We start from the raw sequence: 56,419 nt of genomic DNA, 5'->3' as shown, positions 1-56,419 counted from the left end.
GGCCGGGTGGGACTCGGCGAGTTCGGTGGCCAGCTCGATGCCGGTCGCGCCGCCGCCGACCACCGCGATCGTCCCGGGCACCGGCGCGTCCGTGATCCGGCGGTGCAGTTCCTCCGCGCGGTCCGCCGAGTACGCGTGCTCGGCGGCACCTGGCACGTCGCTCCACGCGACCCGGCTGCCGAGCGCGTACACCAGGGTGTCGTAGGCGATCCGCTTGCCGTCCTCGGTGACCACCTTCCGCCCGGCCAGGTCGAGTTCGACGACCCGGGTGGCCAGGTGGGTGACCTTGCGGCCGCGCAGCACGTGGGCGATGTCGGGCCGGGAGACCCGGCGGCCGACGGCGATCTCGTGCTGGCGCACCCGATGCGCGAAACGCCGCTCCGGGGCGATCAGGGTGACCTGGTCCGGCCCGCGGCCGATCCCGGCGGCGGCGGACAGCCCCGCGTAGCCTGCGCCGATCACCACGATGTGCTTGCCGGTCATCTTGTCCTCCTTCACGGACCCCGCCGGGTGGCGGATACGGAAGGGGGACGGAGCAGCCCGCGCGAGTGTGACCGTGAGCTGCGTCACGCCTCCGAGAGGTGGGCGAGCTTCTCCGGGTTGACCATCACGTACGCGGAGGTGATCCGGCCGTCCGCGACGGTGAACGCCATCACGCCGCCGATCACGCCCGGCTCGGCGTACCAGACCGCGCCCGGCTCGCCGTTGACCAGCATCGGCACCAGCGGGCGATGCGTGTCCACCGAGCGCTCGGCGAGCTTGCGCACCAGCCGCCCCACGTGGAGCGCGCCGAGCAGCGGGCGGCGGCCCGCTCTGACGATGCCGCCACCGTCGGCGTGCCAGACCACCTCGGGGTCCAGCACCTCCATCAGCGTCATCAGATCGCCGCCGGTCGCCGCGTCGATGAACGCCGTCACCACCTGGCGGTGCTCGGCCGGGTCGACGGTGCTGCGGCGGCCGCCGTCCCGCACCCGGCGGCGGGCCCGCGAGGCGAGCTGCCGGGTGGCCTCGGGGGAGCGGTCCAACGCCGAGGCGATCTCCTCGAAGCCCACCGCGAACACGTCGTGCAGGACGAACGCCGCGCGCTCGGCCGGGGTCAGCTGCTCCATCACCGCCAGCATCGCCACCGACACCGCCTCACCGGCCTCGGCCAGTTCGGCGGGGGACACCGCCGTGCTGAGCAGCGGCTCCGGCAGCCACTCGCCGAAGTACGCCTCCCGGCGGGCCCGGGCCGAACCCAACTGGTCGTAGCAGAGCCTGGTCACCACCGTGGTCAGGTAGGCGCGCGGATCGGCGATGCCCGACCGGTCGGCCGACTGCCAGCGCAACCAGGCCTCCTGCAGCACGTCCTCGGCGTCGGTGACCGAGCCCAGCAGCCGGTAGGCCACCGAGCCCAGGTAACGGCGCTCGGCCTGGAACACGTCCACGAGACCGGACGGTGCGGAGTCGACCGCGGTCGGATCGGGCATCCGCCAACGGTAGCGCGCCGAACGGCCGAGGGGGCAGGCGATGGTGATCCGGCGTCAGGTGCAGCGGCCGCGCGGCGTCAGAAGCGGGTCGACGCGGGGTGCGAGGTGGTCTCCACGCTGTGCAGCAGATCCCGGAGCAGAGTGTTCAGCTCGGACAGCCGCCGATCGCCCAGCCGGTCGATGATCCGCTGCTGGACGGTGGTGCCTGCCGCCACCGCCCCGTCGACCGTCTCCCGGCCGAGGTCGGTGAGGGTGATCCGCAGGCCCCGCCGGTCGTTCGGGTCGGGGGAGCGGGTGACCAGGCCGGCCCGCTCCAGCTTGTCCAGCCGGCCGGTCATTCCGCCGGTGGTGAGCATCAGGGTGGCGGTCAGCTCGCGCGGCGACAGCGAGAACGGCTCCCCGGAGCGGCGCAGGGTGGCGAGGACGTCGAACTCGCCGAGGCCGATGCCGAACGGCGCGTAGGCCTGCTCCATCAGGTCGCTGACCGCGCGGGAGACCCGGTGCACCCGGCCGAACGCGGCCATCGCCTCCGTCCGTTCGGCGAGGTCGGGGCGCTCGTGCCGCCACTGGTCGGCAATCGCGTCCACGGGGTCGTGCGCAGTGCTGCGAAGGTCCACTCGGTCCATTTCGCCAGTGTGGCACAGGGCTGCTCGGGAGTGAGTGGGTGAGCGGCGAGATTTCCTTCATTAATTAACTCGACAGCAAGTAGCTTGGCGCTAAGCTATTGCCCATGCGAACCGTAGCTCTCACCGCGCTCGCCCCGCTCGCGTGGGGCTCCACCTATGCCGTGACGACCGAACTGCTCCCCGCAGACCGGCCGTTGCTCACCGCGACTCTGCGCGCCCTGCCCGCCGGCCTGGTGCTGCTGGCCGTCACCCGACGACTGCCAAGCGGCTCCTGGTGGTGGCGCTCGGCCGTGCTGGGGGCGCTCAACATCGGCGTCTTCTTCGCCCTGCTCTTCATCGCCGCCTACCGCCTGCCCGGCGGAGTGGCCGCCGTCCTCGGCGCGATACAGCCCCTGCTGGCCGCCGGGTTGGCCGTGCCGCTGCTCGGGGAGCGGTTCGGGCGGCGGGCCCTGTTGGCCGGCACCGTCGGCGTGTTCGGCGTGGCCCTGGTGGTGCTGCGCGCCACCGCCCGGCTGGACGCCATCGGCGTGGTGGCCGGCCTCGCCGGGGCCGGGGCGATGGCCGCCGGCACGGTGCTGACCAAGCGCTGGGGCCGCCCGGAGGGCGTCGGCCCGCTCGCCCTGACGGGCTGGCAGCTCACGGCCGGCGGCCTGCTGCTGCTCCCGGTCGCCGCCCTGGCCGAGGGCGCCCCGCCCGCGCTCAGCGGCACCAACCTGCTCGGGTACGGCTATCTCGCGGTGGCCAACACTGCGCTGGCCTACTGGGTCTGGTTCCGTGGCATCGGCCGTCTGCCCGCCACCTCGGTCGCCTTCCTGGGCCTGCTCAGCCCGGTGTCGGCGGCGGTGATCGGCTGGGCCGCCCTCGGTCAGTCCCTCAACGCCGTGCAACTGCTGGGCATGGCCCTGGCCCTGAGCTCCACCCTGCTCGGCCAGCGTCCGGCCGGCCGACCCGCCACCGCCGTGGTCGCCGCCTCCGGCGCCACCCCACGCGTGACGACCGCCGTAGCCGCCAGCACCCCCGCGTCGGCCGTTCCCGCTGCCGCTCCCGTCCTTGCCGCGATACGCCAGGGGGAGGCCCGCAGTGCGGACCTCCCCCTGGCTGGCGGGCCGGTCGGGCCGGTCGGTCGTGCAGCAGGCTGACGTCGCGTCAGTCGACCTCGGCCACCGCCTGGGCGAACTGCGCCTGGTACAGCCGGGCGTAGGCGCCGTCGGCAGCGATCAGCTCGTCGTGGTTGCCCTGCTCCACGATCGAACCGTTCTCCATCACCAGGATCACGTCGGCGTCCCGGATGGTGGAGAGGCGGTGGGCGATCACGAAGGAGGTGCGGCCGGTGCGCAGCTCCGCCATCGCCCGCTGGATCAGCACCTCGGTCCGGGTGTCGACGGAGCTGGTCGCCTCGTCCAGCACCAGGATCGAGGGCTGGGCCAGGAAGGCCCGGGCGATGGTGATCAGCTGCTTCTCGCCCGCGCTGACGCCGGTGCCCTCGTCGTCCAGGACGGTGTCGTAGCCGTCGGGGAGGGTGCGCACGAAGCGGTCCACGTGCGCGGCCTTCGCCGCCGCGATCACCTGCTCGCGGGTGGCGGACTCGGCCCCGTACGCGATGTTCTCGGCGATGGTGCCGCCGAACAGCCAGGTGTCTTGCAGCACCATGCCGATGCCGGAGCGCAGCTCCTCGCGGGACATCGCGGCGATGTCCACGCCGTCGAGGGTGATCCGGCCGCTGCTGACCTCGTAGAAGCGCATCAGGAGGTTGACCATGGTGGTCTTGCCGGCACCGGTCGGGCCGACGATGGCCACGGTGTGGCCGGGCTCGACCTTCAGCGACAGGCCGTCGATGAGCGGCTTCTCCGGGTCGTAACGGAAGGAGACGTCCTCGAAGGCGACGCGGCCGTGCAACTCGGCGGGGCGCTCCGGGTGCTGCGGTTCGGGGGACTGCTCGTCGGCGTCGAGCAGTTCGAAGACCCGCTCGGCGGAGGCGACACCGGACTGCACCAGGTTGGCCATCGAGGCGACCTGGCTGAGCGGCTGGCTGAACTGACGGGAGTACTGGATGAACGCCTGGACGTCACCGATGGACAGCGCACCGCTGGCCACCCGAAGGCCACCGACCACTGCGACCAGCACGTAGTTGATGTTGCCGACCAGCATCATCGCGGGCTGGATGATGCCCGAGATGAACTGCGCACGGAAGGAGGCTTCGTAGAGCGCCTGGTTCTCCTCCCGGAAGAGCTCCTTGGCCTCCTCCTGGCGGCCGAAGACCTTCACCAGGCTGTGCCCGGTGAACATCTCCTCGATGTGGGCGTTCAGCTTGCCGGTGGAGCCCCACTGCTTGATGAACTGCGGCTGGGCGCGCTTGCCGACCTTGGCGGCGACCACCACCGAGACCGGGACGGAGATCAGCGCGATCAGGGCCAGCAGTGGGGAGATCCAGAACATCATCGCCAGCACGCCGACGATGGTCAGCAGGGAGTTGATGACCTGGCCCATGGTCTGCTGCATCGACTGGTTGATGTTGTCGATGTCGTTGGTGACCCGGCTCAGCACCTCGCCGCGCGGCTGGCGGTCGAAGTAGCTGAGTGGCAGTCGGGCCAGCTTCGCCTCGGTCTCCTCACGGAGTCGGAACACCGTGCGGTTGATCGCCAGCGCGGACAGCCTGCCCTGGACCACGCCGAACAGCACGGCGGCCAGGTAGATGCCCAGCACCCAGAGGAGGATGGCGCCGATGGCACCGAAGTCCATGCCCTTGCCGGGGGTGAAGTCGATCGAGGCGAGCAGGTCGGCGATGTTGCCATCGCCCTTGGCGCGCAGGGTGTCGAGCACTGCCTGCTTGCTCGGGGCGCCGGCGAACCGCGGGCCGGTGGCTCCGGCGACGATCAGGTCGGTCGCCTTGCCGAGCACCCGGGGGCCGACCACGGCACAGCCGACAGAGAGCGTGCCGAAGGCGAGCACGCTGAGCAGCAGCTTGCGTTCCGGCTTGAGCAGGCCGAGCAGGCGCTTCGCGGAGCCGCCGAGGTCCTTGGCCTTCTCCGTTCCCTGCGAGCCCATGAAACGCGCGGGCCCGGGGCCACCGCGGCGGGCGGCCGCCTCCTGCGAGGTGGAGGTCGTCTCCTGCTCCTCGCCGTCGGCGTTGTCGGCTCCGGTCTTGGTGAGGTCGGGCTCGGCCGCGGCAGGTTCGACCGCAGCAGGTTCGGTCGCGTCGGGCGGGACGGGCCGGGCGGTGTCGGGCTTGGTCACGTCGGGGCTGTCGGGGGTGGTCACGCCGCCGCCTCCTGCTCGGTGAGCTGGGAGAGCACGATCTCCCGGTACGTCGGGTTGTCGGCCATCAGCTCCTGGTGGGTGCCGGAGCCGACGACGGCGCCCTCGTCGAGGACGATGATCCGGTCGGCGTCGCGGATGGTGGAGACGCGCTGGGCGACGATCACCACGGTGGCGTTCCCGGTCTCCTCGGCGAGCGCTGCGCGCAGCCGGGCGTCGGTGGCGTAGTCGAGGGCCGAGAAGGAGTCGTCGAACAGGTAGATCTCGGGCCGGCGGACCAGGGCCCGGGCGATCGCGAGGCGCTGGCGCTGGCCGCCGGAGACGTTGGTGCCGCCCTGCGCGATCGGGGCGTCCAGGCCTTCGGAAAGCTGCTCCACGAAGTCCTTGGCCTGGGCGATCTCCAAGGCGTGCCAGAGTTCCTCGTCGGTGGCCTCGGGCTTGCCGTAGCGCAGGTTGGAGGCGACAGTGCCGGAGAACAGGTACGGCTTCTGCGGGACGAGGCCGATGATCTCGGACAGCTTCTGCGGGTCGAGCTCGCGCACGTCCACGCCGTTGATCAGCACCTCGCCGCCGGTGGCGTCGAAGAGCCGGGGGACCAGTCCGAGCAGGGTGGTCTTGCCGGAGCCGGTGGAGCCGATGACGGCGGTGGTCTCGCCGGGCCTCGCGGTCAGGTCGATGCCGCGGAGCACCGGTACCTCGGCGCCGGGGTAGCGGAAGTCGACGCCGCGCAGTTCCAGCGTGCCGTGGGCGTGCAGTTCGGTGACGGGGGCGGTCGGCGGGACGACGCTGGAGGAGGTGTCCAGCACTTCCTGGATGCGCTCGGCGCAGACCTCGGCGCGCGGCACCATCATGAACATGAAGGTGGCCATCATGACGCTCATCAGAATCTGCATCAGGTAGGACAGGAATGCGGTGAGCGCACCGATCTGCATGCCGCCGCTGTCGATGCGGTGTGCGCCGAACCAGAACACGGCGACGCTGGAGATGTTCACCACGCCCATGACGACGGGGAACATCAGCGACATCAGCCGGCCGACCCGCAGCGAGTAGTCGGCGAGTTCGCCGTTGGCGCCGCTGAAGCGCTGCTTCTCGTGGTTGTCCTTGACGAAGGCGCGGATGACCCGGATACCGGTGATCTGCTCGCGCATGATCCGGTTGACCGAGTCGATGCGGGTCTGCATGCCGCGGAACTGCGGTCGCATCTTGCCGACCAGCACGGTGACGACGGCGCCCAGCGCGGGCACCACGACCACCAGCAGGCCGGAGAGCGGAACGTCCTGGTTGAGCGCCATGACGATGCCGCCGACGCACATGATCGGCGCGGCGACCATCAGCGTGAAGCTCATCATCGCCAGCATCTGGACCTGCTGGACGTCGTTGGTGGTGCGGGTGATCAGCGAGGGCGCGCCGAACTGGTTGAGCTCGCGCGCGGAGAACTCCTGCACCCGGGAGAACACCCCGGCGCGCATGTCTCGGCCGACGGCCATCGCGGTGCGGGCACCGTAGTAGACCGCGCCGATCGAGCAGACGGCCTGGGCGAGCGAGACACCGATCATCACGCCGCCGACCCGCATGATGTATCCGGTGTCGCCCTTGAGGACGCCGCTGTCGATGATGTCGGCGTTCAGCGTCGGCAGGTACAGCATGCCGATGGTGGAGATCAGCTGGAGCAGCACCAGCACTGTGATGTCGCGGGAGTAGGGGCCGAGCTGGGCCCGTAGAAGTCTGAAAAGCACCGTGCCACTCTCGTCGTCGAGGGGGACGCACGCATCCCAAATTCGGGTACTTGTGAAAAAGCTTCACCCGTGGACCGGGCCTGCACTTGGACTCTGCACTCTGACTGCACTGCCGCCCCGTGAGTGTGCCAGCGCACGTCACCCCCTTACGGAACGGCTTTTCACCCCCTAGGCTGCTGATTGCCCTCTTGTTACTCACCGGTTAAGTCGGTTGTCGGCCGCGCCCCCACGGCCGTCTCGCACCTACTCTCGGTCCACCCGCCCTCGGAGGTCCTCGTTGAGTTCCGCGCAGTCCATGATCGAGCGGCGCCCGCCCTCCGTGGCGCACCTTCTGCTCAGCAGGGTAAAGGCCACCCCGAACGGTGAGGCCTACCGGTACCCGGTCCCGGTGGACGAGCAGGCCGCGGACAGCGCGCCCGGAGCGGAGCAGTGGCGGTCCCTGACCTGGGCCCAGGCGAACGAGCGTATCCGTGCGGTCGCGGCCGGCCTGATGGCGCTGGGCATCCGGGCCGAGGACCGGGTCGCGATCGCCTCCGCCACCCGGATCGAGTGGATCCTCGCCGACCTGGGCAACATGTGCGCCGGTGCCGCGACCACCACGGTCTACCCGAGCACCAACGCGGACGAGACGGCGTTCATCCTGGCCAACTCCGGCAGCCGCGCGCTGTTCGCCGAGAACGCGGGCCAGCTGCGCAAGGCCGCCGAGCAGAAGGCCGCGCTGCCCGCGCTGGAGTACGTCATCCTGTTCGACGCGCCGGGCGACGACGCCGCGCAGGCCGAGGGCCTGACCGTGCTGACGCTGGCCGAGCTGGAGCAGCGCGGCACGGAGTACCTGGCCGAGAACCCGGACGCCGTCGACAAGGCGATCGACTCCCTCGACAAGGAACAGCTGGCCACCCTGATCTACACCTCCGGCACCACCGGCCGCCCCAAGGGCGTGCGCCTGGTGCACGACTGCTGGTCGTACGAGGGCGTGGCGCAGGAGGAGAGCGGGCTGCTGCGCTCCGACGACGTCCAGTTCATGTGGCTGCCGCTGTCGCACGTGTTCGGCAAGACGCTGATCTCCGGTCAGATCGCCACCGGCCACGTGATGGCGGTGGACGGCCGGGTGGACCGGATCATCCACAACCTGCCGGTGATCCGCCCGACCCTGATGGCGTCCGCGCCGCGGATCTTCGAGAAGGTCTACAACGGGATCGCCGGCAAGGCCCGGGCCGAGGGCGGCGCCAAGTACAAGATCTTCATGTGGGCGGCGCAGGTGGCCCGCGCGTACGCGCAGACCATCCAGGCGAACAAGGTCGCGCACGGCCACGAGAGCGCCCCGCTGGGCCTGCGGCTGCAGCACGCGCTGGCCGACAAGCTGGTGTACACCAAGATCCGGGCGGCGTTCGGCGGCCGGCTGCGCGGTGCGGTGTCCGGCAGCGCGGCGCTCGCCCCGGAGATCGGCTACTTCTTCAAGGGCGCGGGCGTCCCGGTGCTGGAGGGCTACGGCCTGACCGAGACCTCGGCCGGTTCCACCGTCAACCGGGCGGAGGACTTCCGGGTCGGCACCGTCGGCATCCCGCTGCCCGGCACCGAGGTCCGGATCGACGAGGACGGCGAGATCCTGCTGCGCGGCCCGGGCGTCATGCGCGGCTACCACGACCTGCCCGAGCAGACCGCGGAGGTGCTGGAGCCGGACGGCTGGTTCCACACCGGCGACATCGGCGAGCTCGGCCCGGGCGGCTACCTGCGGATCACCGACCGCAAGAAGGACATGTTCAAGACCTCCGGCGGCAAGTACGTCGCGCCCAGCGAGGTGGAGGGCAAGTTCAAGGCGATCTGCCCGTTCGTCAGCAACATCCTGGTGATCGGCAACGGTCGCAACTACTGCACCGCGCTGATCGGCCTGGACGAGACGGTGATCATGCCGTGGGCGGCCGGGCACGGCCTGGCCGGTAAGTCGTACGCCGAGGTGGTGGCCGACCCGGCCACCGTGGAGCTGATCGACGGCTTCGTGAAGCGCCTCAACGGCGAACTGCAGCGTTGGCAGACGATCAAGAAGTTCGCCCTGCTCCCGCGCGACCTGGACATCGAGCACGGCGAACTCACCCCCAGCCTGAAGATCAAGCGCCCGGTGGTGGAGAAGACCTACGCCGACCGGGTGACCGCGATGTACGCGGGTGCCAACGAGGTCTGAGCACCCACCGTTCCGGTACGGCCTTCGGAGTTTCGCGGGCCGTACCGGACAATGGGCGCATGCCCTCCGCACTCCCCGACGGCGAACCGGTGCCGTCCGACGGCTCGCTGCCCGCCCACGCCCTGGACAGTCTCGGCACCCGGCCGTTCGGTTTCTACCTGCACGTGCCGTACTGCGCCAGCCGCTGCGGCTACTGCGACTTCAACACCTACACCGCAACCGAGCTGCGCTCCTCGGGCACCGTTGCCTCGCAGGACACCTACGCCGACAACGTGATCGCCGAGATCCGGCTGGCCCGCCGGGTGCTGGGCGACGCCGACCTGCCGGTGCAGACGGTGTTCCTCGGCGGCGGTACCCCCACCCTGCTGCCCGCCCGCGACCTGGTGCGGATGCTGGCCGCGCTGCGCGAGGAGTTCGGCCTCGCCGACGGGGCGGAGGTCACCACCGAGGCCAACCCGGAGTCCGTGGACCCGGCGTACCTGGCCGAGCTGCGCGAGGGCGGCTACAACCGGATCTCCTTCGGCATGCAGAGCGCCCGCCCGCACGTGCTCAAGATCCTGGACCGCCACCACACCCCGGGCCGCCCGGAGGCGTGCGTCGCCGAGGCCCGCGCGGCCGGCTTCGACCACGTCAACCTGGACCTGATCTACGGCACCCCCGGTGAGACCGACCAGGACTGGCAGGCCTCGCTGGACGCCGCGATCGGCGCCCGGCCGGACCACGTCTCCGCGTACTCGCTGATCGTCGAGGACGGCACCCGGCTGGCCGCCCGGGTCCGCCGCGGCGAGCTGCCGATGATCGACGACGACGTGCACGCCGACCGCTACCTGATGGCCGAGCAGGCGCTCGCCGCCGCCGGGTACTCCTGGTACGAGGTCTCCAACTGGGCCACCACGCCCGAGGGGCGCTGCCGCCACAACGAGCTGTACTGGACGGGCGCCGACTGGTGGGGTACCGGACCGGGCGCACACAGCCACGTCGGCGGGGTCCGCTGGTGGAACGCCAAGCACCCGGCCGCGTACGCGCAGGCGCTCGCCGAGGGCCGCACGCCCGCGCTCGGCCGCGAGGTGCTGGCCGGCGAGGACCGCCGGGTCGAGCGGATCCTGCTGGAGCTGCGCCTGGTCGAGGGCTGCCCGCTCGACCTGCTCACCGACACCGGCCGCAAGGCCGCCGAGCAGGCCCTCGCCGACGGGCTGCTGGAGTCCGGCCCGTACGCCCTCGGCCGGGCCGCGCTGACCCTGCGCGGCCGGCTGCTGGCCGACGCGGTGGTCCGCGACCTGGTCGACTGAGGCGTCGGCCGGGTCGGCCGGGTCGGTTGGGTCGGTCGGGTACCGGGGAAACCGATTCCAAACCGCCCGATCGGGCGACTGCCGACGTGAAACGCCTCGGTGGGCTGCGGCCAATTACTTGGTGAAGGGACCGACCGGGTTCCCCCGACCGAGGAGGGACGCATGCGTATCCGTGAGCACCCTCACCACGAGGCGCGCGCCGAGGACCGTCCGCCGGAGCTGACCACTCCGGACGGCTTCGACGCGTTCTACCGCCAACACGTCAACGCCATACTCGACTTCGTCACCCGCCGGGTCAGCGACCCGCACCTGGCGGCCGACCTCACCGCGGACATCTTCGTCGCCGCGCTGGAGGCCGCCGCAAGCTACCGGCCCGAGCGCGGGACGGCGGCCGGCTGGCTGTACGGCATCGCCCGGTACGTCCTCGCCGGGCACTGGCGGGGCGACAGCCGGGAGCGGCGGGCGATCGGCCGGCTGTCCGGCCGTCGGCTGCTCGACGAGGAGGACATCCTCGCCCTGGAGGAGCGGATCGACGCCCAGCGCGCCGTCCGCGACCTCGCGCAGCAGCACGCCGGGCTCAGCGCCCCACTGCGCGAGGTCCTCGACCTGATCGTCGTGGACGGCCTGAGCACCGCCGAGGCCGCGCAGGCGCTCTGCATCTCGCAGGCCACCGTCCGGGTCCGCCTGCACCGGGCCCGCCGCAAGCTCGGCGCCGAACGACAGCCCGCCCGCAAGGACCTGCCGAGGCCCGGCCCGCTGCTGCCCCGCCCGACCGCCCCCGCCGACCCGATGATCGAGGTGACCTCGTGACCAGTCCAGACCGCACCCCGTCCACCAGCCACTTCGAGCAGCGGCTCGGGGAGGAGCTGACCGCCCTTGCCGCCGAACGCGGCGCCGCCACTGCGTCCGCCGCCCGACCGAGCGGGCGGCGCCGCCCGCTGCTGGCCGCCGTCGCGGTCGGCGCGGCGGCCGTTGTCACCGCGTTGGTGCTGCCCGCCGTCCTGAGCAGCGAGCACGGCGGCAGCGCCGCGTACGCCGTCACTCAGGAGCCCGACGGCACCATCGCGCTGAAGCTGTTCGACCCGGCGGGCCTGCCCGGCATGGTCGCCACCCTGCAGCGGTACGGGGTGAAGGCGGCCGGGATGGAGGAGGCCAGGAGCGCGGAGGAGTGCCCACTGCCGTACCCGGTGGGGACGGGGGTGCAGCCCTCCCGGGTGGTGCCGGGCGACGGGCCCTCCACGGTGCGGATCGACCCCAAGCTGGTGCCGGCCGGCTCCACCGTGCTGCTGACCAGCGGGCACACCGCGATCGGCGGGCAGGCCGTGTCGAGCTTCGGCGTCAGGGCGGTGGACACCGTGCCGTCCTGCGTGCCCCCGGGCGTCTGGGGGAAGGTCGCTCCGTCCGGGCCGCCCACCGCTTCGTCGCCCACACTGGCCGTCGGCCCGGGCTACGGGTCCTCCCCGAAGTCCTGACAGTCGTCAGTCGTTGCCCGAAAGGGTGACGAAGTCGATCAACTCCTCGACCCGGCCGAGCAGTTCGGGCTCCAGGTCCTTCCAGCCGTCTACCGAGGAGAGGATCCGCTTCCAGGCCGCGGGGGTGTCCACCGGCCAGCCGAGGCGACGGCAGATGCCTTCCTTCCACACCTCGCCGCGCGGCACCTCGGGCCAGGCGGCGAAGCCGAGGCCGACCGGCTTGACGGCCTGCCAGATGTCGACGTACGGATGGCCGACCACCAGCACGTGTTCGCCGGTCACCTGCGCGGCGATCCGGTGCTCCTTGGTGCCGGGCAGCAGGTGGTCGACGAGCACGCCCAGTCGGCGGCCGGGGCCGGGGGCGAACTCGGCGACGATCGCGGGCAGGTCGTCCACGCCCTCCAGGTACTCGACCACCACGCCCTCGATCCGCAGGTCGTCGCCCCAGACCCGTTCGACCAGCTCGGCGTCGTGCCGGCCCTCGACGTAGATCCGCGACTCACGGGCCACCCGGGCGCGTGCCCCGGGCACCGCGATCGACCCGGACGCCGTCCGCCCCGGTCCGCGCTGCGGGGCCGGGGCGGACGGACGGACCAGCGTCACCACCCGACCCTCCAGCAGGAACCCGCGCGGCACCAGCGGAAACACCCGGTGCTTGCCGAAGCGGTCCTCCAGCGTGACGGTGAACCCCTCCGCGGTCCGCTCGCACCGCACCACCGCCCCGCAGAACCCGGTCGCCGCCTCCTCCACCACCAGATCCCGCTCCGCCGCCACCTCCGGCGCGGGCTGCTGCCGCTTCCACGGCGGGGTCAGATCCGGTCCGTACTCCCTGCTGCGCATGCCCCGCAGTCTACGAAACCGCCCCCGACGGCCCGTCAGCCGTCGCAGGCGGAAGGCCGGAGGTCGGGAGGCGGGTCAGTCGTCCAGGCCCGGGGCGCCCCAGACCGGGAACCAGCGGGAGAGGTCGGATTCGATGCGCAGGTCGTTGCGGAGCAGGTTGGAGATCTCGATCTCCAGGGGGTTGTTGCGCTTCTCCTGGCCGGGCAGCTTGCACATGGGGTAGAAGGTGCCGCGCTTGTACAGGTAGACCAGGCCCAGGGAGCGGCCCTCGGGGTCGCGGAAGGCGACGATCGAGCAGAGCAACTGCGGGCCGAAGCCGTTGGCCTCCAGCTCGCTGTTGACCGCGTGCAGGTCGTTGACCAGGTCGGGGAGTTCGTCGGGGGTGTGGCGGGCGAGCAGCCAGGAGTAGCCGTAGTCGTCGCGGGAGGCTTCGACGGGGGTGCCGCCGCGTTCGGTGTCCGCGTCGAGCAGGGCCCGGACCTGGGACTGCACCTCGGCGAAAGCGCCGCCCTCGACGGCCGCGAAGCACACCGAGCCGAGGCCGGTGGGGAGGAAGCCGGTGGCGGCCTGCAGGGTGAGCGCGGCGGACGGGATGCCGAACAGCTGGTCGAGGTCCGGTTTCACGGGCTTGCTGCGACCGAACAGGGCGTCCAGGAATCCCACGCGGAGTGCTCCTTGTCTCAGAGGTCGGTAGCGGGTCACTGCCCGAGCTGGGAGGAGATCTTCGACAGTTGCGCGAGGCGCTGCTCCAGCGACGGGTGGGTGGAGAACAGCTGCGCGGCGGTCTCCTTGGCGCTCAGTGCGGGCGCGAAGTAGAAGGCGTTGTACGGCTGGGCCTTGCGCAGGTCCTCGGTGGGGATGGCGGCGATCTGCCCGGTCACCTTGGTCAGTGCGGAGGCCAGCGCGCTGGGCCGGCCGGTCAGTTGGGCGGCGGCCCGGTCGGCGGCGAGCTCGCGGTAGCGGGACAGCAGCCGGGTGAGCAGGAAGCTGATCGCGTAGACCACCATCGAGGCCAGCGGGACGATGATCATCGCGATGGCGGCGTTGGGGTCGTTGTTGTTCCGGTTGCCGCCGCCCATCATTCCGCCGTACAGCGCGATCCGGGTCATCGCGCCGGCCAGCACGCCGAGGAAGCCGGCCACCGTCATCACCGCCACGTCCCGGTGCGCGACGTGCGAGAGCTCGTGCGCGAGGACGCCCTCCAGTTCCTCCGGTTCCAGCCGGCGCAGCAGGCCGGTGGTCACGCAGACCACCGCGTTCTCCGGGTTGCGGCCGGTGGCGAAGGCGTTCGGCATGTCGTTGTGGGCGACCGCGACCCGCGGCTTGGGCATGTCGGCGAGCGCGCAGAGCCGGTCCACCGCGCCGTGCAGCTGCGGAAACTCTTCGGGGGAGACCGGGTGGGCGCCCATCGCCCGTTCGGTGATCTTGTCGGAGAACCAGAACTGCGCGACGAACAGGCCGCCGGAGATCAGCACCACCAGCGGCCAGGCGCCGCGCAGCAGCACGATCAGCAGCCCGGTGAAACCGACGTAGAGCAGGCCGATCAAGAACATGGTGGTGACCATCCGACCGGTGAGACCGCGGTCGGGGGTGAACCGGGAGTGCTGTCGTGACGCCGACATCGCTGCTCCTCCTTCGCCTCTTCGTCTTCGATGCTGCCACCGGCCGGGCTCGCTGGCACCATCCGAAACGGTGGGAATTCGGTGGGAATGCGGCCGTGTCGGCCCGCGGTCACCCGTTGGCGCGCCATCTCGGTCGAGGATCACGTGGGCGGACCGTTCCTGCCGTCAGGCCCGGGCCGTACACTGGCAAGTACGGTTCTGGCACTCTGCCCAGTTGAGTGCCAGAGTGGATCGACCACCGGTTCAACGGACGACGACGGAGGTGTGTGCCCATGCCGGACGACGGCAAGCCCGACGGCCGCCTGCTCGACACACGCCCGTCCGTGCGTCCGCTGGACGAGCGCCGCCTGGCAGTGCTGCGCGCGATCGTCCAGGACTACGTGGGTACCGAGGAGCCGGTCGGCTCCAAGGCCCTCGTGGAACGGCACAACCTGGGTGTGTCGCCGGCCACCGTCCGCAACGACATGGCGGCGCTGGAGGAGGACGGGTTCATCCACCAGCCGCACACCAGTGCGGGCCGGATCCCCACCGACAAGGGCTACCGGCTGTTCGTCGACCGCCTCGCCGAGGTGAAGCCGATGACGGCCCCGGAGCGCCGGGCGATCCGGCACTTCCTGGAGGGCGCGGTCGACCTGGACGACGTGGTGGCCCGCACGGTGCGGCTGCTGGCGCAGCTGACCCGGCAGGTCGCGGTGGTCCAGTACCCGTCGCTGACCCGCTCCACGGTGCGGCACATCGAACTCGTCTCGCTCACCCCGACCAAGCTGATGCTGGTGCTGATCACCAACACCGGCCGGGTCGAGCAGCGGATGGTGGACTGTCCGGGCCCGGTCGGCGAGGCCCTGCTGGGAGACCTGCGGGCCAGGCTGAACGGCATGGCGGGCGGCTGCCGGCTGCCCGAGGTGCCGACCGTCCTGGAGGACCTGCCGGCCGGCTTCGAACCGGCCGACCGGTCCGCCGTCAGCACCGTGCTGGCTGTCCTGTTCGAAACGCTCGCCGAACAGAACGAGGAACGGATCATGCTGGCGGGCACCGCCAACCTGACCCGTTTCAACCACGATTTCCCGCTCTCCATCCGTCCGGTGCTGGAGGCACTGGAGGAGCAGGTGGTGCTGCTGCGCCTGCTGGGTGAGACCGGCGACTCCGCGATGACGGTCCGGATCGGTCACGAGAACGCCTACGAAGGCCTGAATTCCACGTCGGTGGTCTCCGTCGGTTACGGTTCGGGCGACCAGAGCGTGGCAAAGCTGGGTGTGATCGGTCCGACCCGGATGGATTACCCGGGCACAATGGGGGCGGTGCGTGCGGTGGCACGGTACGTCGGTCAGATCCTGGCCGAGTCATAGCAAAGCTGCGTGAGGCCCTCACGCAGCTCTCGCAAGCACTTCTAGAGGCGGAACAAACCGGAGCATTTGGTGGCCACGGACTACTACGCGGTACTCGGCGTCCGACGCGACGCGGGGCAGGACGAGATCAAGAAGGCGTTTCGGCGCCTCGCCCGTGAACTGCACCCGGACGTCAACCCGGACCCGAAGACGCAGGAGCGGTTCAAGGAGATCAACGCCGCCTACGAGGTGCTCTCCGATCCGCAGAAGCGTCAGGTCTACGACCTCGGCGGCGACCCGCTGTCGCCCAACGGCGGCGCGGGCGGTTTCGGCGCAGGGGCGGCCGGGTTCGGCTTCTCGGACATCATGGACGCCTTCTTCGGCGCCGCGACCGGCCAGCGCGGCCCGCGTTCGCGCACCCGCCGCGGCCAGGACGCGATGATCCGACTGGAGATCACCCTGGAGGAGGCCGCGTTCGGCACCACCAAGGAACTCCAGGTCGACACCGCCGTCACCTGCACCACCTGCAGCGGCGAGGGCGCCGCGCCCGGCACCTCCGCGCAGACCTGTGACATGTGTCGCGGCAAGGGCGAGGTCTCCCAGGTCACCCGGTCCTTCCTGGGCCAGGTCATGACCTCCCGCCCCTGCCCGCAGTGCCAGGGCTTCGGCACCGTCGTCCCGACCCCGTGCCCCGAGTGCGCGGGCGACGGCCGGGTCCGGGCCCGCCGCACCCTCACCGTCAAGATCCCCGCCGGTGTCGACAACGGCACCCGGATCCAGCTGGCCGGCGAGGGTGAGGTCGGCCCCGGCGGCGGCCCCGCCGGTGACCTCTACGTCGAGATCGCCGAGACCAGCCACAACGTCTTCCAGCGCCGCGGCGACGACCTGCACTGCACCGTCACCATCCCGATGACGGCCGCCGCGCTCGGCACCCAGGTGCCGCTGCAGACCCTGGACGGCCTGGAGGAGGTCGACATCCGGCCCGGCACCCAGTCCGGCCAGTCGATCCCGCTGCACGGCCGCGGCATCACCCACCTGCGCGGCGGCGGCCGGGGCGACCTGATAGTGCATGTCGAGGTGCAGACGCCCACCAAGCTCGACCCGGAGCAGGAGGAGCTGCTGCGTCGGATCGCCGTGCTCCGCGGCGAGGAGCGGCCGTCCGGCCAGTTCGCACCGGGTCAGCAGGGCCTGTTCTCCCGGCTGAAGGACGCCTTCAACGGCCGGTGAGACCTGTTCCTTCCGGGCCGGGAGCGGTGCACGCCACCGCTTCCGGTCCGGGTTTTTTTGTTGTCCGTTCCGTTTTCTGCTCGGTGAGAGGGTTCCTGTTCCGATGACCGCACCGGTGTTCGTCGTCGACGACCTGACGGGCGCCGCCCCCGGCGTCACCGTCCGCCTCGACGGCCCCGAAGGGCGGCACGCCGCCGCCGTCAAGCGCCTGGAGCCCGGAGAGGCCGTCACCCTCGCCGACGGACGCGGCCGCGGCGCGGACGGGACCGTCGCGGCAGTGCACGGCAAGGACGCGCTGGACGTGCTGGTGGCCGCCGTCCGCGAGGAGGCTGCGCCGGCGCCCCGGATCACCGTCGTCCAGGCGCTGCCCAAGGGCGACCGCGGCGAACTCGCGGTCGAGACGATGACCGAGGTCGGCATCGACGCGGTGGTGCCGTGGGCGGCCTCCCGGTGCATCACCCAGTGGAAGGGCGAGCGCGGCGCGAAGGCGCTCGCCAAGTGGCGGGCCACCGCGAAGGAGGCCGGCAAGCAGGCGCGGCGGCTGCGCTTCCCCGAGGTGCACGACCTGATGACGACGCGGCAGCTGCTTCCGCTGGTGTCGAAGGCTTCCTTCGCCGCTGTCCTGCACGAGGAAGGTTCGCTGCCGCTGGCTACGGCGGAGCTTCCGGCCTCCGGCGAGATCGTGCTGATCGTCGGGCCGGAAGGTGGCGTCTCCCCGGAGGAGATCGCGGCGTTCGCCGAGGCGGGGGCGAAGCCTTATCGACTCGGGGCGTCCGTCCTGCGTACTTCCACGGCGGGGGTCGCGGCGGGGGCGCTGCTGCTGGGACGCACGGGGCGCTGGGGGTGAGGATCCGAGCGGTGCCCCACGCGCCGCCGGTTTCGCAGCCTTGTGGTTATTCGCTCCCGCAGACTTTGTGCCCGTTCTAGTGTGGCCGGGTGACCGATTCGACGCGCGGGTACCTGCGCCACCCCCATCTGCATGGCGACGTTGTCGCTTTCGTTGCCGAGGACGATGTCTGGCTGGCTCCCGTCGAGGGCGGGCGGGCCTGGCGGTTGACGGCGGATCAGGTGCCGGTCGGCGCCGTGCGGTTCTCGCCGGACGGGCGGACGGTGGCCTGGACGTCGCACCGGGACGGCGCGCCGGAGGTGCATGTCGCGCCGGCGGCCGGTGGCGAGGCGCGGCGGCTGACGTACTGGGGGAGCCCGTACACGGCGCTGGCGGGGTGGAGCGCCGACGGCAGGCCGTTGGCGATCACCACGGCGGGGCAGGAGACGATCCGTCGGACGTGGGCGTTCGCGGTGCCGCTGGACGGCGGTGAGCCGGAGCGGCTGCCGTACGGGCCGATCGGGGCGCTGGCGTTCGAGCCGGTGCCGCCGGGGGCGGCCGGCGGGCGGGTGCTGCTGGGCACGCACAACCGGGAGGCCGCGCACTGGAAGCGCTACCGGGGCGGCCGGGCGGGCAAGTTGTGGATCGGTGCGGCCGAGTTCGAGCGGCTGCACGCGGAGCTGGACGGCCAGCTGGAGTGCCCGCTCTGGGTGGGTGACCGGGTGGCGTTCCTGTCCGACCACGAGGGCACCGGCCGGTTGTATTCGAGCCTGCCGGACGGCAGCGACCTGCGGGCGCACGGCCCGGCGGACTCCGGGTTCTACGCCCGGCAGGCGTCCACCGACGGCACCCGGGTGATCTGGCAGAGCGCCGGAGACCTGTGGCTGCTGGACGATCTGGAGGGCGCCGAGCCGCGCCGGCTGGAGATCGACCTGGCCGGCCCGCGCAGCGGCCGCCGGCCGCACCCGACCCGGGCGGACGGGCAGGTGGAGTCCGCGGCGGCGGACCGCACCGGCCGGGCCGCGGCCGTGGTGGTGCGCGGCACCGTGCACTGGGTGACGCACCGCGAGGGTCCGTCCCGGGTGCTGGACGAGACGCCGGGCGTGCGCAACCGGCTGGCTCGGGTCGTCCCGGGCGAGGACGGCACGCAGGGCGCGGTGTGGGTGACGGACGCCGAGGGTGACGACGCGATCGAGTACGCGCCGTCGGTGCTGGGCGCGGAGCGGCGCCGGCTGGCGGCCGGGCAACTGGGCCGGGTGCTGTCGCTGACGGTCTCGCCGGACGGCCGGCAGCTCGCGGTGGCCTCGCACGACGGCCGGCTGCTGCTGGTGGCGCTCAGCGACGGCGCCGTGCACGAGCTGGCGCGCAGCGGCGAGGGCGAGGTCAGCGGGCCGGTGTTCAGCCCGGACTCGGGCTGGCTGGCCTGGTCGCAGCCGGTGCTCGGCCCGTGGTCGCTGCGGCAGATCATGCTGGCGGACCTCACCTCGCGGACCGTCAGCGAGGCCACCCCGCAGCGTTTCCACGACTACTCGCCGGCCTTCACCTCGGACGGCAAGCACCTGGCGTTCCTGTCGGTGCGCACCTTCGACCCGGTGTACGACGAGCACGTCTTCGACCTGTCGTTCCCCGGCGGCACCCGTCCGCACCTGCTGACGCTGGCCGCCGACACCCCGTCGCCGTTCGGGCCGCAGCGGGCCGGGCGGCCGGTGGGCGGCGAGGAGGACGACGCCAAGGACGGCGACAAGGGCGAGTCCGCGGCGCCGACCACCAAGGTCGACCTGGAGGGTCTGGCGGACCGGATCGTGGCGTTCCCGGTGGCGGCCGGCCGGTTCGGGGCGCTGCGGGCCGCGAAGGACGGCGTGCTGTGGGGCCGGATCCCGTTCAGCGGTGAACTCGGCGACAGCGCCGCCTCGTTGGACGACAGCCCGGCCGGGACGGCGCTGGAGCGCTACGACCTGAAGAAGCGCCGGGTGGAGGAACTGCTCACCGGCGTCGACACGTTCGCGGTGTCCGGCGACGGCGCGCGGCTGGCGGTGCTGGAGGACGGCAGCCTGCGGATCGTCCCCGCCGACCAGAAGGCCGACGACAGCGAGGACGCTGCGGTCGACCTCGACCGGATCCGGGTCACCGTCGACCCGGCCGCCGAGTGGCGGCAGATGTTCGACGAGAACGGCCGGCTGATGCGCGACAACTTCTGGCGCGCCGACCTCGGCGGCGTCGACTGGGCGGGCGCGCTGGCCCGCTACCGGCCGCTGGTGGACCGGGCCGGCTGCCACTCCGACCTGGTGGACCTGCTGTGGGAGACGGTCGCCGAGCTCGGCACCTCGCACTCCTACGTGATCCCGCCCGGCCGGGGCACCGAGGCGGCCCGCCTGCAGGGCCTGCTCGGCGCGGACCTGGTCCGCGACGGCGAGGTGTGGCGGGTGGCCCGGGTGGTGCCCGGCGAGTCCTCCGACCCGCGGGCCCGCTCCCCGCTGGCCGCGCCCGGCGCGGCGATCCGTCCCGGCGACGCGATCCTGGCGGTCAACGGCCGCCCGGTCGATCCGGTGGCCGGCCCCGGCCCGCTGCTGGCCGGCACCGCCGACCAGCCGGTCGAGCTGACCGTCAGCGGCAAGGACGGCGGCGAGCGGTACCCGGTGGTGGTGCCGCTGGACGACGAGGAGGCGCTGCGCTACCACGACTGGGTGGCGGGTCGGCGGGCCGCCGTCCACGAGCTGTCCGGCGGCCGGCTCGGCTACCTGCACGTGCCCGACATGCAGAGCGCCGGGTGGGCGCAGCTCCACCGCGACCTGCGGATCGAGATGGCCCGCGAGGGCGTCGTGGTCGACCTGCGGGAGAACCGCGGCGGCCACACCTCGCAGCTGATCGTGGAGAAGCTGGCCCGCCGGATCGTCGGCTGGAACCGCGGCCGCGACCTGGACCGGCCCGAGCCGTACCCGGCGGACGCCCCGCGCGGCCCGGTGGTGGCGGTCGCCAACGAGTTCTCCGGCTCGGACGGCGACATCGTCAACGCGGCGATCCAGGCGCTCGGCATCGGCCCGGTGGTCGGCGTCCGCACCTGGGGCGGCGTGATCGGCATCGACAACAAGTACGACCTGGTGGACGGCACGGTGGTCACCCAGCCCAAGTACTCCAGCTGGCTGGAGGGTTACGGCTGGGGCCTGGAGAACGGCGGCGTCACCCCCGACGTCGAGGTGCCGACCGCTCCGCAGGACTGGGCGGCGGGCCGCGACCCGCAGCTGGAGACCGCCGTCCGGATCGCCCTGGAGGCGCTGGCGGCCACCCCGGCCAAGGTCGCGCCGCCGATCGACTGACCGCCGGGAGGGGGCGCGGGTCCGGCGTGGCCCGCGCCCCCTCCCTGTAAGGTCGTCGTCACCAGTGACGGGTGTTCAGAAGGAGTGCGGGAGATGGCCGGCGAGCCGCAGGCGGACTGTGTGTTCTGCAAGATCGTGTCGGGGGACATTCCGGCGGCGGTGGTGCGCAAGAGCGAACGGACGCTGGCGTTCCGGGACATCAACCCGCAGGCGCCCACCCACCTGCTGGTGATCCCGCACGTGCACTACGCCGACGCGGCCGAACTGGCCGCCGCGGAGCCGGAGATCGCCGCGGAGCTGCTGGTCGAGGCGGGCGAGGCCGCGAAGGGCGAGGGCCTGGAGTCGTACCGGCTGATCTTCAACACCGGCGCGGACTCCGGGCAGACGGTGTTCCACGCGCACGTGCACGTGCTGGGCGGGCGCAAGCTCGCCGAGGGGCTGGTCTGAGCGTTGTCGCAGCGTGAACTCGTCGTCCTCGGCACGGCCAGCCAGGTGCCGACCCGGCACCGGAACCACAACGGGTACCTGCTGCGCTGGGACGGCGAGGGGCTGCTGTTCGACCCGGGGGAGGGCACCCAGCGGCAGATGCTGCAGGCGGGCGTGACCGCCACCGGCATCACCCGGATCGCGGTGTCGCACTTCCACGGCGACCACTGCCTGGGCCTGCCGGGCGTGGTGCAGCGGATCAACCTGGACCGCGTCCCGCACCCGGTGGACGCCTACTACCCGGCGTCCGGCCAGCTGTTCTTCGACCGGCTGCGGCACGCCAGCGTCTACCACGCCACCGCCGACCTGCGGGAGCGGCCGATCGCCGGGCCGGGCCCGCTGGAGGCGCCGGGCGCGCCGTTCGAGCTGTCGGCAGTGCGGCTGTCGCACCCGGTGGAGTCGTTCGGCTACCGGCTGACCGAGCCGGACGGCGTCCGGCTGCGCCCCGAGCGGCTGCGCGAACTCGGCCTGCGCGGGCCGCTGGTGGGGCAGCTGCAGCGCGACGGCCGGGTCGAGGTCGACGGGCGGACGGTGCTGCTGGCGGAGGTCGCCGAGCGGCGGCCCGGGCAGCGGTTCGCCTTTGTGATGGACACCCGGCTGTGCGACGGGGTGGCCGAACTCGCCGAGGGCGCCGACCTGTTGGCGATCGAGGCGACCTTCCTGGAGGCGGACGCCGCCCTCGCCGAGGAGCACGGCCACCTGACCGCCGCGCAGGCCGCCCGGGTGGCCGCCGAGGCCGGGGTGCGTCGCCTGGTGCTGACCCACTTCTCGCAGCGCTACCCGGACCTGGAGGCGCACCGCGTCGAGGCCGAGAAGCACTTCGACGGCGAGGTCGTGATCGCCGAGGACCTGGCCAGGATCCCCGTCCCGACGCGCCGTTGAGCGCCCCCGGGGCGCGCGCCGACGGAAAACCGCTCGCACATCGGGGCGACAGCCCGCACCATCGAAGCCGCCGCGCCGCTCCGACGGACAACCGTGCGGCGTACCCTGGTGGCCTGGAGAGCCCTAGCCACACGACACGACGGATTGGGATGAGGCAGGCCGTAGCGCCGACCCATGACTGACACGACGCAGACCCGAACCGACGGACAGCGGCGCCCCGACGCGGCGGCCGCCAGCACCCGGATAGTCATCCCGGAGAAGCACCCGATGGTCACCCTGCTGGGCGCGGCCGACTCGCTCCTGCGAGTGATCGAGGACGGCTTCCCGGACGCCGACATCCACGTCCGCGGAAACGAGGTGACGGCCACCGGCTCTCCGGCCGAGGTCGCGCTCGTCAAGCAGCTCTTCACCGAGATGATGCTGGTGCTGCGCACCGGCCAGCCACTGACGGAGGACGCCGTGGAGCGCTCCATCACCATGCTCAGGAGCGCCGCCGAGGACCCGGCCCACCCGGCCCCGTCCGAGGTCTTCACGGCGAACATCCTGTCCAACCGGGGCCGCACGATCCGCCCCAAGACGCTCAACCAGCAGCGCTACGTCGACGCGATCGACAAGCACACCATCGTCTTCGGCCTCGGCCCGGCCGGCACCGGCAAGACCTACCTGGCGATGGCCAAGGCCGTGCAGGCGCTGCAGGCCAAGGAGGTCAACCGGATCATCCTGACCCGGCCGGCCGTCGAGGCGGGGGAGCGGCTGGGCTTCCTGCCCGGCACCCTCTACGAGAAGATCGACCCCTACCTGCGGCCGCTGTACGACGCGCTGCACGACATGATGGACCCGGACTCGATCCCGCGGCTGATGGCCGCCGGCACGATCGAGGTGGCTCCGCTGGCGTACATGCGAGGCCGCACCCTGAACGACGCGTTCATCATCCTCGACGAGGCGCAGAACACCTCGCCCGAGCAGATGAAGATGTTCCTGACCCGCCTCGGCTTCAACTCCCGGGTGGTGGTCACCGGCGACACCAGCCAGATCGACCTGCCGGGTAGCACCCGCAGCGGTCTGAAGGTGGTCCAGGAGATCCTGGCCGACGTGCCCGACATCCACTTCTCGGTGCTGACCAGCACCGACGTGGTGCGGCACAAGCTGGTCGGCCGCATCGTGGACGCGTACGAACGCTGGGACGCCCGGCAGGAGTCCGAGGAGTCCGGCGACCGCAAACCCGTCCAACGGCGGGGCGCTCGGGCGCCCCGGCAGTCCCATCGCACCGAAAGCTGAGTACTGAGCCCTCCATGTCGATCGACATCGCCAACGAGTCCGGTTGGGACGTCGACGAGGAGTCCATCCTCGACGTCGCCCGCTACGCCCTCGACAAGATGCGGATTCACCCGCAGTCCGAGCTCTCCGTGATCCTCTACGACAGCGAGTCGATGGCGGAGCTGCACGTCCAGTGGATGGACCTGCCCGGTCCGACCGACGTGATGTCCTTCCCGATGGACGAGCTGCGTCCCGGCAAGGAGGGCGAGGACCTGCCGGAGGGCCTGCTCGGCGACATCGTGCTCTGCCCGGAGGTGGCCGAGCAACAGGGCCTGGCCGCCCCGACCAAGCACTCCATGGACGAGGAGCTGCAGCTGCTCACCGTCCATGGAGTGCTGCACGTGCTCGGCTACGACCACGAGGAGCCCGACGAGGAGCGCGAGATGTTCGCGCTGCAGAAGCGGATCCTGGACGACTGGCGGGCCGGCCGCGGGCTGACCGGTCTGTCGCCGGCGCCGACCGTCCACTGAGGGCCGGCCGTCTGTGAGTGGTGAGAGTACGACCTTCCTGATCGGGGCGCTGCTGCTGGTGGTGCTCGGCTGGCTGGCCGCGTGCGCCGAGGCGGGGATCTCCCGGATGTCGCGGTTCCGGGCCGAGGAGGCGGTCCGGTCGGGCCGCCGCGGCTCGGACCGGCTGCTGACGCTGGCCTCCGACAACATCCGCTACCTGAACCTGGCGACGCTGATCCGGGTGGCCGCCGAGATGGCCGCCGCGGTGCTGGTCACCGTGGTGTGCGTGCGCAGTTTCCAGCAGACCTGGCTGGCCGTGCTGGTGGCGTTCGCCGTAATGGTGCTGGTGTCGTTCGTCATGGTCGGGGTCTCCCCGCGCACGATCGGCCGCCAGCACCCGCTGAGCACCGTCACCGCGGCGTCCTACGTGCTGCTGCCGCTGGCCCGGATCCTCGGGCCGATCCCGCGGCTGCTGATCCTGCTGGGCAACGCGCTGACGCCCGGCAAGGGCTACCGGGAGGGCCCGTTCGCCTCCGAGGCGGAGCTGCGGGCGCTGGTCGACCTGGCCGAGAAGGACGACCTGATCGAGGACGAGGAGCGCCGGATGGTGCACTCGGTCTTCGAGCTGGGCGACACCATCGTGCGCGAGGTGATGGTGCCGCGCACCGACCTGGTGATGATCGAGCGGCACAAGACCGTCCGGCAGGCGCTGACGCTGGCGCTGCGCTCGGGCTTCTCGCGGATCCCGGTGGTCGGCGACAACGAGGACGACGTGGTCGGCATCGTCTACCTCAAGGACCTGGTGCGGCGCACCCACATCAACCGGGACGCCGAGTCCGAGCAGGTCGACTCGGTGATGCGGCCGGCGGTGTTCGTGCCGGACTCCAAGCCGGCCGCGGACCTGCTGCGCGAGATGCAGCAGATGCGCTCGCACGTGGCGATCGTGATCGACGAGTACGGCGGCACCGCCGGCCTGGTCACCATCGAGGACATCCTGGAGGAGATCGTCGGCGAGATCACCGACGAGTACGACCGGGAGATCGCCCCGGTCGAGGACCTCGGCGACGGCACGTACCGGATCACCGCCCGGCTCACCGTGGAGGACCTCGGCGAGCTGTTCGGCATCGAGCTGGACGACGAGGACGTCGAGACCGTCGGCGGCCTGCTCGCCAAGTGCCTGGGCCGGGTGCCGATCCCCGGGTCGGCCTGCGAGGTGCCGGTGCCGGAGGGCAGCGGGCTGGCCGCGATCAGCCTCACCGCGGAGAGCTCCGCGGGCCGCCGCAACCGGATCGGCACCGTGGTGGCCGCGCCGGTGCGGGTCGAGGAGCGCGTCAGGCACGCCGAGGACTCCGCAGAGGAGCACGCAGCGTAGTCCGTCGTACCCGCAGCGGGCCCTGGACGGGCCGTCCCAACCGGCTTGCCGGGCAGGACGGTTCGGCCCGGGGCCCGTTTGCCTGACCCCCCGGAACGCGCCGACCATGGGAGACATGGCACATCTACTGCGCGCGGAATACGGCCCCAGCGGGCCGGCCGGCGGGGTGGCCAGGTGGCATGTGGTCCGTGACACCGACCTCTCGCACGGCATGTGCGGCGCCGAGATCGCCTCGGACGCCGAGAGCAAGCCGGAGGAGGCCTGGGGCACCGGGCTGCACTGCTGCCAGCAGTGCGGGTCGCTGTACCTGCACGAGGTTCCGTTCCTCCGGTCCGACCACGCGGGGAGGACGTGATGAGACTCCACGACGAACTGCCGGTCGACCACCGGCTGGGCCAGGTGTACCGCTACGGCGCCGGACTGGGCGGACTGTTCCTGGTGGCGTTCGGCATCCTCGGGCTCGTCGGTGGCAGCCCCGGCTTCATCGACACCTCGGGCAAGGAAGTGCTGGGCATGTCCAGCAACGGCGCACTGAGCGTGCTGTCGCTGGTGGCCGGCGGAATCCTGATCCTGGGTGCGATCATCGGCGGCAACATCGCCTCCAACATCAACATGATCATGGGCGTGCTGTTCGTGCTGGCCGGCTTCGTCGGCCTGATGGTGCTGGACTCCAGCGCCAACCGGCTCGCCTTCCACATCGGCAACGTCGTCTTCAGCTTCGTCTTCGGCTTCGTGATCCTGACCTTCGGCATGTACGGCAGAGTCAGCAGCCACCTGCCACAGGACAACCCGTACTGGAAGAAACGCCACGAGCATCCGGCCGAGCGCCCGAACGGCCCGCCCGCGCTGGTGAACGTGCTGCGACCCGGTCCGCCGAACCCGACCGGACACTGATCGCCGCGGCGTAGAGTGGGGCTGTACCAGGCCCGACGGATCGTCAGATCCGTTGGGCCGCAGCCTGTTTGGAGGGGGGACGCGATGACGGAGCGCATGCTGGGGGCGCTGGCCAGTTCGCCGATCGGGTTCGGCGCGATGGTGCTCTCGCCCGGCGTGTACGGCGAGATCGACGACCGGCGCGGCGAGGACGCGCTGCACGCCGCGATCGACGCCGGGGCCCGCCTGATCGACACCGCGGACGGCTACGGCCGCGGACACAACGAGGAGCTGATCGGCCGCGCCCTGGCCGGCCGGCGCGACGAGGTGGTGCTCGCCACCAAGTTCGGCCTCCGCATCCCGGAGGGCGCCGAGGCGCACCGCTTCCCGGTGCACTTCGCCTTCGAGGAGATCGCGGTGAACTGCGAGCCCAAGTACGTCCGCGGCTACGCGGAGCAGTCGCTGCGCAATCTCGGCACCGACGTGATCGACCTGTACTACCCGCACTTCCCGGACCCGCAGGTGCCGTTCGAGGACACCGTCGGCGCGGTCGCCGAGCTGATCCGGGACGGGCTGGTGCGGCACCTCGGGCTGTCCAACGTGACGGCCGCGCAGCTGCGCGCCGCGCACGCGGTGCACCCGGTGGCGGCGGTGCAGGTGCAGTGGTCGATGTGGCAGCCGATCGACCCGGAGCTGCTGGCCGCCACCCGCGAGCTGGGCGTCGGCGTGGTGGCCTGGAGCCCGCTCGGCGGCGGCTTCCTGACCGGCACCGTGCAGCAGCTCGACGAGGGCGACTTCCGGCAGAACATCGCCCGGTTCTCCGCCGAGAACCTGGCCGCGAACAACGACCGGTACGCGCCGCTGCGCGCGATGGCCTCGGAACTGGGCGTCACCCCAGGCCAGTTGGCGCTGGCCTGGCTGCTGCGGCAGGACGACCACGTGGTGCCGATCCCGGGCAGCCGTACCCCCGCGCACATCGCGGAGAACCTGGCCGCGGCGGACCTGGTGCTGGACGACGCCGTGCTGGCCCGGATCGACGCGGCGCTGGCGGCGTTCGCGCCGGCCGGCGAGGGGGCGCTGCTCAAGGGCTGAGCCGGATCCGGGACCGGCCTGTTCACGGGTTGGGCCGGTGAGTGGTCGAGGGCCGGACGCCCCGGCCGGTGCGCCGGTGCGCCACTTATGCTCGGGCCATGACCGAGATTTCCGAGCTGGACCCCGAGGACAAGAAGATCATCACGCTGGCCCGCTCGGCCCGCGCCCGCAACGGCGTGGCCGAGGGCGCCGCAGTCCGCGACGAGACCGGCCGCACCTACGTGGCCGGGACGGTCGCGCTGGAGTCGCTGCAGCTCAGCGCGGTGCAGACGGCCGTGGCGATGGCGGTGGCCAGCGGGGCGAAGAGCCTGGAGGCGGCCGCGGTGGTCTCGGCCGCGGACGAGCCGGCGGCGGCCGACCTGGCGGCCGTGCGGGACTTGGGCGGCGCCGGGACCCCGGTGCTGCTGGCCGGTCCCGACGGCACGCTGAAGGTCGTCGCCGAGGCGCGTTGAGGCTTCTGCCGAACCCCTCGACAACCCCCCGGCCGGTGCGATAATCGCACCGGCCGGGGGTGTTTTCGGTGGGGGAGGGGTCATGGGCGTCGCCGCGTTCTTCTGCGGACTGCTGCTGTGCGTCATGGGTTTCGGCCGTTGGCACGAGACCGGATCCCCGTGGTGGCTGGGCGGCACCCTGGCGCTGCTGGCGCTGGTCCTGGTCGGCGGCATCATGGGCGGCGGGAAGAAGAAGGCCGGCTGAGCGGCCGCCCGACCCAATGGCCGGGACGGCCCGGCCGATCGGGGACAATGGGTGGCATGAATGCCCCTTCCTCCCCGTACCGCTCCGGGTTCGCGTGTTTCGTCGGCCGTCCCAACGCGGGCAAGTCGACCCTGACCAACGCCCTGGTCGGGACGAAGGTCGCGATCACCTCCGACCGTCCCCAGACCACCCGGCACACCGTGCGCGGCATCGTGCACCGCCCCGACGCCCAGCTCGTGCTGGTGGACACCCCCGGGCTGCACAAGCCCCGCACGCTGCTCGGCGAGCGCCTCAACGACCTGGTCCGCAGCACCTGGGCCGAGGTCGACGTGATCGGCTTCTGCGTGCCCGCCGACCAGAAGCTCGGCCCCGGCGACAAGTTCATCGCCAAGGAGCTCGCCGAGATCAAGAAGTCCACCCCGAAGGTGGCGCTGGTCACCAAGACCGACCTGGTGGACTCCAAGCGGCTCGCCGAGCAGCTGATCGCCGTCCACCAGCTGGGCGCCGAACTCGGCATCGAGTGGGCCGAGATCATCCCGGTCTCCGCCGTGGGCGACAAGCAGGTCGACCTGGTCGCCGACCTGCTGACCAAGCTGCTGCCCGAGGGCATGCCGCTGTACCCCGACGGCGACCTCACCGACGAGCCCGAGCAGATCATGGTCGCCGAGCTGATCCGGGAAGCCGCCCTGGAGGGCGTGCGCGACGAACTCCCGCACTCGCTGGCCGTGGTGGTCGAGGAGATGATCCCGCGCGAGGGCCGGCCCGCCGACCGTCCGCTGCTGGACATCCACGCCAACGTGTACATCGAGCGGCAGAGCCAGAAGGCCATCGTGATCGGTGCCAAGGGCGCCCGGCTCAAGCACGTCGGCACCACCGCCCGCAAGCAGATCGAGGCGCTCCTCGGCACCCCGGTCTACCTGGACCTGCACGTCAAGGTCGCCAAGGACTGGCAGCGCGATCCGAAGCAGCTGCGTAAGCTCGGCTTCTGACGGGGCGTCGAACGGGCTTGAAGCGGAGGGGCCGGTCGTGAAGCTGCACACCCACGAGTGGGGCGGGGGCGACCGGACCGCTCTGCTGATCCACGGCCTGCAGTCCGACCACCGCACCTGGCGGGTGATCGGCCCCGCCCTCGCCGCCCGCGGCTACCGGGTGATCGGTGTGGACCTGCGCGGCCACGGCGCCTCGCCGCGCGGCGAGGGCGCCACCCCCGCCGACCGGTACGGGCCCGAGCAGTTCGCCGAGGACCTCGCCGACACCCTGCCCGCCGGAGCCACGCTGGCCGTCGGGCACTCGCTGGGCGCGCTCGCGCTGTGGCGGGCCGTGGACCGGCTCAAGCCGGACCGCGTCGTCTACAGCGACCCGCCGTTCGCTTTCGACCGGCCCGGGCTCGGGCCGGAGCCGTTCGTCGTCTTCCGGCGCATCGGCACCCGGGCGTTCATCACCGCCATGCATCCCGGCTGGGCCGCCGAGGACGTGGACGCCGAACTCGCCGGTCTCGCCGCCTGGGACAGCGACACCGCCGTCGGCCTGTGGGCGCACCCCGAACTGTCCGCCCTGCCGGGCGCCCCGGCCGTCCCCTCGCTGGTCCAACTCGCCGACGCCAGCGCCATGGTGACTCCCGAGGAGGCCGCCGAGCTGCGCCGCCGCGGCTACGAGGTGCGCACCGTCGCGGGCACCGGCCACTGCATCCACCGGGACGACCCGGACGGGTTCCTGGCCTCGTTGGACGGCTGGATCTGAGTCGGCCGTCGGCCGTGGACCGCCAGGCCGCCAGTCCGCCGGCCGTGGACCGCCAGGCGGCCGGCCCTTCGGCGGGCTCGGGCGTCAGGCGCCCTCGCGGAGCACCAGGCCGATCAACTCGCGCTGGGAGTCGGTAAGTTCGGGGTCGGCGCAGTGGACGGTGCGGCCGTCGACGCTGATCTCGTAGTGGAAGCCGTCGGGCACGCCGTACGCGGGCGTGCGCAGCCCGCCGGCCATCGCCTCGCGTGCCAGCGCGTGCACGTGCGGGGCGTCCGTGCGCTGCTCGGTGTCCATCTCGGCATACCGGAGCAGGCCGGCGAACCCGCCGGTGCGGGTGACCTGGATACGCATGGATGCCAGTGTGCAGCGCGGCGAACGGGTTTGCCGAGGCTTTTCACCAACTTGCCGCACCGGCCCGCCACTCGCCCCGCGTGCGCGGCCCGTCTCACTGGGTGGGATCGTGGCGGGGCTCACTGCGACCGGTGGGCCGCCCGGGTTACAGTGGCGGCATCATGCGTATCCGGCTGCTTCTTCTTAGCTGCCGCGGCGAGGGCCTGTAGTCCAGTGAAGGCCGGCCCCCTCGCCGCGGGGAGTCGTGTTGCGCCCAGCGTGATCCGCGGCGGTGCATCCAGTCGGCCGAGTCGGGTGTCCTGATCCCCCGACCGCAGACCGCCTTCGACAAGGGAAGCCGAGAGCTCCAGCCATGACCGAACAGTCCTCCGTCGCCCGCGCGTTCGTCGACCGTCCGACCCCGATCACCGCCGCGACCGTGCAGCAGAAGACCTCGGGGATGCCGTTCCAGCGGTACGTACCCTTCGGCACCGTGGACCTGCCGGACCGCACCTGGCCGAGCAAGGTCATCACCCAGGCCCCGCGCTGGCTGTCCACCGACCTGCGCGACGGCAACCAGGCGCTGATCGACCCGATGTCGCCGGCCCGCAAGCGCAAGATGTTCGACCTGCTGGTGAAGCTGGGCTACAAGGAGATCGAGGTCGGCTTCCCCTCCTCGGGCGCCACCGACTTCAACTTCGTCCGCTCGCTGATCGAAGAGGGCGCGATCCCCGAGGACGTCACCATCTCGGTGCTGACCCAGGCCCGCGAGGACCTGATCGAGCGGACCGTCGAATCGCTGAAGGGCTCGCCCCGGGCCACCGTCCACCTGTACAACGCCACCTCGCCGATGTTCCGCCGGGTGGTGTTCAAGGCGAGCAAGGACGAGATCAAGGCCATCGCCACGGACGGCACCCGGCTGGTGATGGAGTACGCCGAGAAGATCCTGGGCGACGAGACCGTCTTCGGATACGAGTACTCGCCGGAGATCTTCATCGACACCGAGCTGGACTACGCGCTGGAGGTCTGCGAGGCGGTGATGGACGTCTGGCAGCCCGGCGAGGGCCGCGAGATCATCCTGAACCTGCCGACCACCGTCGAGCGGTCCACCCCGAACGTCTACGCCGACAAGATCGAGTGGATGTCGCGCAACCTGTCGCGACGCGAGTTCGTCTGCGTCTCCGCGCACCCGCACAACGACCGCGGCACCGGCGTCGCCTCCGCCGAGCTGGCCGTCATGGCCGGCGCCGACCGGGTGGAGGGCTGCCTGTTCGGCCAGGGCGAGCGCACCGGCAACCTGGACCTGGTCAACGTCGGGATGAACCTGTTCTCCCAGGGCGTCGACCCGATGATCGACTTCTCCGACATCGACGAGATCCGCCGCACCGCCGAGTACTGCAACCAGATGCCGGTGCCCGAGCGCCACCCCTACGCCGGCGACCTGGTCTTCACCTCCTTCTCCGGCTCGCACCAGGACGCCATCAAGAAGGGCTTCGACGCCCTGGAGGCCGACGCCGCCGCCGCGGGCGTCCCGGTCGGCGAGTACACCTGGGGCGTGCCCTATCTGCCGATCGACCCCAAGGACGTCGGCCGCAGCTACGAGGCGGTCATCCGGGTCAACTCGCAGTCCGGCAAGGGCGGCATCGCCTACGTGCTGAAGAACGACCACAAGCTGGACCTGCCGCGCCGGATGCAGATCGAGTTCTCGAAGATCATCCAGGCCAAGACCGACGCCGAGGGCGGCGAGGTCACCCCCGCCGACATCTGGGCGGTCTTCCAGGACGAGTACCTGCCCACCCCCGCCAACCCGTGGGGCCGGATCTCGCTGAGCGGCTCGCGCAGCCTGACCACCGAGGACGGCCGCGACGCGCTGACCACCGAGGCGGTCGTCGACGGCACCCCCGTCACGCTGACCGGCGCCGGCAACGGCCCGGTCTCCGCGTTCGTCCACGCGCTGGCCTCGATCGGCATCGACGTCCGCGTGCTGGACTACGCCGAGCACGCGCTGAGCGAGGGCGGCGACGCTCAGGCCGCCGCGTACGTCGAGTGCGCCGTGGGCGACAAGGTGCTGTGGGGCGTGGGTATCGACGGCAACACCGTGCTGGCCTCGCTGAAGGCCCTGGTCAGCGCCGTCAACCGGGCCGCGCAGCGCGACTGACCTGCGGTCGGTCCGCCGTGACTGACGTACCGTTAAGTAACGTGTGGGGCCACACTCTTGAGGTGTGGCCCCGGTCACAAATTTTCCCCTCGGCACCCGTTCAGGGTGCTGACACGAGCCGGTAACCGTGGCAACATCGACGGACCGGAACCGGGGTCGGTGGGACGGCCACGGCGTCCGGTCGCGTGACCTGCCCATTGATGCGCAGGCCGCCTGCCATGTCTGGGGAGTGGCGCCGTGACAGGGTTGTGGGGTGTTCGCCCTCGTTGGCGGACGGACGTCCTCGGCGAGTTCTTCTGCCCGGGCTGCGGTGGGGACCGCAACTACCGTCGGCAGCACGGCCGGCGGTGGCTGCGGTTGCTCGGTACGCCGGTCCTGCCGCTCGGCGGTGTGGTCCGCAGCGTCCAGTGCACCTCCTGCCGCGGCCGCCACGGCACCGACGCCCTGGAGCAGTTGACCTCCGTCCGGCTCGGCGCGATGCTCCGCGACGCCCAGTACACCATCGCGCTGGCCGCGCTCGCGGCCGGCGGTACCGGCAGCCGCAGCGGACGCGAAGCCGCCTGCGCCGTCATCAAGGAAGCCGGCTTCGACGACTGCGGCGAGGCCCAGGTGCTGGCCTCGCTCGCCGCGCTCTCCGGACACGGCGGCGGCGAACCCCTCGACGTGGACGTCGCGGGCGGCGGCCTGGCCGTCGAACTGCACGCCGCACTCGAACCGCTCGCCCCGCACCTGCTCGTCCAGGGCCGCGAACGCCTGCTCACCCTCGGTGCCATGGTCGCCCTCGCCGACGGCCGCTACCTCCCGCAGGAACGGGCCGCGCTCGGCGTGGTCGGCCGCTGCCTCGACCTCACCGGCGAGCAGGTCGACCGGCTGCTGGAGGCCGCCACCCGCGCCCCGCACTGACCCGTTCCGCCTCCCCTGGCCGGGCCCGTACTCCCCCCTCCCGGGCCCGCCGTGTCCCGCACCGCACGGGTGAAGAGCACCACCGCCCCGGTGCGGGTTCACGGCTGCGTGCCGGCCGCCGCCGCCGCCGCCACCGCCGTGCTGTCGGTGCGGTACGGGACAATGGGAACCACCATGAGTCTCTTCCGCGACGACGGCATCGTGCTGCGCACCCAGAAGATCGGCGAGGCCGACCGGATCATCACCTTCCTGACCCGCCAGCACGGCAAGGTCCGGGCGGTGGCGCGCGGCGTACGCCGGACCAAGTCGAAGTTCGGCGCACGCCTCGAACCGTTCTCGCACGTCGACATCCAGTTCTTCAGCCGGGGCAGCGAACTCGTCGGCCGCACCCTGCCGTTGTGCACCCAGGTGGAGACCATCGCCCCCTACGGCGCCCGGATCGTCGACGACTACACCCGCTACACCGCGGGCACCGCGATGCTGGAGACCGCCGAACGCTTCGCCGAGAACGAGGGCCAGCCCGCCGTCCAGCAGTACCTGCTGCTGGTCGGCGGCCTGCGCACGCTGGCCGACGGCACCCACCAGTCGCACCTGGTGCTGGACGCCTTCCTGCTGCGCTCGCTCGCCGTCAACGGCTACGGCGCGAGCTTCACCGACTGCGCGCGCTGTGGACTCCCCGGCCCCAATCGGTTCTTCTCCCTCCAGGCCGGCGGCGTGCTGTGCGGCGACTGTCGAGTACCCGGAAGTGCCGTACCCTCCCCTGAGACACTGGTACTGCTCGGCGCACTGCTGTCCGGGGACTGGCAGACCGCCGACGCCTGCGAGCCGCGGTACTGGCGCGAGGGCAGCGGGCTGGTGGCCGCCTACCTGCAGTGGCACTTGGAGCGGGGCATCCGCTCGATGAGATACGTGGAGAAGTGAACATGGTCGCGCGACGGCTGTTCGGCAGCAAGCAGCGGACGTACGAAGTCCCGGCCCCGCATGCGAGCGGAGCGAAGCCGCCGAAGATCCCCGGCGAGCTCGTCCCGAACCACGTCGCGGTGGTCATGGACGGCAACGGCCGCTGGGCCAAGGAACGCGGCCTGCCCCGCACCGAGGGCCACCGGGTCGGCGAGGCCGTCGTCCTCGACGTGCTGCGCGGCTGCCTGGAGATCGGCGTCAAGAACCTCTCGCTGTACGCCTTCTCCACCGAGAACTGGAAGCGCTCCCCGGACGAGGTGAAGTTCCTGATGAACTTCAACCGGGACGTGATCCGCCGCCGCCGCGACGAGATGGACGCCATGGGCATCCGGATCCGCTGGGTCGGCCGGATGCCGAAGATGTGGAAGAGCGTCGTCCAGGAGCTTCAGGTCGCCCAGGAGCAGACCAAGAACAACGACGCTATGACGCTGTACTTCTGCGTCAACTACGGCGGCCGGGCCGAGATCGCCGACGCCGCCCTGGCCATCGCCCGCGACGTGGCCGCCGGGAAGCTCAACCCGGAGAAGGTCAACGAGAAGCTGTTCGCGAAGTACCTCTACTACCCGGACATGCCGGACGTGGACCTCTTCCTGCGCCCCAGCGGCGAGCAGCGCACCTCCAACTTCCTGGCCTGGCAGTCCGCGTACGCCGAGCTCGTGTTCCAGGACGTGCTCTGGCCCGACTTCGACCGCCGCGACCTGTGGCGCGCCTGCGAGCAGTTCGCCCGCCGCGACCGCCGCTTCGGCGGGGCCGTGCCCAACGACACCGGTGCCGGCGCCGAGGTGCCGCCGCAGCGTTGACGGCTGGCCGGGCGTTTGCCCGGGTGTCTGCCTCGCGGCGTTTGCCCGGACGTCTGGGTGGTCGTCCGGACGTCCGCCGACGTCGAGGGCCCGGATCGGACTGTTCCGATCCGGGCCCTCCGCGCGTGGCGGGCTGCTGCTACTGCGCCGCCTGCTGCTTCGCGGCGCAGTCGCCGCAGGTGCCGAAGATCTCCAGGGTGTGCGCGATGTCGCTGAACCCGTGCTCGGCGGCGACCGCGTTGGCCCAGCGTTCGACCGCCGGACCCTCGACCTCGACGGTCGCCCCGCAGTGCCGGCACACCAGGTGGTGGTGGTGCCCGCTGCTGCACCGGCGGTACACCGCCTCGCCCTCGGCGGTGCGCAGCACGTCCACCTCACCGGCCTCGGCGAGGGACTGGAGCGTCCGGTACACGGTGGTCAGGCCCACCGAGTCACCCCGGTGCTTGAGCATGTCGTGCAGTTCCTGCGCGCTGCGGAAATCCTCGATCTCGTCCAGCGCCGCCGAGACGGCGGTGCGCTGCCGAGTCGATCGCGCGCGCGGCGACGGGCCTGCGGTGGTCACCGGGGTCCTCCTGCTGATCGGCTGGGTTTCGCACATCATTGTGCCAGCCCCCGACTTGACAGCGTCTCCCCCGACAGCGGCGCTCCGGTCGCCGCCGGACCCCCCGGCGCGTCCGGGCCGGTTGCCGCGTCCGGGCCCTGATGGGGCAGCGCGACGTCGCAGACCGCCGGGCCGTGTTCGGCGGCGGACCTGTGTCGGCGCTTGGCCAGTGGCGCGGCGATCGCGCTGAACAGGGCGAAAGCCAGGATGGCCAGGAACACGATGGTCGGGCCGGACGGTAGGTCGGCCTGGTAGGAGGTGCCGACGCCGAGCAGCGCCGTCACCACGCCGACGCCGATCGCGGCGGCCTGGGTGGCCGCGAAGGAACGGGTCAACTGCTGGGCGGCGGCCACCGGGACCACCATCAGCGCGCTCACCAGCAGCAGGCCGACCACCCGCATGGCGACGGTCACGGTGACCGCGGCCATCACCGCGAGCAGCAGGTTGAGCACCCGCACCGGCAGGCCCGTCACCCGGGCGAACTCCTCGTCCTGGCAGACCGCGAACAGCTGCCGTCGCAGGCCGACGGTCACCGCGATGACGATCGCCGCGAGCCCGCCGATCAGCGCCAGGTCGCCGGGGGAGACGGTGAGGATCGAGCCCCACAGGTAGCTCTCCAGGCTGCTGGAACCGGCCTGGCTGCTCATCGAGACCAGCAGCTTGCCGCCGGCCATGCCGCCGTAGAAGAGCATCGCCAGCGCGATGTCGCCGCGCTGGTTGCCGCGGGCGCGGACCAGCTCCATCACGATCGCGCCGACAACGCAGACCAGTACGGCCATCCAGATCGGGTCGGTCTGGAACAGGAAGCCGAGGCCGACACCCGTCAGCGCGACGTGCCCGATACCGTCGCCCATCAGCGCCTGGCGGCGCTGCACCAGGTAGATGCCGACCGAGGGAGCGGTGATGCCGACCAGTACGGCGGCGAGGAACGCCCGCTGCATGAAGTCGGGTTGGAACATCTCGATCATGTCAACAGCCCCGGGGTGGTGCGGTGGTGGTGGTCGTCGGCGTGCGGGTGAACGTGGTCGTGGCCGGGCAGCGCGTGCTGGCCGACGCTCCGCGGCGGCGGCCCGTCGTGGGCGACGCAGCCGTCGCGCAGGACGACGGCGCGGTCGATCAGCGGCTCCAGCGGCCCGAGTTCGTGCAGCACCAGGAGCACCGCGCAGCCGCGCTCGACCTCGGTGCGCAGGATGTCGGCGAGCACCTGCTGGCTGTCCACGTCGACGCCGGCCATCGGCTCGTCCATGATCAGCAGGTCGGGACGGCCGACCAGGGCGCGGGCGATCAGCACCCGCTGGTGCTGCCCGCCGGACAGGTTGGCCACCCCGTCGCCGGCCCGGTCCAGCATGCCGACGGAGGTCAGCGCCCGGTCCACCGCGTCGCGGTCCGTGCGCCGGAACGGCAGCAAGCCGTGCTGCGGCAGCCGCCCGGTGGAGACCACCTCGCGCACAGTGGCCGGCACGCCGCCGGCCGCGGTGGTGCGCTGCGGCACGTACCCGACCCGGTGCCAGGCCCGGAACTTGCGCCGCGGCCGCCCGAACAGCTCCAGGCTGCCCTGCGCCAGCGGCACCGACCCTATGACGGTCTTCACGGTGGTGGACTTGCCGGAGCCGTTGGCGCCCAGCAGCGCCACCACTTCGCCCGGTCGGACGGTGAGATCGACGCCGCGCAGCACCGGCCGTCCACCGACGGTGGCGACCGCGCCCCGGAGGCTGACGACCGCCGGCCCCGCGTCCTCACCGGAGGACGGCTGCAGCCGGTCGGAGTCTGCCGTGGAGATGACAGCACTCATGGTGTTCCTCGCTCGGCTTGCGCCGCTTGGTCGGGTTGGTTCGGGTGGGGGCCGGTCGGTCGGCCGGTGTGTTCGGTCGGGCCGGCCGGTTCGGGCCGGTCAGCTTGCGCCGAGGGCGGCCTTCAGGTTGCCGAGGTTCTGCCGCATGACGGAGAAGTAGTCGTTATGGTCCGGCTCCTTGACCCCTTCCAGGGGGTCGAGCACGGCGGTCTTCAGACCGAGGTCGGCGGCCACGGTGTTGGCCAGCTTGGGACTGACCAGGGCCTCGAAGAACACGGTGGTGGCGCCGTTGTCCTTGGCGGCGCGCTGGATCGCGGCCAGCCGGGACGGAGTGGGCTCGGCCTCCGGGTCGACGCCGTTGATCGCCACCTGGTTCAGGCCGTAATGGTCGGCGAGGTAGCCGAAGGCGGCGTGGCTGGTGATGAAGGTCTTGGTCTTGACGTTCTGCAGGCCGTCCCGGAACTCCTGGTCCAGGGCGGCCAGTTGGCCGACCAGCGTGTCGGTGTTGCGCTGGTAGTCGGCGGCGTGGGCCGGATCGACCTCGGCGAGTTCCGCGCCGACGCTCTTCGCGACCGCCGCGTACCGGGTCGGGTCCAGCCAGATGTGCGGGTCGCCGGCGGCGTCGCTGTGCTCGTGGTCGTGCTCGCCGCTGTGGCCGTCGGTCTCGTCGGCGCCCTCGTCCAGGTGGTGGTCCACCAGGGGGGAAGCGGCGGTGGCGTCCACCACGTGCTTGGGGTGGGTCTGCGCCACCGCCTTGTCCACGGTCGGCTGCAGGCCCTTGAGGTAGATCACCGTGTCGGCCCGCTGCACCGCGGCGACCTGCTTGGCGGTCAGTTCCAGGTCGTGCGGCTCTACACCGGCGGCGGTCAGGTCGGCGACCTTGACGTGCTCGCCGCCGATCTGCCGGGCCAGGAATTCCATCGGGTAGAACGACGCCACCACGTTCAGCTTTCCGCCGTCCTCACCGGCCGCGCTGCTGGTACCGCCGCAGGCGGAGAGCAGGAGGGCGCCGATCGCCGCCGTGGCGGCGAGGGCTATCGGGGTGGACAGGCGGCGATTCTTCATGACAACCATTCTCATCTTATGTGGAAATGATTGTCAACTTGCGTTTGGGGCGATCGGGGTCACACTGCTGCCCCGGCGACCTTCCACGAGCCGGTGCCGGCAGCCCCGTGCGCTGCTGTCCGCCGCCCGCGCGCCGGGCTCCCGGCGGGAGGACGGCGGGTGGGCGGCGGGTGGGCGGTGCACTATCGAGTTGAATCCCGCCCCACCATCCCCGGTACCCTGAGTTTCTTCGGGCGCGCGCAACCAGCCGTGCCCTGACCGTGCCGTCGTACTGAAGAGAGCACTGTGGCCGCCGACAAGATCGACACGATCGTCAGCCTGAGCAAGCGCCGTGGCTTCGTCTACCCCTGCAGCGAGATCTACGGCGGTACCCGCGCCGCCTGGGACTACGGTCCGCTGGGAGTCGAGCTCAAGGAGAACATCAAGCGCCAGTGGTGGCGTGCGATGGTCACCGCTCGGGAGGACGTCGTCGGTATCGACTCCTCGGTGATCCTCGCCCGCGAGGTCTGGGAGGCGTCCGGCCACGTCGCGACCTTCAACGACCCGCTGACCGAGTGCCTCTCCTGTCACAAGCGCTTCCGCGCCGACCACCTGGAAGAGGCCTACGAGGCCAAGCACAACAGGCTCCCGGCCAACGGCCTGGCCGACATCAACTGCCCGAACTGCGGCAACAAGGGTGCCTTCACGGAGCCCAAGGAGTTCTCGGGCATGCTGAAGACGCACCTCGGTGTCACCGAGGACGCGTCCGGCCTGGCCTACCTCCGCCCGGAGACCGCGCAGGGCATCTTCACCAACTTCCGGGCCGTTCAGACCACTTCGCGCAAGAAGCCGCCGTTCGGCATCGCCCAGGTCGGCAAGAGCTTCCGCAACGAGATCACGCCCGGCAACTTCATCTTCCGGACCCGCGAGTTCGAGCAGATGGAGATGGAGTTCTTCGTCAAGCCGGGCGAGGACGAGACCTGGCACGAGTACTGGCTCGAGCAGCGCTGGAACTGGTATGTGGACCTCGGTCTGCGCACCGAGAACATGCGCTTCTTCGAGCACCCCAAGGAGAAGCTGTCCCACTACGCCAAGCGCACGGTGGACATCGAGTACCGCTTCAACTTCGGTGGCAGCGAGTTCTCCGAGCTCGAGGGCGTCGCCAACCGCACCGACTACGACCTGACGGTGCACAGCGAGGCCTCCGGCCAGGACCTGAAGTACTTCGACCAGGACGCGAACGAGCGGTACTACCCGTACGTCATCGAGCCCGCGTCCGGCCTCAACCGCGCCATGCTGGCCTTCCTGATCGACGCCTACTTCGAGGACGAGGCGCCGAACGCCAAGGGCGTCATGGAGAAGCGCGTCGGCATGCGACTCGACCCGCGCCTGGCCCCGGTCAAGGTCGCGGTGCTCCCGCTCTCCCGCAACGCCGACCTCTCCCCGAAGGCCCGCGGCCTGGCCGCCGACCTGCGTTCCGCCTGGAACGTCGAGTTCGACGACGCCGGTGCGATCGGCAAGCGCTACCGCCGCCAGGACGAGATCGGCACGCCGTTCTGCGTCACCGTCGACTTCGACACCCTTGAGGACAACGCGGTGACCGTGCGCGAGCGTGACACCATGGCGCAGGAGCGCGTGTCGCTCGACCAGGTGAAGTCCTACCTGGGTGCCCGCCTGATCGGCTGCTGACGCCGCACCCGCCGGTGGGTCCCACCGGCTGAGCACCACTTCCGGCTCCCGGCCCGCGAGTTCGCGGGTCGGGAGCCTTGGTGTTTTCCGGGAGCCGCGATGTCTCCGGGAGCTGCGGTGTTTCCGGACGTCGCGGTGGCTGACGCGGCCGGGGTGGTCCCGCCAGCCAGCGTTCCGTGGCGGCTGGTGGCATTCCTGGGCGTTCCGTGGCACCCAGTGGCGGGCCTTGGCGTTGTGTGGCGGGTTGTGGCGGGTTGTGGCATTCAGCGACGAGACCGGGACCGCGAGCGAGGGCGCGGCGACGGTTCGGTCGGCAGCCCGCTGGTGCGCAGCGCGGTGAAAATGCTGCGGGCCCGGCTCTCCTCCAGGTCGTCGGCGGCGAACAGCAGGGTGTCGTACAGCTCGGTCGCCGCCTGGATCGCGGCGCCGAACCGGCCGATGTCACTCGCGGACCGCAGCCGCACCAGTTCGCGGATCAGCTCCGCCGCGCTCTCCTCGTTCAACGCGCCAGCGATCGCGGCGACTTCGTTGATCGGCCGGCCCGCCGCCTGGCGCAGCAGGTGGCGCACGTCGTCGGTTCGCCCGGCGGACTTCAAGTGCTGTGCCAACTCGGCGAGTTCTTCGGCCGGAGCGGAGGCGCGTTCCCACAGCAGGGTCTGACCGTCGGCGGATTGGCCGGACTGCTCCAGGGCGGCCAGCAGCGCCGGCAGTGCCGCCGAACTCGCCGACCACAGCGTGTGGAACAGGTCGGCCGCCTCGTCGAGCAGACCGTCGCGGCGCAGCACCGCGAGTGCGGCCGCCGCGTGCTCCGGGGGCCCGGCGGAGACCGAGCGTGCCAAGTAGGTGGAGGATCCCGCCGGACCGTTCTGCTGCAGCAGCGTGGCCAGCTGGGCCACGTCCTCCGCGGTGATCATCGTGGCGACCTGGCGCAGGATGGCCGCCGACTCCTGTGCCGCGCCCTGCTGGTGCAGGCCGTTGATGCGCTGCACCAGGGCCACCAGCTCCACCGTCGTCCGCGGCCGCATCGGACCGGACGACTGCGCCGCGTCCTCCATGTCGGGAGCCCCGCCCGGATGCGGGGCGGCCGGGTTCGGCACGCCCGGGTTCGGCGTGCCTGGGTTCGGTGCGGCCGGTCCGCGTCCCGAGGCGACCGGGCGGAAGCGGTCGTCGCTGAGGCCGGCCTGCTGCCCGGTGGGCTGCCCGGCCGGGGCCGACAGCCTGTCGACGGGTGCGGCGGGGCCGGGTCGGTTGTTCCAGGCGCCGGCGGGGCCGTGGTGCGGGCCGGGGCGCTCCGAGTGGGAGCCCTCGCGGCGCGGGAGCCCCGGGTCGGCGGGCCGGGTGCCGCCGGCCTGGCCGCCGGATGTGCCCGCTCTGGCCCAGGAGGTCTGTCCTGCGGATCCTTCGGGACGGTCGGCGGGGCGGGGACGGTTCGGCGAGGCGCCGGTGGTCGGGTCGGTGCGCTCCGGGGCCGGTCGCCCGGCGGGCGTGCCGCGTCCGGCGGACGAGTGCGGGCGCTGCGGCGGGATCGGCGGCGCGCCCCAGCCAGCCTGGGGGTCGGTGCGCTCCCTCGGGGGGCCTGCCGGGGCGCGGCCCGGGCGCAGGGGCGGCTCGGTGGCCGAGCGGCCGGGCAACAGACGGTCCTCGGCTGCCAGCAGACGGTCACTCAGTTCGAGGCAGCGCGCCCCGAGGCCCTCGCGGAGGTTCTGGGCCTGGGCGAGCTGCCGGAGCAGCTCGGGGTCGGGCTGCCGGGACGGGCGGCCGGGCCCGGAGATGTGGTCGGGTCCGCGGCCGGCCCGCAGTTCTTCACTGAGTCGGCGCTCGCGTTGGGCGGCGAATTGCCGTGCCCGGAGCAGTTCGTCCAACTCCGCTCTGAGCGTTTGGACATCGGCCGACTCCGGCCCCCGATCGCGCACGGTCATCCCCGCCTGACTTTTCCACGGGGTCCCCCGTTCGGCCCCCGACATGACGACTCGTGGCCATCCTGGTGCTGCCGTACGGCGGCCACGTTACGGGAGTAAGTCATAACGTTTTCGAGACAGAAATGCGAGTGCAGCTTCGGCGACAGGTCGACGGCTTTCGTGGACGTGGGGCCGTCGCCGCCCGACTCGCCCGACTTGTGAGGGTTCGGGGCTTGTTCCGTCCCGCCGACCAGGGTTGATGAGGTGTCAGACCGCCAGTCGGGCCCGTGCTTCCATCAGCGCGAAGCCGAGCAGGTTCAGCCCGCGCCACTGCGACGGCGAGTTCGCCCGCTCGTCGTCGGCGGCCAGCCCGATGCCCCAGATCCGGTCGAGCGGGCTGGCCTCCACCAGGACGCGCGACCCGGTGCGGAGCAGGTAGTCCCGGAGTCGTTCGTCCTGCCCGAACTTGGCGACGCTGCCCGCGACCACCAGTTCGAAGCGGTGGGCCTCCCAGGCGTCCTGGTCGAAGCCGTCGACCAAGCGGCCCAACTTCTTGGCCTCGGCGGGCGTCCGGGCCCGGAGGATACGCGGGACGCTCTCCTCGTCACCGAACAGCCGTGCCTTGCCGGCCATCATCCAGTGCTCGGCGGTGGCGTACTCGACGCCGTCGACGGTGAACGGCGACGGCCACCACTGACTGAGGGAGCCGGACCCGATCTGCCCGTCCGGCTGCGGTCGGTGGCCCCAGAAGTGCAGGTACTTGGGCCTGCTCCCGGACGCGATCGCGGCCACCAACTGCTCGCGGGTACGTGCGTCGCTCGTGAGGATGTCCGGAGTCGTCATGGGGGGCATCCTCGCACCGGACCCGAAGGCCGGGCCCGCCATTTATTCGCGGGCCGCGGCCTTCTCCGGGTCGGCCCGTTGTGGGCGTGTGGTGCCTGCTCCGGCCCCGGCTCGCGGGGGGAGCGGCCGTCATCCGACCGAACGCGGCAGCCGGATGCTCAACCAGCAGATGACCAGGGAACCGAGCGTCTGGATGCCGAGCACCAGAGCCAGCGCGTTCGCCATCCCCATGGTGGGGACGAGCCCGATGAAGAGGGTGCCGAGCGTGGCCACCCCCAGGGCCAGGCTGGACTGTTGAGTGGTCGCCAGCACGCCGCTGCCGACCCCCGCGCGCTCGGCGGGAACCCGGGAGAGCACCACCCGGAACAGGGGCATGCCCACCAGCCCCTGTCCGACGCCGGCGAGCGCGACGCCGGGGAGCATCCGGAGCGGAGAGAAGTGCGACCAGTCGCCCAGCGCGGTGACGATCAGGGTCAGCAGGCCGGAGCCCTGGACCACCGCGCCGGCCGTGATGACCCGGCTGCCGAACCGGCCGACCAGCCGGGGCCCGGCGAGGGAGGCGCCGAAGTAGCCGACCGCCATCGGCACCAGTGCCCAGCCCGCGGAGACCGGGCCGAGGTGCAGTCCGTCCTGCAGCAGCAGGGCGATCACGAACATGAAGCCGCCGAATCCGGTGAAGTAGGGGACGGCCACGCCGAGGCCGCGCCGCATCTCCGGAATCCGCAGGAGCGAGAGCGGGACGAGGGGGACCCGCCCTTCCCGTTCGGCCCGCCGTTCCATCGTCACGAACGCCGCTGCGAGGACGGGGAACGCGGCCAGGGACAGCCAGGTCCAGAGCGGCCAGCCGACCGCCCGGCCCTCCATCAGTGGAACGAACAGGGCCAGCAGGGTCGCGGTGAGCAGGAGCGTGCCGGAGAGGTCCACGCCGGCGGCGCGTTCCGCCCGGCTCTCCGGGACATGACGCGCCGCCATGAGCGCGGTGAGCAGCGCGAAGGGGACGTTCAGCAGGAACACGGCTCGCCAGCCGGTGCCGAAGAGGTCCGCCGAGACCAGGAGCCCGCCGAGTACCTGGCCGATCACCACCGAGATGCCGCCGACGGCTCCGTAGATGCCGAGGGCCCGGGCGCGCTGCTGACCGCTGGTGGTGGCGGTGATGGTGGCGAGGACCTGGGGGAGCAGCAGAGCGGCGGAGGCTCCCTGGGCGACCCGGGCGGCAACCAGGGTCCAGGCGGTGGGGGCGGCACCGCAGGCGAGCGAGGTGAGGGCGAAGGCGACGGCTCCGGCGATGAACAGCCGCCGTCGGCCGAAGGAGTCGCCGAGCCGCCCGCCCAGAACGAGCAGGACGGCGAAGGCAATGCCGTAGCCCGCCGCCACGAGTTCCAGGACGGCGGGGCCGGCGACCAGATCATGGTCGATGGTCGGCAGCGCGACGTTCACTATGAAGAAGTCAAGCATCGGAAGGAAGGCGCCCAGAAGGACGGTGATCAGGCCGGCGGAACCCAGTGCGGGTGCCGCGGGCCGGACCGGCGACGAGATCTGAGGTAGCACTGTCTGCTGAGTCACGGGTACTACGATGAGGCTCCTCTCAGCCTGGTACCAGGCGGTGTTTATCCAGGTATAAGGAGTACCTGGCAACAGGATCTGCGATGGTCCACCCTGGTGCTATGGCTACCTCCACGGACCTTCACACCCCCGCCGACGAACGGAGGCGCGAACTGGCCACGTTCCTGCGCAGCCGCCGGGAGCGCATCTCGCCCGAACAGGTCGGCCTGCCGGTCGTCGGCCGCCGTCGTACCCCGGGACTTCGCCGCGAGGAGGTCGCCGGTCTGGCCGCCGTAGGGGTCACCTGGTACACGTGGTTGGAGCAGGGACGGGACATCCAGGTCTCGGCCCAGGTCCTGGACTCGGTGGCCCGGGCTCTGCTGCTCGACCGCACCGAACGGTCGCACCTGTTCACACTGGCCGGTTCCGAGGACCCGACTCCGGTGCGGGACTGCCCCACCGTCAATTCGGCGATCGGGGCCGTGGTCGACCAACTCGGCCTGTTCCCGGCCGTGGTGATCAGCAGTCGGTTCGACATCCTCGCGTACAACCGGGCGTACACCTGGCTGGCCGGGGACTTGGACGTGATCCCCGAAGAGGACCGCAACATCATGTGGATGGTCTTCACCGATACTCCATTCGCAAGGAACCTGGCGGACCTGGCGGCCGCCAGAGCAGGGGTGGTGGCGCGCTTCCGGACCTCGATGGGCGACCACGCGGCGGAACCCGCGTGGAAGGCGTTGGTCGGTCGGCTGCGCAAGGCCTCCCCGGACTTCGAAGAGGCCTGGGAACGCCACGAGGTGTCGGGGATGGTCAACGGGTTCAAGCAGTTCGTGCTGCCCGACGTCGGCCTGCTGCGCTTCGAGTACACGAACCTGTGGCTCGGGCCCAGGAGCAGCACCCGCCTGGTCGGGTACGTGCCCCAGGACCAGGACACCCGGGACCGCCTCCACCGACTGGCCGGCACCGGCTGACGGCCGACCCGGCGCCCGGGTGCGGACGGCGCGCCGCCCGCACCCGGACCGGGCCGACCGAGCGCCACCGAACAGCACAGGGCGGCGAGCGGAAGCTCCGCGCAGAGCGCCATCAGCAGAGCCGCCACCAGCTCGGGCCCGCGCGCCGCCATTGCCACGTCGCACCCGGCGTCGGCCACCAGCAGCACGGCCGCCGACCAGGCCGGCCACCGCGGGCTCCGGCCCTGCCGCAGCAGCACCGCACTGGCCGACAGCGCCGCCGACTCGACCACATCGAGCACAGCCCAGGCCGACCCGCCGGGCAGCGTGGCGAGCAGCGCCGCCCAGGGCAGCAGGACCATCCCGCAGCCCAGGAACAGCAACTCCACCGGCACCGGGCCGACCCGCAGGCCCGCGGTGCCGAACCGGGCCGGGCGTACATCCCCGCTCACCCGGACGAGGGTCGAAGCGAACGCACTCATGCCGCCCTCCCCGACTCCGGGTGCTCGGCGCGGGCCGAGGGGCCGCACACCTGCGCCCAGCGGAACTCCCCGGCCGCCGAGGCGAACCAGAAACGGCCCGTCGTCCGCACCGCATCGGGCTGCACCGCGCGGCGACGCAGCCCGCCCGGCCGGAACAGCACCGGCCGTGGCGAGGCGCCCGGTGGCCATCGGCCCCACGCACAGGAGACCGGTCCTTCCACCGGCCCATAGGCCCGGCCACGCCGCGCTCCGCGCAACTGGGCATCACCGAGCGAGGACTCGACCACCACGTCGAGCAACTCGCCGTACTCGTACACCTCCATGGCCGGGCGGCGGCCGGCGCAAAGGCGCACCGACCACGGACCGACCGCGGCGATCAGGCCCAACCCGCCCACACCGCCAAGGAGTTCGGACCCGGCCGACGGGAAATCCAGGACGGCGCCAGGGGCGGCGGAGAGCGGGCTGCGGCTGCAACGCATCAGGTTCGTGTTCGTCATGCCGTCAAGAATCCTGTGGCGCAAGGATCTTGTCGGTAGCGTGCGGCTCCGTCTTTGGGGTGTAGCCAGCTACACCCCAAAGACGGAGGCCCGGGCCATGGAAGCCGAGCTCGGCACGGCCCTACGCTGTGCCGCATGTTCCAGTCGAAGATCCAGTCGCGCCCCGTCCGGGCGGCCCGCCCCACCGCGGCCCGCCCTGCGGTGCTCCGCGCCGCCCTGGAGCGCGCGCCGTGGTCCACCAGCACTCGACGGGACTCACTCTTCCTCGCCGCGGGCCTCCCGCTCGGCCTGCCCTGCCTCGTCGCCCTCTGCCTCCCGAGCAAGTCGCTGCTGCCGGGCCTGCTCCTGCTGGTGGCCCTGTTCGACCTGATGACCACCGCCCAGCGCAGCCGTGTCCGAGGCCTGCGAGGCCTGGAGATCCCCGGCCGACTGCCACCGGACGCCGGCTGGCTGTCCCGCCTCCGCGCCGGCCTGACTTGGCGTCAGGCCGCGCACCACCTGGTCACGGCCCCGATCCAGACCTGCTGCGCCGCGCTCGTCCTCGCCCTCTGGGGATCGGCGATCGTGCTGCTCGGCTTCTTCGGCTGGGTCTGGCTGCTCCCGATGGACAACCCCCTGCGTTCCGGCCCCGGCTGGACGATCGACGGCGCGGTGATCACCGGCGGCGGCCTGCTCCTGCTGTTCCTCACCCCGTGGCTGACCGCCCTGCTCGCCGCGCTCGACCTCTGGACGGTCCGCGCCCTGCTCGGCCCCAACCGCGCGGAGGTGCTGGAGCGCCGCGTCGAACACCTCGCCCAGAGCCGGGTGGACGTGGTGGACGCCGCCGACGCCGAACGCCGCCGGATCGAACGGGACTTGCACGACGGCGCACAGCAACGACTCGTCTCGCTCGCGATGAACCTCGGCCTCGCCCGGCGCACCCTCAAGGACGTTCCGCCCGAGGCGATGGAGGTCATCGTCGCCGCGCACGAGGAGGCCCAGGCCGCGATCAAAGAGCTCCACGACCTGGTCCGCGGTCTGCACCCCGCCGTCCTGGAGGACCGCGGGCTCGACGCGGCGCTCTCCGGCATCGCCGCACGCAGCCCCGTCCCCGTGCACCTCGCGGTCGACCTGCCGGGCCGGATAGCCCCCACCGTGGAGGCGGTCGCGTACTTCACGGTCTCCGAGGCGCTGGCCAACGCCGCCAAGCACGCCAAGGCCTCCCGGGTCGACCTCGCCCTGCGCCGGGTCGACGACCGGCTGCTCATCACCGTCACCGACGACGGCATTGGCGGCGCGGATGCCACCCGCGGCACCGGCCTCACCGGTCTGCGCAAACGCGCCGCGTCCGTGGACGGGTCACTTGCCATCACCAGCCCCCGCGGGGGCCCCACCACTATCACCATGGAGCTGCCATGCGAGCTGTGATCGCCGAGGACTCCGTCCTGCTCAGGATCGGCATCGTCAAGGTGCTGGAGAGCGAAGGCTACGAAGTGGCCGCCGCCGTCGAGGACGCCGAGGCGCTGCTCGCCGCCGTGGAGGAGCACCGCCCCCAGATCGTCGTGGCGGACGTCCGGATGCCGCCCGGCTTCACCGACGAAGGGGTCCGCGCCGCCCTGATGATTCGGCAGCAGTGGCCGGACACCGCAGTCGTCCTGCTCTCCCAATACGTCGAGGAACGCTACGCGGCCGATCTGCTGGCCAAGAACACCAGCGGCGTCGGCTACCTGCTCAAGCAGCGGGTCGCCAACGTCGACGAATTCGTCGAGGCGCTCCAACGGGTGGCCGAGGGCGGCACCGCGCTGGATCCGGAAGTGGTCGCCCAACTGCTGCTGCGCCGCGACAAGGATCCCCTGCACCGGCTGACGCCCCGCGAGCGGGACGTCATGGCGCTGATGGCCGAAGGGCGCTCCAATACCGCGATCGCCGAATCCCTCGTGGTCAGCGACAGCGCCGTCTCCAAGCACATCAACTCGATCCTCACCAAGCTCGACCTCCCGCCCGCCGAGGACACCCACCGGCGGGTGCTCGCCGTGCTCCGCTTCCTGGAGATCAGCCAATGACTCGACGACAGACCACGGCACCGGAGCCCGAACGGCGGCCGGCCGGCAAGGGCCGCCTCGCCCGGTGGCTGCCGACACCTGGTCCGGACGTCCCGGCCGCCGAGCCGAGCGCCGGGGAGCGCCGCATCTGGCGGATCATCGGGGTGCTGGTGCTCGCCTGCGTCCTGGTGGGCGGGGCCGCGACCACCGGCGCCGCCCTGGTCCAGCAGGACATCGTCCGCGAGCGGACGTACTTCGACGCGATCCACCGGCTCGACATCGACTCCGGGCCGGCCCAGGTGACGGTGCGGGCCGGCGGCACCGATCGGGTGGTCGTCACCGAGCGGGTCGGCTGGTCCCTGCGCAGACCGGCCGTGAGCCAGCAGCTCGGCGCCGACACGCTGTCGGTGGTCGTCGACTGCCCGGAGGCCCGCGTCCTGTTCGGCTGTGCCGTCGCCCTGGAGATACAGGTCCCGGCGGCCACCGCGATCACCTCCCACAGCGGCTCGGGACGGACGGAGATCCTCGACATCGCCGGGGCCACTACGGCGGAGACCGGCTCCGGGCAGATCGAGCTGAACCGGGTCAGCGGCGCCATCCAGGCCAAGAGTGGCTCCGGCCAGATCATCGGCGCGGGCCTGACGTCGGCGGAGGCCAAGGTGGTCTCCTCCTCGGGCCAGATCACCCTGCAGTACGACCGGCCGCCGAATTCGGTGACGGCCCGACTGGCCTCCGGCGACCTCGTGCTGCAGGTCCCCGACGACCGCAGCCGGTACCGGATCGACCTCAGCAGCGCAGGCGCCGCCCAGGTCATCGACCCGTCCCTGCCGGACGCGACCTCGTCACGGATGCTCGACATCGTCACCGCCTCGGGCACCGTCACCGTCAACCGGATCGGCGGCCGCCACTGACGGAGCACCGCGCATCTGCCAGAACCGGCGGGGCGGCCCGCTCGGGCAGTGGGGGAGAATGGAGAGTCCGGAACTCCCGCCATTGGGGCCCTACCCGTTTGAGGATCTGCCGCGCATGACCATCACGCCCGACTCCGCCCAGGCAACCCCGGCCGCACCTGAAGCGCCGGAGTTCGCCCCGCTGAACATCGGGCCCATGGAGGTGTGGCCGCCCGTCGTGCTGGCCCCGATGGCCGGCATCACCAACGCGCCGTTCCGCACCCTGTGCCGGGAGCAGAGCGGCGGCCGCGGTCTGTACGTCTCCGAGATGATCACCACCCGGGCCCTGGTCGAGCGCAACGCCAAGACCATGCAGCTGATCAAGTTCGACCCGAGCGAGAAGCCCCGTTCGATCCAGCTGTACGGCGTGGACCCGGAGACCGTCGGCAAGGCGGCGCGGATGATCTCCGAGGAGGGCCTCGCCGAGCACATCGACCTCAACTTCGGCTGCCCCGTCCCCAAGGTGACCCGCAAGGGCGGTGGCTCCGCGCTGCCCTACAAGCGCAACCTGCTGCGGGACATCCTGCGCCAGGCCGTCGGCAACGCGGGCGACCTCCCGGTCACCATGAAGATGCGCAAGGGCATCGACGACGACCACCTCACCTACCTCGACGCCGGCCGGATCGGCGCCGAGGAGGGCGTGGCCGCGATCGCCCTGCACGGCCGCACCGCCGCCCAGCACTACGGCGGCACCGCCGACTGGTCGGCCATCGCCCGGCTGCGCGAGTCCGTGCCGTCCGACATCCCGGTGCTCGGCAACGGCGACATCTGGTCCGCCGACGACGCGGTGCGGATGATGCGCGAGACCGGCTGCAACGGCGTGGTGGTCGGCCGCGGCTGCCTCGGCCGGCCGTGGCTGTTCAAGGACCTGGTGTCGATCTTCGAGGGCGAGGTCGACTACGCCCGCCCCACCTTCGCGTACGTCGCCCGCGCCATGGTGCGCCACGCCCAGCTGCTCGGGGAGTGGCTCGGCGACGAGGCCCGCGGCGTCATCGACTTCCGCAAGCACGTCGCCTGGTACACCAAGGGCTTCTCCGTCGGCTCCGAACTGCGGGTGAAGCTCGCCAATTCCAGCGCGCTCGACGAACTCGCCGAAACCCTCGCACTGGTCGACCAGGAACAGAGCTGGCCGATCGGTGCCGACGGCCCGCGCGGCCGGACCAGCGGCAACAACCGGGTGGTCCTGCCCGAAGGCTGGTTGGACGATCCGTACGAGTGTGCCCGACTCGGCGAAGACGCCGAATCGGACACTTCTGGCGGATGAGCTGTACGTAGCGGCGAAAATGGCCCCGCTTGGCCACTGGCCGCACCGGCCCAGGGGAGTTGTCCAAGATGGACAGTAGGGCTCCTAAGAGGCGAAATTCTGCAACACAGAGCGACGGGTGAGTCTACGGAAAGCGACGCTCGTCGTAGTGACTCTCAGCTTGACAGCTGAGATGCGCCCGTGACGCTGGCCACATATCGTGGCGAGTGACGACCAGTCAGCGGACTTCGCCAAGGTGTACAAGTCCGGATCGCTTCCCGAACGGGCTCCGCGGCAGACGGCTGCGGCTGGTTGCAGGAAATCAAGTCGGGGAACCGCAGTGGGCGTGAATGTCGTCACTGCGTGTCCGGTCTGCATGAGCGCCGTGTGGCGATGCCTTCACTTCTTGAAGACTCACTAGCGTCACCCGGACGATTTCAACAACGCAGGCAAACACCCATTCAGGCATTCGATCTGCTGGCCAATGGGCCGCTTCGGAGCTCGTGCGACCTATTCACTCCCCTAAGCGGCCTTCGAAATGGGTATGTTCTCCGGCGTCAGGGCAACCGTGTGCGAGGAGAACGACCCGTGGCGGCGAAGCAGAAGTTTGTTTACTCCTTCACCGAAGGAAACAAGGACCTCAAGGATCTTCTCGGCGGAAAGGGCGCGAACCTTGCCGAGATGACCAACCTGGGTCTCCCCGTCCCTCCGGGGTTCACCATCACCACCGACGCCTGCAAGGTGTTCCTGGAGACCGGCACCGAGCCGGCCTCGCTGAACGAGGAGATCACCGGCCACTTGGTCGCCCTTGAGTCCCGGATGGGCAAGCAGCTCGGCCAGGCGGACAACCCGCTGCTGGTCTCGGTGCGGTCCGGTGCCAAGTTCTCCATGCCCGGAATGATGGACACCGTCCTGAACATCGGTCTCTCCGACGCCTCGGTGACCGGGCTCGCCGCCCAGTCCGGCAACGAGCGCTTCGCCTGGGACTCCTACCGCCGCCTGGTCCAGATGTTCGGCAAGACGGTGCTGGGCGTCGACGGCGAGCTGTTCGAAGAGGCGCTGGACGAGGCCAAGCACGCCAAGGGCACCGTCAACGACCTCGACCTCACCGCCGAGGACCTCAGGACTCTGGTGGAGACCTTCAAGGCGATCGTGCTCCGGGAGACCGGCCGCGAGTTCCCGCAGGAGCCGCGCGAGCAGCTGGACCTGGCGATCCACGCGGTCTTCCACTCCTGGAACGGCGACCGGGCCCGCCTGTACCGTCGCCAGGAGCGCATCCCGAACGACCTGGGCACCGCCGTCAACGTCTGCACCATGGTCTTCGGCAACCTCGGCGAGGACTCCGGCACCGGTGTCGCGTTCACCCGCGACCCCTCCACCGGCACCCAGGGCGTCTACGGCGACTACCTGCAGAACGCGCAGGGCGAGGACGTGGTGGCGGGCATCCGCAACACCCTCCAGCTGGCCGACCTGGAGCAGCTCGACAAGAAGTCGTACGACGAGCTGATGTCCATCATGGAGACCCTGGAGAACCACTACCGGGACCTGTGCGACATCGAGTTCACCATCGAGCGCGGCAAGCTCTGGATGCTGCAGACCCGCGTCGGCAAGCGCACCGCCGCCGCCGCGTTCCGGATCGCCGTCCAGCTGGTCGACCAGGGCCTGATCGACCTGGACGAGGCGCTGCACCGGGTCACCGGCGGCCAGCTCGCCCAGCTGATGTTCCCGCGCTTCGCCCCCACCGCTGAGACCCGGCCGGTCGCCTACGGCATCGCGGCCTCGCCCGGTGCCGCGGTCGGCAAGGTGGTCTTCGACTCCTACACCGCGGTGAAGTGGTCGCGCTCCGGCGAGAAGGTCATCCTGGTCCGTCGTGAGACCAACCCGGACGACCTGGAAGGCATGATCGCGGCCGAGGGCATCCTCACCTCGCGCGGCGGCAAGACCTCGCACGCGGCCGTGGTCGCCCGTGGCATGGGCAAGACCTGCGTCTGCGGCGCCGAGGAGCTGGAGGTCGACACCAAGAACCGCAAGTTCGTCACCTCCGACGGCCAGGTCGTCCACGAGGGCGACGTGGTCTCCATCGACGGCGCCAACGGCAAGGTGTACCTGGGCGAGGTCCCGGTGCTGCCGTCCCCGGTGGTCGAGTACTTCGAGGGCACCCTGCACGCCGGCGCCGACGTGCAGGGCGGGCTGGTCCAGGCCGTGCACCGGCTGATGTCGCACGCCGACGGCCGCCGCCGCCTCGCGGTCCGCGCCAACGCCGACAATGCCGAGGACGCGAACCGCGCCCGCCGCTACGGCGCCCAGGGCATCGGCCTGTGCCGGACCGAGCACATGTTCCTCGGCGAGGAGCGCCGCAAGGAGGTCGAGCACCTGATCCTGGCGGACAACGACAAGGACCGCGAAGCCGCGCTGTCCAGCCTGCTGCCGTTGCAGAAGGGCGACTTCCTGGAGCTCTTCCAGTCGATGGACGGGCTTCCGGTGACGGTCCGCCTGCTCGACCCGCCGCTGCACGAGTTCCTGCCCGACTTCACCGAACTGTCGGTGCGCGTCGCCCTCGCCGAGGCCCGTAAGGACCCGAACGAGAACGACCTGCGGCTGCTGCAGGCCGTTCACCGCCTGCACGAGGCCAACCCGATGCTGGGCCTGCGCGGCGTCCGCCTCGGCCTGGTCATCCCCGGCCTGTTCGGAATGCAGGTCCGGGCGATCGCCGAGGCCGCGGCCGAGCGCAAGCTGGCCGGCGCCGACCCGCGCCCCGAGGTGATGATCCCGCTGGTCGGCACCGTCCAGGAGCTGGAGCTGGTCCGCGACGAGTGCGAGCGGGTGCTGGCCGAGGTCGCCGCCTCCACCGGCGTCAACCTCGACATCAAGCTCGGCACCATGATCGAGCTGCCGCGCGCCGCCATCACCGCCGGGCAGATCGCCGAGGCCGCCGACTTCTTCTCCTTCGGCACCAACGACCTGACCCAGACCGTGTGGGGCTTCTCCCGCGACGACGTCGAGGCCTCGTTCTTCACCGCCTACCTGGAGAAGGGCATCTTCGGCGTCAGCCCGTTCGAGACCATCGACCGCGACGGCGTCGGCTCGCTGGTCCGCAGCGCCGCGCAGGCCGGCCGGGCCACCCGTCCCGACCTCAAGCTGGGCGTCTGCGGCGAGCACGGCGGCGACCCGGACTCGGTCCACTTCTTCCACGAGGTGGGGCTGGACTACGTATCCTGCTCTCCCTTCCGGATTCCGGTGGCGCGCCTGGAGGCCGGCCGCGCTGCCATCGAGACGGCGGGAAGCGACTCGCGCTGACACGAAGCAGCGCGGATCACTGACCCGCACCCCTCCGCACGGAGGGGCGTACGGCGGAGCTCGGCGCAGGAGAGCCGCCGTACGGAGCAGCCGGGGCGGGAACGGACAATGGCGTCCGTTCCCGCCCCGGCGGCGCTTCCCTCGCCCGAACCGGGTGGTTTTCCGGTCCGGCCTACGCCGTTCGGGTGAGCCGGTACGGCAAGCTTGAGGCCATGAGCAGCCGCAATCGCCTGATCAGCCTCGTCGTCCTGGTAGTCGCCGGCCTCGTCGCCGCGGTGACCGCCCTGCTGAACGACGGGGCGGACACGGGCAGCCCGAGCGCCGCGAAGTCCCCGTCCGCCGCGCCCGCCGCCACGGCCACCCGCAGCGGCACCGCGAGCGCCCCCAAGCCGTCGCCGCCGGCGAAGCCGTCCGCCGACCAGCCCACCTGGGTTCCCACCAGCACCGCGCTGGCCGACGTCTGCCGCAGCAAGCTGCCCTCGCAGGCCCTCGACACCCTCAGCCTGGTCGCCAAGGGCGGCCCCTACCCGTACCGCTCGGACGGCATCGTCTTCGAGAACCGGGAGAGCCTCCTGCCGCGCCAGAGCAACGGCTACTACCACGAGTTCACCGTGGTCACCCCGGGTTCGGACGACCGGGGCACCCGCCGGGTGGTGACCGGCAACGCCGGCGAGCAGTACTGGACGGCCGACCACTACGGCTCCTTCCAGGAGATCGATTCGCGCTGCTGAGACCGCTGCTGACGACCCATCGGTAAATTACTTTCCATCGCGGAAAGTGTGTGCCAGAGTGACAGCACTTGATCCGGCAGCGGGCCGGATTCGACGGCACGCTGCTCGGGGGTTCGATGGCCAAGGACAAGCAGTTCACACCCGGAGAGGTCGAAGGGCTCCCGCCCGGAGACACCCTCACGCCCGCCGAGGCGCTCGCCATCGCGGGGCGGGCCGAGGCCGCCGCGCGACGGCCACAGCCGCTGCCCTGGTGGTACGGGCCGGGCGTGGGTCTCTCGGTCGCCGCCTACGGGGCGGCGATCGGGCAGTCCTTCAAGAGTCAGGCGCTGTGGCTGATACTGCTGTGCCCGCTCGGGCTGGTGCTGGTGCAGGCGGCGATAGTGCGGGCGGCCACCCGCGCCCGGGGCGTCGCCGGCCTCGTCGAGCGCGGGCTTCCGCCGCGTGTCCTGCGGGCGCTCGCTGCGGTCGTCCTGGCGGCGGCGCTGTGCGGCCTCGTCGCCTGGCTGGTCACGGGGGAGCAGGCCTGGGTCGGGGCCGGCGCCGGCACGGGCGGCGGGCTCACGCTGTGGGCCTGCCTCGCCCTGATCAACCGCCACTTCAAGGAGCAGAGCATGAGCAGCGCACAGTGAACGGGCTCGACCCAGCCCTCCACCAGCCGACCAGGCTCACCGTCCTGGCCTTCCTCAGCGGATGCCAGGAAGCGGAGTTCTCCGTGGTTCGCGACTACTGCCAAGTCTCGGACTCGGTGCTCAGCAAGACCGCGGCGAGCCTGGAGACGTCCGGCCACCTGCGGGCCCGCAAGGGCTACGTGGGCAAGCGGCCGCGCACCTGGCTCTCCGCGACCCGACAGGGCCGGGCCGCGTTGGCTGCCCACCTCGCCGCACTCCAGGAGTTGGCCACCGCCGCCGAGGCGGCCGGCTCGGAGACCGACGCCGAGGGCGGCCCGGGCCAGGGCTGAGGGGGAGTGCGGGTCGGAGCCCACAGGGTGTCGGAAGGATCACATCCGGAGCGGAGGTGGAGCCAACCCTCATGAGGTCAGCGCTCCTTGACAACTCGACAGAGTGTCGAAGCCCCAACGCGGCACAGAGCCGTCCGGGGCGGGCGTTCGGGGGCCGACCCCGTCGAACACCCGCCCCGGACGGGTCGCTTCCCGCCGGAGCAGGAAGCGGAAGGCCACCTCAGGCGGCCGGGAGCAGCGAACTGCCGATCACAGGCTCGCCGCCCAGGGAGCCGCTGTGTCTGAGGCACTCCTGGTTGAGCGGCGCCGGGTCGGGCGCACTGGGCGAGGTCGCGGCGGCGATCCGCATCTCGATGATGTCGCGGACGGCCGGCCACTCCTCGTCCAGGATCGAATAGAACGCGGTCGACCTGACCACCCCGTCCAGACCGCGGGAGTGCGCCCGGCGGACCCCTTCGGAGGTGGCGCCCAGCCGCTCGATCGCGACACGGGAGCGGGCGTTACGGGCGTCGGCCCGCAACGAGATCCGCTGCACGCCCCAGATCTCGAAGGCGTGCCGCAGCATCAGCAGCTTCGCTTCCGTGTTGATGCCGGTGCCCTGCGCCCGGGGGGACAGCCAGGTGTTCCCGATCTCCGCGGC

The 56,419-nt window shown here is 71.6% G+C and carries 53 protein-coding genes (2 of these 53 only partly in view); 35 read left to right on the top strand and 18 right to left on the bottom strand.

Annotated features, from left to right (window positions below):
* From AMK19_RS16405 to AMK19_RS16395, 3 genes are all read right to left on the bottom strand, one after another.
* A protein-coding gene (locus AMK19_RS16405) for an NAD(P)/FAD-dependent oxidoreductase (RefSeq protein ID WP_073812301.1) crosses the window boundary here: on the bottom strand, positions 1-483 show its beginning. Its footprint begins 588 nt before the window's first position; only the first 483 of its 1,071 coding nucleotides appear in the window; the start codon lies at positions 481-483; its stop codon lies off the left edge, out of view.
* Positions 484-566: 83 nt separating this feature from the next.
* Positions 567-1,469, bottom strand: a complete 903-nt coding sequence (sigJ, locus tag AMK19_RS16400) for an RNA polymerase sigma factor SigJ (RefSeq protein ID WP_073812299.1) — start codon at positions 1,467-1,469, stop codon at positions 567-569.
* Positions 1,470-1,546: 77 nt separating this feature from the next.
* On the bottom strand, positions 1,547-2,095 hold the full coding sequence (locus tag AMK19_RS16395) for a MarR family winged helix-turn-helix transcriptional regulator (RefSeq protein ID WP_073812298.1): 549 nt from the start codon (positions 2,093-2,095) through the stop codon (positions 1,547-1,549).
* A 104-nt stretch (positions 2,096-2,199) separates the two neighbouring features.
* On the opposite strand from AMK19_RS16395, the gene AMK19_RS16390 reads away from it, so the two are divergent.
* The gene (locus tag AMK19_RS16390) at positions 2,200-3,234 is read left to right on the top strand and encodes an EamA family transporter (protein ID WP_083646893.1); all 1,035 of its coding nucleotides are present in this window, start codon (positions 2,200-2,202) and stop codon (positions 3,232-3,234) included.
* Between the two features lie 7 nt (positions 3,235-3,241).
* On the opposite strand, the gene AMK19_RS16385 is transcribed toward AMK19_RS16390, so the two are convergent.
* On the bottom strand, positions 3,242-5,140 hold the full coding sequence (locus AMK19_RS16385; protein WP_073812504.1) for an ABC transporter ATP-binding protein: 1,899 nt from the start codon (positions 5,138-5,140) through the stop codon (positions 3,242-3,244).
* A gap of 209 nt (positions 5,141-5,349) precedes the next feature.
* Positions 5,350-7,086 carry an ABC transporter ATP-binding protein gene (locus tag AMK19_RS16380; RefSeq protein ID WP_073812296.1) on the bottom strand — a complete coding sequence of 579 codons (1,737 nt, stop codon included), beginning with the start codon at positions 7,084-7,086 and terminating at the stop codon, positions 5,350-5,352.
* Between the two features lie 277 nt (positions 7,087-7,363).
* On the opposite strand from AMK19_RS16380, the gene AMK19_RS16375 reads away from it, so the two are divergent.
* The 4 genes from AMK19_RS16375 to AMK19_RS16360 all read left to right on the top strand — a co-directional run bounded on the left by AMK19_RS16375 (position 7,364) and on the right by AMK19_RS16360 (position 12,026).
* Positions 7,364-9,265 (top strand): AMP-dependent synthetase/ligase, encoded by a 1,902-nt coding sequence (locus tag AMK19_RS16375; RefSeq protein ID WP_073812294.1) that lies wholly within the window; start codon positions 7,364-7,366, stop codon positions 9,263-9,265.
* Positions 9,266-9,324: 59 nt separating this feature from the next.
* Positions 9,325-10,554, top strand: a complete 1,230-nt coding sequence (gene hemW / locus AMK19_RS16370; RefSeq protein WP_073812292.1) for a radical SAM family heme chaperone HemW — start codon at positions 9,325-9,327, stop codon at positions 10,552-10,554.
* A gap of 162 nt (positions 10,555-10,716) precedes the next feature.
* The gene (locus AMK19_RS16365) at positions 10,717-11,364 is read left to right on the top strand and encodes an RNA polymerase sigma factor (RefSeq protein WP_073812291.1); all 648 of its coding nucleotides are present in this window, start codon (positions 10,717-10,719) and stop codon (positions 11,362-11,364) included.
* Positions 11,361-12,026, top strand: coding sequence for a hypothetical protein (locus AMK19_RS16360; RefSeq protein WP_073812289.1), 666 nt, complete (start codon positions 11,361-11,363; stop codon positions 12,024-12,026). Before AMK19_RS16365 ends, AMK19_RS16360 begins: the two co-directional genes overlap by 4 nt.
* 6 nt (positions 12,027-12,032) lie before the next feature.
* Here the strand turns inward: AMK19_RS16360 and AMK19_RS16355 are convergent, their stop codons facing one another.
* From AMK19_RS16355 to htpX, 3 genes are all read right to left on the bottom strand, one after another.
* Positions 12,033-12,866, bottom strand: a complete 834-nt coding sequence (locus AMK19_RS16355; protein ID WP_073812287.1) for a DUF3097 domain-containing protein — start codon at positions 12,864-12,866, stop codon at positions 12,033-12,035.
* A 75-nt stretch (positions 12,867-12,941) separates the two neighbouring features.
* Positions 12,942-13,529 (bottom strand): PspA-associated protein PspAB, encoded by a 588-nt coding sequence (pspAB, locus tag AMK19_RS16350; RefSeq protein ID WP_073812285.1) that lies wholly within the window; start codon positions 13,527-13,529, stop codon positions 12,942-12,944.
* A gap of 35 nt (positions 13,530-13,564) precedes the next feature.
* On the bottom strand, positions 13,565-14,488 hold the full coding sequence (htpX, locus tag AMK19_RS16345) for a zinc metalloprotease HtpX (protein ID WP_073812284.1): 924 nt from the start codon (positions 14,486-14,488) through the stop codon (positions 13,565-13,567).
* A gap of 272 nt (positions 14,489-14,760) precedes the next feature.
* On the opposite strand from htpX, the gene hrcA reads away from it, so the two are divergent.
* From hrcA to AMK19_RS16270, 16 genes are all read left to right on the top strand, one after another.
* On the top strand, positions 14,761-15,834 hold the full coding sequence (hrcA, locus tag AMK19_RS16340; protein ID WP_073812282.1) for a heat-inducible transcriptional repressor HrcA: 1,074 nt from the start codon (positions 14,761-14,763) through the stop codon (positions 15,832-15,834).
* A gap of 69 nt (positions 15,835-15,903) precedes the next feature.
* Positions 15,904-17,040 carry a molecular chaperone DnaJ gene (gene dnaJ, locus AMK19_RS16335; RefSeq protein WP_073812281.1) on the top strand — a complete coding sequence of 379 codons (1,137 nt, stop codon included), beginning with the start codon at positions 15,904-15,906 and terminating at the stop codon, positions 17,038-17,040.
* 103 nt (positions 17,041-17,143) lie between these two features.
* Positions 17,144-17,887, top strand: coding sequence for a 16S rRNA (uracil(1498)-N(3))-methyltransferase (locus AMK19_RS16330; protein ID WP_073812279.1), 744 nt, complete (start codon positions 17,144-17,146; stop codon positions 17,885-17,887).
* Between the two features lie 89 nt (positions 17,888-17,976).
* The gene (locus AMK19_RS16325; protein ID WP_073812278.1) at positions 17,977-21,180 is read left to right on the top strand and encodes a S41 family peptidase; all 3,204 of its coding nucleotides are present in this window, start codon (positions 17,977-17,979) and stop codon (positions 21,178-21,180) included.
* Positions 21,181-21,273: 93 nt separating this feature from the next.
* Positions 21,274-21,627 (top strand): HIT domain-containing protein, encoded by a 354-nt coding sequence (locus AMK19_RS16320; protein ID WP_073812276.1) that lies wholly within the window; start codon positions 21,274-21,276, stop codon positions 21,625-21,627.
* A 3-nt stretch (positions 21,628-21,630) separates the two neighbouring features.
* On the top strand, positions 21,631-22,548 hold the full coding sequence (locus tag AMK19_RS16315) for a ribonuclease Z (RefSeq protein ID WP_073812274.1): 918 nt from the start codon (positions 21,631-21,633) through the stop codon (positions 22,546-22,548).
* A gap of 174 nt (positions 22,549-22,722) precedes the next feature.
* Positions 22,723-23,826 (top strand): PhoH family protein, encoded by a 1,104-nt coding sequence (locus AMK19_RS16310; protein ID WP_143200231.1) that lies wholly within the window; start codon positions 22,723-22,725, stop codon positions 23,824-23,826.
* A gap of 14 nt (positions 23,827-23,840) precedes the next feature.
* On the top strand, positions 23,841-24,335 hold the full coding sequence (ybeY, locus tag AMK19_RS16305; RefSeq protein ID WP_073812273.1) for an rRNA maturation RNase YbeY: 495 nt from the start codon (positions 23,841-23,843) through the stop codon (positions 24,333-24,335).
* A 13-nt stretch (positions 24,336-24,348) separates the two neighbouring features.
* Positions 24,349-25,686, top strand: coding sequence for a hemolysin family protein (locus AMK19_RS16300; protein WP_073812271.1), 1,338 nt, complete (start codon positions 24,349-24,351; stop codon positions 25,684-25,686).
* Positions 25,687-25,801: 115 nt separating this feature from the next.
* Entirely contained in the window at positions 25,802-26,041 is a 240-nt protein-coding gene (locus AMK19_RS16295) for a hypothetical protein (RefSeq protein ID WP_073812500.1), read from the top strand.
* The gene (locus AMK19_RS16290; protein WP_073812270.1) at positions 26,041-26,580 is read left to right on the top strand and encodes a DUF4383 domain-containing protein; all 540 of its coding nucleotides are present in this window, start codon (positions 26,041-26,043) and stop codon (positions 26,578-26,580) included. The genes AMK19_RS16295 and AMK19_RS16290 overlap by 1 nt, the downstream gene beginning before the upstream one ends.
* Positions 26,581-26,664: 84 nt before the next feature.
* The gene (locus tag AMK19_RS16285; protein ID WP_073812268.1) at positions 26,665-27,651 is read left to right on the top strand and encodes an aldo/keto reductase; all 987 of its coding nucleotides are present in this window, start codon (positions 26,665-26,667) and stop codon (positions 27,649-27,651) included.
* A 98-nt stretch (positions 27,652-27,749) separates the two neighbouring features.
* A complete protein-coding gene (locus AMK19_RS16280; protein ID WP_073812267.1) occupies positions 27,750-28,103 on the top strand; it encodes a cytidine deaminase in 354 nt (117 codons plus the stop codon).
* An 82-nt stretch (positions 28,104-28,185) separates the two neighbouring features.
* Positions 28,186-28,347 (top strand): hypothetical protein, encoded by a 162-nt coding sequence (locus tag AMK19_RS36000; RefSeq protein WP_158071912.1) that lies wholly within the window; start codon positions 28,186-28,188, stop codon positions 28,345-28,347.
* Positions 28,348-28,403: 56 nt separating this feature from the next.
* Complete coding sequence (era, locus tag AMK19_RS16275; RefSeq protein ID WP_073812265.1) at positions 28,404-29,336, top strand: GTPase Era; 933 nt, start codon at positions 28,404-28,406, stop codon at positions 29,334-29,336.
* 37 nt (positions 29,337-29,373) lie between these two features.
* Positions 29,374-30,087, top strand: coding sequence for an alpha/beta fold hydrolase (locus AMK19_RS16270; protein WP_073812264.1), 714 nt, complete (start codon positions 29,374-29,376; stop codon positions 30,085-30,087).
* A gap of 84 nt (positions 30,088-30,171) precedes the next feature.
* On the opposite strand, the gene AMK19_RS16265 is transcribed toward AMK19_RS16270, so the two are convergent.
* Complete coding sequence (locus AMK19_RS16265; protein ID WP_073812262.1) at positions 30,172-30,438, bottom strand: protealysin inhibitor emfourin; 267 nt, start codon at positions 30,436-30,438, stop codon at positions 30,172-30,174.
* Positions 30,439-30,790: 352 nt separating this feature from the next.
* Here AMK19_RS16265 and leuA point away from each other — a divergent pair, with 352 nt between their 5' ends.
* From leuA to AMK19_RS16245, 4 genes are all read left to right on the top strand, one after another.
* Positions 30,791-32,575 (top strand): 2-isopropylmalate synthase, encoded by a 1,785-nt coding sequence (gene leuA, locus AMK19_RS16260; protein WP_073812261.1) that lies wholly within the window; start codon positions 30,791-30,793, stop codon positions 32,573-32,575.
* A 237-nt stretch (positions 32,576-32,812) separates the two neighbouring features.
* On the top strand, positions 32,813-33,478 hold the full coding sequence (locus AMK19_RS16255) for a hypothetical protein (protein ID WP_083646889.1): 666 nt from the start codon (positions 32,813-32,815) through the stop codon (positions 33,476-33,478).
* A 174-nt stretch (positions 33,479-33,652) separates the two neighbouring features.
* Positions 33,653-34,399, top strand: a complete 747-nt coding sequence (gene recO, locus AMK19_RS16250; RefSeq protein WP_073812498.1) for a DNA repair protein RecO — start codon at positions 33,653-33,655, stop codon at positions 34,397-34,399.
* A gap of 2 nt (positions 34,400-34,401) precedes the next feature.
* The gene (locus AMK19_RS16245; RefSeq protein WP_073812257.1) at positions 34,402-35,238 is read left to right on the top strand and encodes an isoprenyl transferase; all 837 of its coding nucleotides are present in this window, start codon (positions 34,402-34,404) and stop codon (positions 35,236-35,238) included.
* Positions 35,239-35,377: 139 nt separating this feature from the next.
* Here AMK19_RS16245 and AMK19_RS16240 read toward each other — a convergent pair whose 3' ends face one another.
* From AMK19_RS16240 to AMK19_RS16225, 4 genes are all read right to left on the bottom strand, one after another.
* Positions 35,378-35,800, bottom strand: a complete 423-nt coding sequence (locus AMK19_RS16240) for a Fur family transcriptional regulator (RefSeq protein ID WP_073812256.1) — start codon at positions 35,798-35,800, stop codon at positions 35,378-35,380.
* 35 nt (positions 35,801-35,835) lie between these two features.
* Complete coding sequence (locus tag AMK19_RS16235) at positions 35,836-36,804, bottom strand: metal ABC transporter permease (protein WP_443135016.1); 969 nt, start codon at positions 36,802-36,804, stop codon at positions 35,836-35,838.
* A complete protein-coding gene (locus tag AMK19_RS16230) occupies positions 36,804-37,631 on the bottom strand; it encodes a metal ABC transporter ATP-binding protein (protein WP_073812252.1) in 828 nt (275 codons plus the stop codon). Before AMK19_RS16230 ends, AMK19_RS16235 begins: the two co-directional genes overlap by 1 nt.
* A gap of 99 nt (positions 37,632-37,730) precedes the next feature.
* A complete protein-coding gene (locus AMK19_RS16225) occupies positions 37,731-38,696 on the bottom strand; it encodes a metal ABC transporter substrate-binding protein (RefSeq protein WP_073812251.1) in 966 nt (321 codons plus the stop codon).
* A gap of 285 nt (positions 38,697-38,981) precedes the next feature.
* Here AMK19_RS16225 and AMK19_RS16220 point away from each other — a divergent pair, with 285 nt between their 5' ends.
* Complete coding sequence (locus AMK19_RS16220) at positions 38,982-40,364, top strand: glycine--tRNA ligase (RefSeq protein ID WP_073812249.1); 1,383 nt, start codon at positions 38,982-38,984, stop codon at positions 40,362-40,364.
* A gap of 263 nt (positions 40,365-40,627) precedes the next feature.
* Here AMK19_RS16220 and AMK19_RS16215 read toward each other — a convergent pair whose 3' ends face one another.
* The 3 genes from AMK19_RS16215 to AMK19_RS16205 all read right to left on the bottom strand — a co-directional run bounded on the left by AMK19_RS16215 (position 40,628) and on the right by AMK19_RS16205 (position 44,668).
* Positions 40,628-42,226 (bottom strand): hypothetical protein, encoded by a 1,599-nt coding sequence (locus AMK19_RS16215; RefSeq protein WP_073812247.1) that lies wholly within the window; start codon positions 42,224-42,226, stop codon positions 40,628-40,630.
* Between the two features lie 303 nt (positions 42,227-42,529).
* Positions 42,530-43,105 carry an NADAR family protein gene (locus AMK19_RS16210; protein ID WP_083646887.1) on the bottom strand — a complete coding sequence of 192 codons (576 nt, stop codon included), beginning with the start codon at positions 43,103-43,105 and terminating at the stop codon, positions 42,530-42,532.
* A gap of 129 nt (positions 43,106-43,234) precedes the next feature.
* Entirely contained in the window at positions 43,235-44,668 is a 1,434-nt protein-coding gene (locus AMK19_RS16205; RefSeq protein ID WP_073812246.1) for an MFS transporter, read from the bottom strand.
* 101 nt (positions 44,669-44,769) lie between these two features.
* Between AMK19_RS16205 and AMK19_RS16200 the strand changes: the two genes are divergently transcribed.
* Entirely contained in the window at positions 44,770-45,621 is an 852-nt protein-coding gene (locus tag AMK19_RS16200; RefSeq protein WP_241844429.1) for a helix-turn-helix transcriptional regulator, read from the top strand.
* 457 nt (positions 45,622-46,078) lie between these two features.
* Here AMK19_RS16200 and AMK19_RS16195 read toward each other — a convergent pair whose 3' ends face one another.
* Positions 46,079-46,579: a hypothetical protein gene (locus tag AMK19_RS16195; protein WP_073812242.1), complete on the bottom strand. Its 501-nt coding sequence runs from the start codon at positions 46,577-46,579 to the stop codon at positions 46,079-46,081.
* 135 nt (positions 46,580-46,714) lie between these two features.
* On the opposite strand from AMK19_RS16195, the gene AMK19_RS16190 reads away from it, so the two are divergent.
* The 8 genes from AMK19_RS16190 (at position 46,715) to AMK19_RS16155 (ending at position 55,779) form a co-directional block, all read left to right on the top strand.
* A complete protein-coding gene (locus AMK19_RS16190) occupies positions 46,715-47,986 on the top strand; it encodes a sensor histidine kinase (protein WP_083646885.1) in 1,272 nt (423 codons plus the stop codon).
* Positions 47,974-48,621, top strand: a complete 648-nt coding sequence (locus AMK19_RS16185) for a response regulator transcription factor (RefSeq protein ID WP_073812240.1) — start codon at positions 47,974-47,976, stop codon at positions 48,619-48,621. The genes AMK19_RS16190 and AMK19_RS16185 overlap by 13 nt, the downstream gene beginning before the upstream one ends.
* Complete coding sequence (locus AMK19_RS16180; RefSeq protein WP_073812239.1) at positions 48,618-49,511, top strand: DUF4097 family beta strand repeat-containing protein; 894 nt, start codon at positions 48,618-48,620, stop codon at positions 49,509-49,511. Before AMK19_RS16185 ends, AMK19_RS16180 begins: the two co-directional genes overlap by 4 nt.
* A 196-nt stretch (positions 49,512-49,707) precedes the next feature.
* Entirely contained in the window at positions 49,708-50,814 is a 1,107-nt protein-coding gene (gene dusB / locus AMK19_RS16175; protein ID WP_073812492.1) for a tRNA dihydrouridine synthase DusB, read from the top strand.
* Positions 50,815-51,186: 372 nt separating this feature from the next.
* Positions 51,187-54,090 (top strand): pyruvate, phosphate dikinase, encoded by a 2,904-nt coding sequence (gene ppdK, locus AMK19_RS16170; RefSeq protein ID WP_443135015.1) that lies wholly within the window; start codon positions 51,187-51,189, stop codon positions 54,088-54,090.
* Between the two features lie 212 nt (positions 54,091-54,302).
* Complete coding sequence (locus AMK19_RS16165; protein WP_083646884.1) at positions 54,303-54,821, top strand: ribonuclease; 519 nt, start codon at positions 54,303-54,305, stop codon at positions 54,819-54,821.
* A 68-nt stretch (positions 54,822-54,889) separates the two neighbouring features.
* Positions 54,890-55,450, top strand: coding sequence for a hypothetical protein (locus AMK19_RS16160; RefSeq protein WP_073812236.1), 561 nt, complete (start codon positions 54,890-54,892; stop codon positions 55,448-55,450).
* Entirely contained in the window at positions 55,447-55,779 is a 333-nt protein-coding gene (locus AMK19_RS16155) for a transcriptional regulator (RefSeq protein ID WP_073812234.1), read from the top strand. The genes AMK19_RS16160 and AMK19_RS16155 overlap by 4 nt, the downstream gene beginning before the upstream one ends.
* A gap of 220 nt (positions 55,780-55,999) precedes the next feature.
* On the opposite strand, the gene AMK19_RS16150 is transcribed toward AMK19_RS16155, so the two are convergent.
* A protein-coding gene (locus tag AMK19_RS16150) for a GNAT family N-acetyltransferase (RefSeq protein WP_073812233.1) crosses the window boundary here: on the bottom strand, positions 56,000-56,419 show its 3' portion. The gene runs 336 nt beyond the window's last position; 420 of the gene's 756 nt are visible here — the last part of the coding sequence; its start codon lies off the right edge, out of view; it ends in the stop codon at positions 56,000-56,002.

The organism is Kitasatospora sp. CB01950 (assembly GCF_001905465.1).
In the GTDB taxonomy this organism is placed as follows: Bacteria; Actinomycetota; Actinomycetes; order Streptomycetales; family Streptomycetaceae; genus Kitasatospora.
The sequence above is the reverse complement of the archived record's forward strand: the minus strand, read 5'-3'. Positions and strand labels throughout refer to the sequence as shown.

What these genes read in the sequence shown, in the direction of transcription:
- AMK19_RS16320 (WP_073812276.1), top strand. Translation starts at nt 21,274, where the DNA reads ATGGCCGGCGAGCCGCAGGCGGACTGTGTGTTCTGCAAGATCGTGTCG.
- hrcA (WP_073812282.1), top strand. Translation starts at nt 14,761, where the DNA reads ATGCCGGACGACGGCAAGCCCGACGGCCGCCTGCTCGACACACGCCCG.
- AMK19_RS16355 (WP_073812287.1), bottom strand. Translation starts at nt 12,866, where the DNA reads ATGCGCAGCAGGGAGTACGGACCGGATCTGACCCCGCCGTGGAAGCGG.
- htpX (WP_073812284.1), bottom strand. Translation starts at nt 14,488, where the DNA reads ATGTCGGCGTCACGACAGCACTCCCGGTTCACCCCCGACCGCGGTCTC.
- AMK19_RS16330 (WP_073812279.1), top strand. Translation starts at nt 17,144, where the DNA reads ATGACCGCACCGGTGTTCGTCGTCGACGACCTGACGGGCGCCGCCCCC.
- ybeY (WP_073812273.1), top strand. Translation starts at nt 23,841, where the DNA reads ATGTCGATCGACATCGCCAACGAGTCCGGTTGGGACGTCGACGAGGAG.
- sigJ (WP_073812299.1), bottom strand. Translation starts at nt 1,469, where the DNA reads ATGCCCGATCCGACCGCGGTCGACTCCGCACCGTCCGGTCTCGTGGAC.
- AMK19_RS16310 (WP_143200231.1), top strand. Translation starts at nt 22,723, where the DNA reads ATGACTGACACGACGCAGACCCGAACCGACGGACAGCGGCGCCCCGAC.
- dusB (WP_073812492.1), top strand. Translation starts at nt 49,708, where the DNA reads ATGGAGGTGTGGCCGCCCGTCGTGCTGGCCCCGATGGCCGGCATCACC.
- AMK19_RS16280 (WP_073812267.1), top strand. Translation starts at nt 27,750, where the DNA reads ATGACCGAGATTTCCGAGCTGGACCCCGAGGACAAGAAGATCATCACG.
- ppdK (WP_443135015.1), top strand. Translation starts at nt 51,187, where the DNA reads ATGCCTTCACTTCTTGAAGACTCACTAGCGTCACCCGGACGATTTCAA.
- leuA (WP_073812261.1), top strand. Translation starts at nt 30,791, where the DNA reads ATGACCGAACAGTCCTCCGTCGCCCGCGCGTTCGTCGACCGTCCGACC.
- AMK19_RS16285 (WP_073812268.1), top strand. Translation starts at nt 26,665, where the DNA reads ATGACGGAGCGCATGCTGGGGGCGCTGGCCAGTTCGCCGATCGGGTTC.
- AMK19_RS16390 (WP_083646893.1), top strand. Translation starts at nt 2,200, where the DNA reads ATGCGAACCGTAGCTCTCACCGCGCTCGCCCCGCTCGCGTGGGGCTCC.
- AMK19_RS16385 (WP_073812504.1), bottom strand. Translation starts at nt 5,140, where the DNA reads ATGGGCTCGCAGGGAACGGAGAAGGCCAAGGACCTCGGCGGCTCCGCG.
- AMK19_RS16245 (WP_073812257.1), top strand. Translation starts at nt 34,402, where the DNA reads ATGGTCGCGCGACGGCTGTTCGGCAGCAAGCAGCGGACGTACGAAGTC.
- era (WP_073812265.1), top strand. Translation starts at nt 28,404, where the DNA reads ATGAATGCCCCTTCCTCCCCGTACCGCTCCGGGTTCGCGTGTTTCGTC.
- AMK19_RS16210 (WP_083646887.1), bottom strand. Translation starts at nt 43,105, where the DNA reads ATGACGACTCCGGACATCCTCACGAGCGACGCACGTACCCGCGAGCAG.
- AMK19_RS16230 (WP_073812252.1), bottom strand. Translation starts at nt 37,631, where the DNA reads ATGAGTGCTGTCATCTCCACGGCAGACTCCGACCGGCTGCAGCCGTCC.
- AMK19_RS16165 (WP_083646884.1), top strand. Translation starts at nt 54,303, where the DNA reads ATGAGCAGCCGCAATCGCCTGATCAGCCTCGTCGTCCTGGTAGTCGCC.
- AMK19_RS36000 (WP_158071912.1), top strand. Translation starts at nt 28,186, where the DNA reads ATGGGCGTCGCCGCGTTCTTCTGCGGACTGCTGCTGTGCGTCATGGGT.
- AMK19_RS16195 (WP_073812242.1), bottom strand. Translation starts at nt 46,579, where the DNA reads ATGACGAACACGAACCTGATGCGTTGCAGCCGCAGCCCGCTCTCCGCC.
- AMK19_RS16180 (WP_073812239.1), top strand. Translation starts at nt 48,618, where the DNA reads ATGACTCGACGACAGACCACGGCACCGGAGCCCGAACGGCGGCCGGCC.
- AMK19_RS16225 (WP_073812251.1), bottom strand. Translation starts at nt 38,696, where the DNA reads ATGAAGAATCGCCGCCTGTCCACCCCGATAGCCCTCGCCGCCACGGCG.
- hemW (WP_073812292.1), top strand. Translation starts at nt 9,325, where the DNA reads ATGCCCTCCGCACTCCCCGACGGCGAACCGGTGCCGTCCGACGGCTCG.
- AMK19_RS16295 (WP_073812500.1), top strand. Translation starts at nt 25,802, where the DNA reads ATGGCACATCTACTGCGCGCGGAATACGGCCCCAGCGGGCCGGCCGGC.
- AMK19_RS16290 (WP_073812270.1), top strand. Translation starts at nt 26,041, where the DNA reads ATGAGACTCCACGACGAACTGCCGGTCGACCACCGGCTGGGCCAGGTG.
- AMK19_RS16190 (WP_083646885.1), top strand. Translation starts at nt 46,715, where the DNA reads ATGTTCCAGTCGAAGATCCAGTCGCGCCCCGTCCGGGCGGCCCGCCCC.
- AMK19_RS16265 (WP_073812262.1), bottom strand. Translation starts at nt 30,438, where the DNA reads ATGCGTATCCAGGTCACCCGCACCGGCGGGTTCGCCGGCCTGCTCCGG.
- recO (WP_073812498.1), top strand. Translation starts at nt 33,653, where the DNA reads ATGAGTCTCTTCCGCGACGACGGCATCGTGCTGCGCACCCAGAAGATC.
- AMK19_RS16200 (WP_241844429.1), top strand. Translation starts at nt 44,770, where the DNA reads ATGGCTACCTCCACGGACCTTCACACCCCCGCCGACGAACGGAGGCGC.
- AMK19_RS16365 (WP_073812291.1), top strand. Translation starts at nt 10,717, where the DNA reads ATGCGTATCCGTGAGCACCCTCACCACGAGGCGCGCGCCGAGGACCGT.
- AMK19_RS16395 (WP_073812298.1), bottom strand. Translation starts at nt 2,095, where the DNA reads ATGGACCGAGTGGACCTTCGCAGCACTGCGCACGACCCCGTGGACGCG.
- AMK19_RS16185 (WP_073812240.1), top strand. Translation starts at nt 47,974, where the DNA reads ATGCGAGCTGTGATCGCCGAGGACTCCGTCCTGCTCAGGATCGGCATC.